We start from the raw sequence: 57,157 nt of genomic DNA, 5'->3' as shown, positions 1-57,157 counted from the left end.
AACGTCGCCCGCGCGCCGTGGCGGGCCAGTACGGCCAGGATCTGCCGGGTCAGCACCGGGTCCGGCCCGTCGTCGAAGGTGAGCGCGACCTGCCGCCGGTCCCGGCGGCCGTGCTCGACGCAGCGTCCGGCGGCGGTGAGCGCCGCCCGCAGCTCCGCGCCGTCGGCCACGCCCGTCTCGAACTCGGCCTCCCGGCCGGCCAGGCTGCCGCTCTCGGGGGTGAGCCGGGCCGGCGACGCGGGCGCACGGCGTGCGCAGTCGGCCAGCGCAGCCGCGGAGACCGAGCCGAAGGCAGGGCGCTGCGGCAACGTCCACGGATCGGCCCGGCGCACGTCCAGGCCGGCGGCGGTCAGCGGGCCGTCGAGCAGCCCGTTGGTGCTGTCCAGGACGACGGCGAGTTCCCGGCCACGGCCGGCCCCGATCCGGTGCAGCCACGCCGCGAGCTCGGCGACCCGCGCCGCGCCCCACCGGGTCGGCACGGCGACCGGCCGACCGGCCCGGTCGACGACGACGGCCTCGTAGCCGTCCGCGGTCCAGGCGATCCCGGCCCAGCACTCGGGCTCGCCCATGGCCCGCTCACTCATGTCCCCCTCACTCATGTCCCAGCGCTCTCGCCTCGGCGACGACCGACTCCTCGATGCCGAACAGGAACGACTCCATGCCGGCCCGGGGCAGCAGCGCCGCGTCGGCGGTCATGGCCAGCTCCAGCGCGTCGGGGGTCAGCACCACGTCCATGGCGAAGGTGAACGCGGGCCCGCGCTGGGGGAACTCGACCGGCCAGGAGAGCCGGGTCCGCTGCCGCAGCCGGTCGAGCGTCACCGCACCGGACCCCGGATCGTCCGTGGCGGGCAGCGCGTCGGCGCGGGTGATCCGCGCGTCGTTGAAGGTGCAGGAGATGTCGGCGACCCGGCCCTGCTCAGCCCCCAGGCGGGCGATGTCCCGGTCCAGCAGCCGTTTGTCGTAGGCGGCGTGGCGGTAGGCGGTCAGCGCGGCGGTCCGGGCCCGGCCCAGGACCTCGCTGAACGGGCCGTCGGCGTGCGACAGCTGGAACAGCCCCTCCTGCGCCATCGTGCTGACCGCCTGCGCGGCGGCGGGCCGGAAGCGGTTGTTGACGACCACCTGGAGCAGCGCCTGCGGGCTGCCCGACAGCCGCGCCTGCTGTGCCGCGGCCGCCGCCAGCAGCACGGACGAACTGCTGACCCCTCGACCGGCGGCGACCAGCGCGACCGCGCCGGCCAGGGCGGGCGAGTGCAGCCGGGCGTTGGGCAGCAGCCGGTCAGGGGCGGCAGCGGCGGCGTCCGGCTCGAAGAGGCGCCGCGGCCCGCTCGCGAGCCGCTCGCACCAGTACCGCCGCGCCGCCTCGTCCCGCCGCCGCCCGCGCGGGGAGTGCTGCAGGACGGCCTCGTCCGCCGGCCGGAGCGCGGGGCGCAGCGCACGGATCCGGTCGACGGTGAGGCCGGCCGCGAGGTCGATCAGGTCCTGGTGCAGCCGCCGCACGCCCCACCCGTCGGTGGCGGTGTGGGAGAGCACGATGACCAGGTGGCGGACGAGCCCGTCCTCCTCCACCAGGCCGATGCGCAGCGGCCAGCGCCGCGCCGTGTCGAAGGGCTGCCCGAGCAGCTCCGCGAACAACGCGTCCGCGTCCGCCCTGTCACCGTGCCGCAGCACGACCGGGAGCTCTCCCTCGCCGTCCAGGTGCTGGCACAGCCGGCCGCTGTCGTCGGGCAGCAGCCTGGTCCGCAGCGAGTCGTGCAGGAGCAGCAGGCCGGTCAGGTCGTCCAGCAGCGCGGGCAGCGGCCGTCCCGGCTCGACCGGGAGCGGCAGCGCGACGTTGTAGCGCGGCGCGTCCGCGCCGAGGACGGCGACGGCGTCCCAGATCGCCTGCTGCCCCCAGGTGGCGGGCGCGGTTCCGCTGCGGGCTGCGGCGACGCGGAGCCTCAGCAGCTGATCCGTGGTCATGGGCTTCCCTTCGAGACGTGACGGAGCAGGGGCGCCCGTCCGCCGGTGACGGCGAGCGCGGCGACGTAGCCGGGTGGGGCGTCGAGATCGAGGACCCCCCGCGGGGTCAGCCGCAGCACGTCCAGCAGGCGGCGACCGTCGGCCTTGGCCCACGCCTCCCTGCGGCACAGGGCCCGGTGGTACGCCTCCCGGGGATCGGCCGCACGGGCGATCCGCTCGGACTCGGCCGCGGGGAGGAAGCGCCGCGCGGCGGCGAGCGGATCGGGTCGCTCGCGCACCCGCTGGATGTCGACGCCGACAGGCCCGTCCGGAGAGAGGGCGAGCAGCGTGTGCTCGCCGCTGTGGCTGAGGTTCCAGTGCAGGCCGCCCGGCTCGACCGGCCCCGGCTTGCCGTGCGGGCCGAGGTCCCAGGCCAGTGCGGACGGGTCGGCGCCGACGCGGCGGGCGAGGACCGGCCGCACGTCGGCACCGGGCCCGAGATGCCACAGCTCGACGCGGGCGGCGGTCATCGCGCGCCCCCCGCGCGTCCCGTCCGACCCACGCGATCGGTGCGGTCCATGCGGTCCACGCGGCGCAGCGTCAGCGTCGTCACCCACGCGACGCCGAGCAGGTTGGCCACCGCCCAGACCACGTACAGCGCGTGCGGCGCGTCGAGCGCGCGCGCCGCCACACCGCCCACGGCGAGCGTCACCGAGAAGGAGCAGAGGTTCACCGTGGCCGCGAGGCGCCCGGCGCCGATCTGCTCCAGGAAGGTGAGCTGGAACAACAGCGGGCCCAGCCCCACGTACGACGGGCCGATGATGTGCAGGAACGCGGCCACTTCCGCGCCCGCCGCCGGGTCCGACGCCATCGCCCGTGCCAGCGGACCGGCGGCGAGCAGGCCGAGGACGGCGACGGCGACGTACACCCCGATCGCGATCCGCAGACCCACGCGGTGCGCGGCGCGCAGCGCCGAGGGGTCGCCTGCGGACCAACGCCGGTTGGCCGTCACGGCGGTGGCCGTGCCGAGCGCCAACGCCGGAACGACCGCCACGGACTGGACGGTGACGGCCGCGCCGTAGCCGGCGACCGTCCGCGCCCCGAAGGGGGTCAGGATCCACTCGACGACGAGGTTGTTCGCGCTCAGCATCACGAAGGTGGCGGCGATCGGCAGGCCGATGCCGAGCACCAGGGCCCGCACGTCGACCGGCGGACCGGTCTGCGCGCCCGGCGCCGCCGTCCGTCGCTCCGCACCCAGCAGCCGGGACCGCCACAGCAACCCGCCACCGAGTGCGACGCCGAGCAGCATCGACGCTCCCGTGGCCCAAGGCAGGCTGAAGGCCCCCAGGCCGCCCCGCAGCCCGAACAGCCACACGCCGGCGATCTGCACGCACACCACCGAGAAGGTCAGCGCCGCCGCGCCCCTCGGCCGTCCTCCCCCGCGCAGCAGCGCGGTGGTGACGTTGACCGGCACGCCGAGCACCGTCACCAGCGCGTTCCAGCGCAGCACCGCGACGAAGTCGCCCGCCGCGCCGGACGGGACGTGCAGCAGCGAGGCCACGGCGGGTGCGGCGAGCGAGACGGCCACGGCGACCACGCCGCAGCAGGCCAGCCCGACGGCGTTGAGCCGGGCGAAGAGGCCGCGCAGCGCCGCCGGGTCGTCCCGGCCGAGGCAGCGGGCGGCGCCGACCTGGGTGACGACCTCCAGCGCCTCCTGGAGTGCGATGAAGAGGAGACCGGCGGGGATCAGCAGCCCGCGCACGTAGAGCGCGTCGCCGCCGAGGTGGCCGAGCAGCGCGGCGACGACCGACTGGCCACCCACCCAGACCACCGCCCCGAACGCGACCGGTAGGGCGACGCCGGCGATCTCCCGCCGGATCGGGGCGACCGACGCGGACCCCTGGCCACCTGCGGCGGTCTCCTCGTCCGGCGCGGTCCGTGCGAGTGTCACCCCGGTTCCCCCGGCCCGCCCGGGTCCGCCGGTGCGGCGCTGACGAGGTCGAGGCGGCAGCGGTAGGAGAGCGCGGCGTCACGGGCGACGACCGTCACCGACTCCCCGCCGAGCCGCGGCCACTGCTCCGCCAGCACCGCCCAGGCTCCGGTGACTCCCTCCTCGCCCGGCTCCTCGCCGAGGGCCGAGGTCACCAGGCGGTGGGTCGGCGCGCCGTCGAGCGCGCCGCGCCGGACGACCACCCGGTCGACCCGGTGGCGGCCGGCCGGTCCGAGGAGCAGCAGCACCGCGCGGTCCTGGGCCGGACGCACCGACCCCCATTCGTCGGGCAGCCGGCACTGCTCCAGCACCAGCACCGCCGCCCGCCGGGCGTCGCCGCAGGCGATCCGGTCGGCGGCGACGCGGATCGCGGTGAACGGCCCGGCCGCACCCTGGTCGGCGAGGCCCAGCACGGACGGCCGTCCCGGCAGCAGGTGGCCGAGCAGGCTGCCGGGGTAGCCCATCTCCCCGCAGTCCGCGGTGGCGGTCACGGTGACGGCGAGATCCACCGGCTCGGCCGGGTCGACGGCCTTGGCGGCCAGCTCGACCATCTCGTCGAAGGTCCGCCCGTGCCCCCGGCTCAGCCAGGGGCCCTGCTCCGCGCCCGGGTGGAAGAACGCGGTGCGCAGGGCGTAGTCCCGGATCATCGGTGTCCCGGGCCCGTGCCCCGGCAGGGTGTCCACCGGCAGCAGCAGCACCCGCTCCAGGTGTGCCCTCACGGCAGGTAGGCGAGCAGGTAGTCCGTCAGGGCCCCGACGCTCTCCAGGTGGTGCTGGTCCAGCTCGTCGGTGTCGACCTCGATGTCGAGGCCGTCCTCCAGTCCCATCAGCAGGCCCAGCACGCTGGTGGAGTCGATGTCCAGGTCGTCGAAGAGGCGGGTGGCCTCGGTGACGTCGGGCAGTTGGCGGCCGAGCACCTCGACGAGAGCGGCGACGACCGCGTGGACGACATCCGGTCTTCTGGCGTCGGTGCCGGGCGGGGTGGGGAGGGTCGCGGTCATCAGGAACTCCGTTCGGCGGTCGGGTCGTCGTGGAAGCCGTCGTGGAAGTCGTGCAGGATCTGCGGACCGAGCAGGTCCTCGACCCGGTCGCGACGGCGGATCAGGCGGGCCCGGCCGCGGTGGACCAGCACCTCCGCCGGATAGCCGTGGCTGAGGAAGAACACCGGTGAGGCGGTGGGCCCGTAAGCACCGGAGCGCTCCACGCCGAGCAGGTCCCCGGCGCGCAGGTCGGCCGGCAACAGGGCGCCCTTGGCGAGGGTGTCGCTGGGCGTGCAGAGCGGGCCGGTGAGGTTCCAGCGCGCGGTCTGCTGGGCGCCGTCGCGGTTCAGCAGCCGCACCGGGAAGTTGCGCCGGATCGCGGAGCCGATGCCGACGGCGGTGAGGTGGTGGTTGGTCCCGCCGTCGGCGACGGCGAACCGCTCACCCAGGGACTCCTTCACCGAGCGGACGGTGGTCACGTAGAGACCGCTGTGGGCCACCAGGTAGCGGCCGAGCTCCATGGCCAGCCGAGTGCCGGGACGGCGGGTGCGGAAGGCGTCCACGACGGGGTTGATCCCGGCCGTGAGCCGTTCGACGTCGAGGTCCAGCTCGCCGGCGAAGTAGGCGACGCCCAGGCCGCCGCCGACGTCCACCAGCTCCGGCTCGAAGCCCAGCCGGGTGGCGACGCGTTCGGCCAGGTCCAGAATCCGCCGGATGTTGTCGACCAGGGTCTCCTCGGAGAGGAACCGGGTCCCCGGATAGGCCTGCACGCCGGTGAGCCGCACCGAGCGGTGCGCGCCCGCCAGGCCCGGAGCGGCGAGCAGCTGCTCCTCGTCGATGCCGAACTGGCGGGGCTTTCCGCCCATGGTGAGGCCAGAACTCTTGACCTGGAAGGCGGGGTTGACCCGTAGCACCACGCGCGCGACCACACCCAGGCGCTCGGCGGTCCGGTCGATCAGGGCCAGCTCGTCGAAGGACTCGCAGATCACGGCGAGGATGCCCGCCTTCAGGCAGGCCTCGATCTCGGTCTCGCTCTTGCCGGGCCCGAGGAAGAGGATCTGTTCGGCCGGCACGCCGACGGCGAGCACGGTCTCCAGCTCCACCAGCGAGGAGACCTCGGCCCGAGCGCCCAGGCCGTGCAGCAGGGCGCAGATGCTGACGTTCGGGTTGGCCTTGAGCGAGTAGAACAGCTCGACGGCCGGATGCAGCCGCTCGCGCAGCCCGAGGTACTGGCGCTCGATCACCGCGCCGTCGTAGAGGTAGAGCGGCGTGCCGAACTCCTCGGCCAGGTCGCGAACGGCCAGCCCCTGCACTGTGTGTCCTTGCGCGGTGTGTCCCTGCACGATGTGTCCCTGCCCGACGGTCATGCCGTTCCTCCTCGTGCTCCGAAGGCGCCCAGCCGCGCGACGACGGCGGCGTCCCACTCCTCGACCTCGGCCTGCGAGCCGCCGATCACCAGCGCGTGCAGCCGCCCGGTGAAGGGCTCGCCGGGCGCGTGGGCACCGTGGGCCGCGTTGACGGTGGCGAAGCCGTCGACCAGCAGGCCGGAGCCGCGGTCGCGGCCCGGTGCGAGCAGCAGCCCGTCGAGGCGCTCCCGCAGCTCGTCGAAGGCGAGGGGTCGGCACAGCCGAAGCCGGTACTGCCGGGCCAGCGCGACGGCGCCCTCGGGGACGAACCGCTCCTGCAGCCGCGTCTGGTAGGTCGCCATGTTGTTGCGGGCGTTGATCTCCACCACCGGCAGCAGGCCGCCGTGCTGCTCGATCATCGCGTCCACGCCGACCACACCGTGGTAGCCGTCGGCGGCGAGCCGTTTGCCGAGGGCGTGCGCGCACTCCTCGACGGTGTCCAGGTGGGCCGGCGTGAGCCGCGCGGGCATCCGGTGGCCCACGCTCACGCCCTGCGCGATCAGCGCCTCCTTGACGAAGTCGAAGCGCACCGAGCCGTCCCGGGCGAGCGTGAAGTGGCAGGTCAGGTCCGTCTCCTTGGCGGCCCACTCCTCCACGACCAGGGCGACGCGCTCGTCCCCGGACCGCTCGGCCCGCCGGGTGACCATGGTGACCAGGCGGTCGAGCCTGGCCGGGTCGTCGACCACCGCGATCCCCTTGCCGGAGACCCCGTAGGCGTCCTTGACGCCGATCCGGCCTCCGGCGGCGAGCACGGCGGCGGCCTCCCCGGCGGCCGCGGCGAACTGCGCGACCGTCTCGCACTCCCAGCCGCGCACCTGCCGGATGCCCAGCTCGTCGGCGAGGCGACGGCTGTAGATCTTGCCGTTGACCGCCTTGGCCACCGCAGCGCCCGGCAGCGCCGACGCCAGGCCGGTCCGTGCGCAGATCCGCTCCTCGAGGGCGGACATCCCGTGCGGCCACAACCGCGCACCTGCCGCGCCGAGTTCGCGCAGCGTGGCGAGCAGGGCGGGCGAGGTCAGCACGTCCTCGCTGACGCTGCGACCGGGCTCGGTGACCTCGGGGACCAGCACCTGCGGCAGGTCCAGTCCGAGACCACGCAGCTGGTCCAGGAAGCCCGGGTCGGGCGCGGACTTCAGCACCACGTGGTCGCCAGGGCCGCCGAGCAGCAGCGCGAACTCGTCCATGCGGTGCGCGACGGCGGCGGCAGCCCGGCTGCCGAGGGCCGGCAGGCCCACCTCGCCCCGGGCCCACTCGTCCTCGACCGCGAAGTTGCCCAACAGGACCATCGGCGTGTCCGGGGCCCCGGTGCAGGCCTCCTTCACACCCTCCAGAAACACGTCGGTTCACTCCTCTTGGGCAGGGCCGTACGCCGCGCGCACGCGGGCAGGCGTGGGCGCGCCGGTACGCGCCGCAGCGGCAGGACGGCGGGACGGCGGGACGGCGGGACGGCGGGATGTGGTGACGGGTCGGCTCGCAGGCCGTGGGCTAGTGCCGGAAGACCATGGCGGCGAAGGTCGCGCCGAGGCCGACTCCGGCCATCAGGTAGTGGTCGCCCGGGGCGAGGCGCCCCAGGCGCACCGCGTCGGCGTGGTTGACGAAGGAGTCCGCGCAGAAGGCGTGGCCGAGCTCGGGGACGTTGTCGAGGAAGACCCGGTCGATCGGCAGACCGATGGTGCGGCAGACCCGGGTCCAGGAGTAGCGGTTGACGTTGTGCGGCAGCACCAGGTCCAGGTCCGCGAAGTCGAGGCCGGCCCGTTCGACCGCGTCCGTCATCGCGGCGACCAGCATCGGGACGTAGCTCTCGCCGAACCGCTCGGCGCGCTCCTCGGACGGCACCACCTGGTGGTACTCGCCGTAGGTGTGCGCGGCGTAGCCGAGCAGTTCGTCCCGGCCGCCGCCGGCCCGGACCAGGCACGCCGCGGCGGCCTCGCCCATCACCGTGGTGCCCGCGATCATGCGGCTGCCCGGAATGTTCGCCTTCTCGCCCGTCAGCACGAGCGCAAACGCGTCCGGATCGCCGTCGGCCGCGAGCAGCCGTCCGGCCAGGTCGACGGCGAGCAGGCCGGAGGCGCAGGCCTGCTGGTGGACGGTCATGGCGACGGCCCCGGTCAGCCCGAGCTCCGCGCAGGCCTCGTGCAGCGCGTTGTCCACCGCCGGGCCCGCCATGGCGAGCGTCCGTCCGGCCAGCACGTACCGCACGCGGTGTTCGTTGCCGCGAAGCCCGGAAAGGGAGCGGGCAGCCGCCACCATGAGGCCGCGCAGGTCCTTGTCGGGCGCCAGGCGGACCCGGTGCAGGTCGAGGTAGCGCCGGAAGATCCGCACGTCCTGCGGCGGGATTCCCAGCTCAGGAGCCAGCTCGGCGATCTCCACCGGGAGTTCCGGGATCCAGCGGGCCACCTCGGTCAGGGCGGTCACTGCCAGCCCATGTCGTGCAGTCGAAGTATCCCGTTCACGACGAGACTTCCCCCTCTGATGCAGCGTCGGCGCCCGACCCCCCGTGGCGCCGTTGCCATCCTTCAACGCCGCGACGGCCGCTCGGAAGGGCATTGGGGTGGACACCTGGGGCCATGGCCCCAGGTGTCCACGCCGACCTGCGCCGGAAGCCCGGAATTGGCCGACAATTGGTCCAGACCACGTTCTAGACTCCAGCCCGCCAGCCCCTTGGGACTGCCCACGCCGAGAGCGGAGCCGATCCATGCCCGACAGCATCGCCGTGCTCAACCCGCATGCAGCGCCGCCCCGTTGCGGAACGGTGCGCGAGCTCCCCGCCACCACCGTGCTCGGGCTCTTCGAGTCCCGCGCCGCCGCCGAACCGTCCGCGCCAGCGCTGTACTGCGCCGGCGCCCGCCTGACCTACGGCGAGCTCGACGCCGCCGCCGAGGCGCTGGCGGAACGCCTGCGCGGCCGAGGGGTCGGCGCGGGCAGCCGCGTCGCCGTCTGCCTGGACCGCTCACCGGACCTGCTGACCGGACTGCTCGCGGTCTGGAAGGCCGGGGGCGTCCACCTGCCGGTGGACCTCGGTTACCCGGCCGAGCGGATCACCCACCTGCTCACCGACTCCGGCGCGGTGCTCGCCCTCTCCCGCTCCGACCTGCAGGACCGCCTCCCGGCCGCGAGCACGGTGCCGACCCTGCTCACCGACCGGTCGGACCCGCGCGCGAGCGCCGTCGCCCGGCCCGGCCTCACCCACGCCGACCCCGCCCACCTGATCTACACCTCCGGCTCCACCGGACTCCCCAAGGGCGTGCTGAACAGCCATGGAGCGCTGCTCAACGTCGTCCTGGAGCTCGGCAGGGAGATGCCCTGCGAGCCCGGCGACCGTTGGCTGGCGATGGCCGCCGCGGGCTTCGACATCGCCATGGCCGAGTTCTGCGTGCCGCTGGCCACCGGCGCCGAGCTGGTCCTGCCCACCGAGGACGAGCTGCGCGACCCGCGTCGCCTGGTGGCGCTGATCGACGAGCTGGCCGTGACCCGGATGCAGGCCGTCCCCTCGCAGTGGCGGCTGCTGCTCGACGCCGGCTTCGACGCCCCCGAGCTGGTCGCCATGGTCGGCGGTGAAAGCCTCGGCGTGAACCTGGCGCAGGAGCTGCGCGGCCGTGTCGCGGCCCTGTTCAACGGTTACGGCCCGACGGAGACCACCGTGCTCTCCACGCTCTGGCGGGTGCCCGCGCAGGTCGGGTCGGTCTCGCTGGGCCTGCCGATCGCCAACACCCGGCTGCACCTGCTCGGCCCCGACCTCGCCCCCGTCCCGGACGGCGCGACGGGTGAACTGTGCATCGCCGGAGCCGGGGTGGCCGACGGCTACCCGAACAGACCGGAGCTGACCGCGGAGCGCTTCGTCCCGGAGCCCGCCCGCACCGACGGCGCCCTGATGTACCGGACCGGCGACCTCTGCCGGTGGCGCGCCGACGGCACCCTGGAGTTCCTCGGCCGGTCCGACGGGCAGGTCAAGGTCAACGGCCGTCGGATCGAGCTCGGCGAGGTGGAGTCGGCGCTGAGCGCGATGCCCGGCGTCACCGGCGTCTGTGTCGCCGTCCACGACCAGGGCGACGCGGGTGCCGCGCTGGTCGCCTACCTGGTCCCGGCCGCGGGCGCGCAGGCCCCCGACCCCGCCGGCGTCCGCGCGTTCGGCCGGGACCGGCTGCCGGCGGCGCTGGTCCCGGGCCTGGTCGTGGTCCTGGACGCGTTCCCGCTCACCCCGCACGGCAAGGTGGACCGCGCCGCGCTGCCGGCACCACTGCCGGCGGCCTCGGACGCGGGCCCGGTGGACGGCGTCACCGGCGAGGTGTGCGCGCTGCTCGGCCGGATCCTCTCCGTGCCCACGGTCCGTCCCGAGGACGACCCGGCCGACCTCGGGGCGACCTCGCTCAGCCTGATGCAGCTCTCCGGTCGGCTGCACGAGCGCTGGGGCGTCGACGTCTCCCCGGACGACCTGCTCGAGGCGACGTCGGTCGACGCCATCGCGGCCCTGGTCCGCGCGTCGCGCGGCTGAGGGACCACCCGCCGACGGATCACACGCCCAGGGAGCGGCCGATCAGCTCCTTCATCACCTCGTTGGTCCCGCCGTAGATCGGCATCATCCGGGTGTCGACGAAGGCCCGGGCCACCGCCTGCTCGCGCATGTAGCCGTAGCCGCCGTGCAGTTGCAGGCAGCGGTCGACCACGCGCCGCTGCAGGTCCGTGGTCCACCACTTGGCCCGGGCCGCCGTCACCGGATCGCGGCGGCCCGCGTTGTGGTCGAGCAGGCAGCGGTCCACGTAGGTGCGGGCGATGTCGATCTCGGTCGACATCTCGGCCAGCTCGAACCGGTTGTGCTGGAAGCTGCCGATCGGCTGCCCGAAGGCCGTCCGGGTCCGGCAGTACTCCAGCGTCTGCGCGAACACGGTCTCCGCTCCGGCCACCGCCGCCGCCGCGATGCTGAGTCGTTCCCGCACCAGGTGCTCGCGCAGGTGCCGCAGGCCGTGCCCGCGCCGACCGAGCAGATTCGCCGCCGGCACGCGCACGTCGTCGAAGAAGAGCTCGGCGGTGTCCTGCGCGGGCCGACCGAGCTTCTCCAACGGCCGCCCCCGCTCGAAGCCCGGCATCCCCCGCTCGACCACCAGCAGGCTGAGCCCGCCGCGCAGCCGGTCGCCCGGCTCGGTCCGGGCCGCCACGATCACCAGATCGGCGTGCACACCGTTGGTGACGAAGGTCTTGGCGCCGTTCAGCACGTAGCTGTCGCCCTGCAGCTCCGCGCGGGTGGTCAGCGCCTGCAGGTCGCTCCCGGCTCCGGGTTCGGTGATCGCGATCGCGGTCACCAGCTCGCCGGAGCAGAAGCCCGGCAGCCAGCGGCGGCGCTGCTCCTCGGTGCCCAGCGCGTTGAGATACGGTCCGACCACGTCGTTGTGCAGGGCGAATCCGAGCCCGGTGGCGCCGGCCCGGACCAACTCCTCGGCGAGCAGCACCGGATACCGGATGTCCTCGGTCCCGCCCCCGCCGAGCTCGACCGCCACGTCGAACCCGAGCAGCCCCGCCCCGCCCGCCGCGCGCCAGACCTGACGGTCGACCAACCCCCGGCGCTCCCACTCCTCGTGGAACGGCGCCACCTCCCGCTCGACGAACGCCCGCACCATCGCGGCGAAGTCCCGGTGCTCCTGGTCGAGGACGTGCTCCTGCATCCCGCGTACCCTTTCCCGCGTCAAGGTCGCCAAAGGTCTAGACAACAGGCGGTGCGAGGGCAGCGTAGCGGTCGCGCGCGTCGACCGGATCAGGATTCCGGGGACCAGGCCGCCTCCACGACCCGGGCCGCGCGGGCGGCCTCCGTCTCGTCGACCAGGCGCAGTGCCGTTCTGGTGGCCTCGGTCAACGAGGGGTCGTCCGCCGCGAGTTGCTCGCGGAGGGCCCGTTCCAGCAGCGAGCGGGCCTCCTTGGTCCGGCCCTGGTCGAGACGCTGCTTGCCCAGGTGCTGGAAGCAGAAGTAGAGCATCCCGGGCGCGACGGCCTCGGCGAGCTTGAGCGCCTGCTGGTAGTGCGGCTCCGCGGCCTCGAACTCGCCGCCGTAGCGCCACGCGTCCCCGAGATTGATGTGGACCGCGACGGACAGCTTCTCGTCCGCCAGCGCCAACGCCTGTGTCAGCACCCGCAGGGCCTCCTCCCGCCGCCCGAGCACCAGCAGTCCGACGCCTGCCTTGCGCAAACCCCTCGGCTCGTCCGCCGGTCCGTCGAGCAGTGCCGCGACCTCCCGTTCCAGCGCCTCCCGGTCGGTGGTCACCATCCGCCCGGCCTCGTCCAGAGCGATGAGCTCCTCCACGCCGTCCCCTCGTTCTCGCGTCGTCCGGTCCGTGTGACAGCAGGCTAGGGCCCGACGACGGACCGGCCCGCACCCGCCGTGCGGGTGCGGGCCGGTCGGGCGCATCGGGCTCAGCTGTGCTGACCGCCACGACGGCGGCGGGTGACGACCAGCGCGCCCGCGCCGAGCGCGATGAGCGCGGCCGCGGCACCGGCTATCGGGCCGGTGTTGGAGCCGCCACCGGTCTCGGCCAGCTTCGAGCTCGGGCTCGCCGAGGGAACGGCGGCCGGGGCCGAGGTGGAGGCCGCGGCCGACGGCGTCGCGGAGGCGCTCGGCGTGCCCTTGCCCGCCGCGACCACCTTGAACATCGCCGCGGAGATCGAGATACCGCTGTGGCAGCCGCTGAACTGGGTCGGCACGCCCTGGGTGGCGCGACCGGCCACGGACGGACCGACGTTGGCGCCGGCGCTCGTGGCGACCAGGACGTACGTCCCGGCGGGGGTGCCCTTGGGGACGCTGACCAGCAGCGGCGCCGCGTCGACGTTACCGGCGGCGAGGTGGTTGTCGCCCGGCGAGGCGATGTGGAAGCCGATCAGGCCCGCGCCGAGCGAGTACGGCATCGTGATCCACTTGCCGCCGTGCTCGGCCTGGATCTTCAGGGTGGTGCTCGGGCCACCGCGCTCGGAGCCCGCGGTGAGCAGCTCGGCGAAGGTGCTGAGCGCCTTGCCGGAGACGTTGGTGAAGGCGACGTGGCCGGAGAGCGGAGCGCCACCCGCGACGAGCGTCCGGCCGGCCAGGCCGGTGAGCTGCGCGGTGATCTGGCAGGAGCTGGCCTCGACGGTGCGGGGCGCGGCGGAGGCGAGGGGCGCGGCGCCGACCAGAGCGGCGCTCGCAAGGGCCGCGACGGCTGCGCCGGCGCGGAGGGAACGGATCTGCATGGGGGTGAGAACCCTCTCGGAAGCGGGCCCGGCGCCAACGCGCACGGCCCACGGGTCAGGTGTGACGCTTGGAGGTTAGCGACCGAACCGACCCCCGGCCAGAGCCGGGGCCACCTCTCGCCCCAGCTCTGACCAGGCATTTCACGCAGATTCAGACACACGACGACAACCGGACGCACCGGGTCCACCTGGACCTTACGGCCGTTCCGGCCGTTCCGGCCGTTCCGGTCACACGCTCAGACCCGCAGCAGGAGCTTGCCGATGTGGGTGCTGGACTCCATCAGCCGGTGCGCCTCCGCCGCCTCCGCGAGCGGGAAGGTGCGGTCGATGACGGGCTTGACCACACCGGACTCGATCAGCGGCCACACGTGCTCCCGCACGGAGGACACCACCGCCGCCTTCTCCTCCAACGGCCGGGCCCGCAGTGAGGTCGCCGCGACCGCGCCGCGCTTCGCCATCAGCTTGGCGATGTTCAGCTCCGCCTGGATACCGCCCTGCATACCGATGATGACAAGGCGTCCGTTGAGCGCCAGCGCGTCGATGTTCCGGTCCAGGTACTTCGCGCCCATCACGTCCAGGATCACGTCCGCGCCGCCCAGCGCGGCCAGCTCCGCGACGAAATCCTGCTCGCGGTAGTTGACCAGCACGTCCGCGCCCAGCTCGGCGCAGGCGGCGAGCTTCGTCGCCGAGCCCGCCGTCACCGCGACCTTGGCCCCGATCGCCTTGCCCAGCTGGATCGCCATGGTGCCGATGCCGCTCGACCCGCCGTGCACGAGCAGGGTCTCGCCCGGCCGCAGGTGGCAGACCTGGAAGACGTTGGACCACACCGTGCAGACGACCTCGGGCAGGCCCGCCGCCGTCACCAGGTCGACGCCCTTGGGAGCCGGGAGGAGTTGGCCGACCGGGACGGCGACCTTCTCGGCGTAGCCGCCGCCGGCCAGCAGCGCGCAGACCTCGTCGCCGACGGACCAGCCGACCACGCCCTCACCGAGGGCGGCGACGCGGCCGGAGCACTCCAGGCCGGGGTAGCGGGACGCGCCCGGCGGAGGGTCGTAGAAGCCCTGACGCTGCAGCACGTCGGCACGGTTGACGGCGGTGGCCGCCACCTCGACCAGCACCTCGCCGGGGCCGGGGACCGGGTCGGGGACCTCACGCAGCACCAGCGCGTCCGGTCCGCCCGGCGTCTCGATCGTGATCGCTCGCATGGGTCCGACGCTACCGCCCTCCGGGCGCGCGAACACGGCAGGTGCCGTCCGGCAGCGCGGCGCTGTCAGGAAAGGCCGCGCTCCTGGACAAGGAGCGCGGCCTTCGTTGTGAGGTGCGGGCGGCGTAGCCGCGGGGATCAGTGGGCGAGGTCGACGACCGCGTAGACGGCGCCGATGTTGGTGCCCTCGCCCGTGGACGGGTAGTCGATCGTCAGCCTGCTGGTGCCGTTGGCGAGCATGCCGTCCAGCAGGAAGCGGTGGTTGTCGTACCCGAGCGTGTTCGCGTAGTCGGGGTTGCGGTGCCACCTGTAGTTGCTGTCGTTCGGGTCGTTGTTGGCCAGCACCGAGTTCTGCACGTCGTCCGTCGGGCTGAGCGCGTCACCGAGGGCGAACGGCGAGCCCTTGTCCGGGATCACGTTCACGCGGTCGCCCCAGCCGCGGTCGCCGTCGTAGGTGATCTGGCCGAGCCGGAGACCGACGGTGCCGCTGTCCGGGGTGTGCAGGCCGGAGAGGGCGACGGAGACGGTCTTGCCGGAGCGGATGGCCTGGTGCTGGTAGCCGTCCCAGACCTGGAGGTGGCGCAGCGGCTTGTCGCAGTTCTCGTAGCCGACCACCAGCGACCAGCCGCCCCAGGAGTCCACCGCCAGCGCGGTGTCGACGTCGGCGACCTCGTAGGTGCCGTCGCCGCCGGCCTTGACCAGGTCCGTCACGTCGGCGGAGGTGCCGTAGCTGTGGTCGGGGTCGGTCGCGTCGAAGCCGATGGCGGTGTCCCGCTTGACGTTCACGTAGCCGTGCGTCTTCGGGGTCCTGAAGTAGACCTCGTCCACCTGGTCGATGGTCTTCTGCACGTTCACGTGCAGGTGCGGGATGACGATGCCGTAGGTGCCGCCCCAGTACAGCCGGGCGAACTTGACCTCGGAGTTGTGCGGCAGCTTGAACTCGGCCGAACTCGACGAGTAGACGGGGTCGCCGAGCGGGCCCTTGTGGCCGGGGCCGTCGATGTTGATGTACTGCATCCAGTAGTCGTTGTTGCGCCCCGCCCGGGTGCCGACGGTCGGCGGCACCTGCTGGCGGGCCGTCAGGCAGTCGGGGGCGTCGGCCTCGCGCTTGGGCTTCGTCGGGTCACAGGTGACGATCGAGTTGCCCACGCTCGTGATCGTGCCGTGGATGTCGGCGGACCAGCGGGTGCTGAACGGCACGTTGTGCTCGGTCGGGACGGCACGGTTGCCACCAGGGTTGCCGCGCGCGACCACCTCCGCGTCGGCGGAGGACGACACTGCGGCCAGGGGGGCGAGCAACGCCGACGCGGCGACCACGGCGAGCAGTCCACGGCGCCGCAGCGCCACGGGGAACCTGCGTGTCCTGCGGTACATGAAGGCCTCTCAGACGTCCCGGACTTCTCAGTCGGATCCGACGGTTCGAGCTTCATCCGATCATGACCGTACGTGTACGGCTCGTCACGGTGAGCCATCCGGGCCGGGCGCAGGGAACAGGCGTACGCTTGCAGGATTGCGCAATCATGAAAGCTGATCGGCAGCTCCGATCACGAGTCCGATCACGAGTCCGATCACGACGGGGGACCGAGGACATGCACGATGAGACGGGCGGCTCCGACGAGTCCCTGGGGCGCAGACCGCGCTCGAGGGCGCGCCGTGTGCTGAAGATCCTCGCCCTGACGCTCTCCGTCCTCGTGCTGGTCGTCGCCGGACTGGGCACCTGGCTCTACAACCGCTTCAGCGGCAACCTGCACACCGTCCACCTGGGCGGCGACACCAACAAGAGCCTCGGCCGGGAGAAGCCCGACGCCTTCGGCCGGACCCCCATCGACATCCTGGTCATCGGCACCGACGCGCGGAACACGCAGGAGGACTGCAACCTCGGCGGTGACTGCAACCTCGGCGGTGGCTACGGCAACGCCGACGTCGAGATGCTCGTGCACGTCTCCGCCGACCGCTCCAACGCGACGGTGATGAGCATCCCGCGCGACACCATGACCAACGTCCCCGCCTGCACCGACCCGAACAACAGCAAGAACACCACCACCGGCTACTACGGCATGATCAACAGTGCCCTCGCCTACGGCGTGCAGTGCCAGATGGAGACCATCCACCAGCTGACCGGCATCCCGCTGACGCACTTCATGGAGGTCACCTTCTCCGGCGTGGTCAGCATGTCGGACGCGATCGGCGGCGTGAACGTCTGCGTCGACAACAACGTCTACGACACGTACTCGCACCTCAAGCTGGCCAAGGGCACCCACAACCTCAAGGGCGTCGCCGCGTTGCAGTTCGTCCGCTCCCGGCACGGCTTCGGCGACGGCGGCGACCTCGGCCGGCTGACCGCGCAGCACCTCTACCTGAGTTCGATGATGCGCTCCATGCGCAGCGCCGGAACGCTGACGGACCCGACCCGGCTCTTCGACCTGGCCGACTCCGCGACCAAGGCGCTGACGGTCGACAGCGGTCTGGGCAGCATCACCTCCCTGCTCGGGCTCGCCAACGACGTGGCGAAGGTGCCGACCGACCGGATCACCTTCACGACCATGCAGACCCAGACCGACCCGAACAACCCGGACCGCCTCGTCGTGGGCCCGGACGCGCAGGCACTCTTCGCGGCGATCGCCAACGACCAGTCGCTGACCAACCCCGGCGGCGGCTCGGTCTCCCCGTCCGCGTCCGCCTCCGCTTCGGCTTCCGCGTCGGCCTCAGCCTCCGCCACGTCCTCCGCCTCGGCCTCCCCGACGACCGTCGCCGCCGCCGCGACGAGCGCCGCCGCCGACTCCGCGAGCCCCGGGACGATCGACGTCCGGGTCGAGAACGCCAGCGGCACCCGCGGGCGCGCCAGCCAGCTCGCGGACGCCCTCACCGGCCAGGGGTTCGGCTCCGGCACGACCGCCGCCACGTCGCCGACGACAACCCCCACCACGCAACTGCGCTACTCGCCCGGCGACGTCGCGGCCGCCCGGACCGTCGCCGCCGCACTGGGCCTGCCGGACAGCGCGCTGAGCCCCTCGTCCGCCTCCCCCGGGGTCACCCTCGTCATCGGCGCGGACTGGCCCTCCGGGACCTCCTTCCCCGGCAGCACGGGCAAGCCCACGCCGGCCGACACCCAGCAGGCCCTCACCGGTGCCGACGCCCGCACCGCCGACACCTCCGGCTGCGCCCCGGTCAGCACGCAGGCGACCGTCGAGCTGAACGGCGTCCCGATGGACCCGATCCAGGCCTACGCCCAGGCCACCGACGTCCCCGACTCCGCGCCGTGAGCCCCGGACCCGGGCCCGGCACCAGTGGTCGGACAGGCCCTAGGCTGGTGGGGCGTGGCCCCGGCTGCGGGGAGAGCGAAGGAGAGCGCGGATGACGAGTGGCGCTGAGGTCCGGGCGGCCATCGGGGCCGTGATCGGAGCTGCCGCCGCGACCGCGCCGGACGGCATGCCCGCACCGGAGGTCATGGACCAGGCCGCCGCCGCGTTCGGGCTGCTGGCCTCGCCCACCCGGCTCCAGATCGTCTGGATCCTCGCCGGGGGCGAGTGCGACGTCACCGGCCTCGCCGAGCAGGTCGGCGGCTCGCTCCCGGCCGTCAGCCAACACCTGGCCAAACTGCGGCTGGCCGGACTGGTCCGCTCCCGCCGCGAGGGCCGGCGTCAGGTCTACCTCGTCGACGACCCCTACCTCGCCGCCGTCGTGCGGCTCATGGTCAGCCAGCTCTCCGCGCAGCGCGCGGACGGCGCCCACGGGACCACCGGCTCCGGCCTCGCCGCGGTCGGCGGCCCGCGCACCGCGGACGACGGGGCCGCTGAGCGGCTGGCCGCCGAAGGACTGGGCACTGAGGGACTGGGCGCCGAGGGACTGAGCACTGAGGGCTTGGCCGCTGAAAGACTCGCGCGTGGCCGCATCGTCTGACGCCCGCCACCCACGCACGAGCACGCCCCGCCTCCGGCCCTCCGACGACTCCTCGGCGCGGGAGCCCCACGCGGCCCGAGCCGCGGAGGCCCGCACGCACGCCGACGACGAGACGCGGCGGCGCGGGCCGCAGGCCGAGGCCGCCGGCCGGGCCGCCGAGTCGACCGCGGAGCGGCGCCCGCGGCGCCTGCGTGCGGCGGCCCTGGTGAGCCGGGCGCTGCCCGCGCTCGGGCTGTACGCCGCGGTGCGCGGGCTCGGCCTCGTCGTGCTGGCCGTCTGGGCGGGGGCGGAGGGCCGCAGCCCGCACCAGCTGCTGTCGGCCCGCTGGGACTCGCTCTGGTACACCGACATCGCCGCCCACGGCTACCACTGGGCCGGCTACCAGGCCACCACCCACACACGCGGCGCGGGCGCCCACTCCCACCTGGCCTTCTTCCCGCTGCTGCCGTGGCTGGAGCGGGGCCTGCACACCCTCACCGGCCTCTCCTACGCCGACGCGGGGCTCTTGGTCAGCGCGCTCGCCTCGCTCGCCGCCGCTCTCGGCGTCTTCGCCGTCGGCGAGCGGCTCGCGGGCCGCCGCGCGGCCACCGTGCTGGTGCTGCTGTGGGCGGCACTGCCGATCGGCGTGCTGCAGTCGATGGCGTACACCGAGTCCCTGTTCACCGCGCTCGCGGCCTGGTGCCTCTACGCCGTCCTGCGCGGGAACTGGCTCACGGCGGGGCTGCTCGCCGCGCTCGCGGGCATCACCCGGCCGAGCGCGGCCGCGGTGATCGCCGCCGTCTGGGTCGGCGCGGCGCTCGCGCTGTGGCGCCGCACCCCCGGCCGCGGCCGCGCCGTCCTCGGCGCACTGCTCGCGCCGGTGGGCCTGCTCGCCTACGCGGGCTGGGTCGGCGGCCTCTCCAGCTATCTCGACGTCCAGGCCCGCTGGGGCAACGGCTTCGACTTCGGCGCGGCCTACGCCCGCTTCGTCGGCCATCAGCTGGCGCACAGTCCCGGCGCCGGCATCGGGCTGCTGGTGTTCGTCGGCGTGGTCCTCTGGGCGCTGGTGGCCTGCGTCCGGCAGCGCCAACCCCTGCCGGTCCTGGCCTACACCGCCGTGATCGTGGCGCTGGCGCTGGGAGCACAGGCGTACTTCAACTCCAAGCCGCGCCTGCTGATGCCGGGCTTCCCGCTGCTGCTCCCGCCGGCCGCCTGGCTCGCGACACTGCGCATCCGGCGGGTGGCCGTGGCGATGACCGTGCTGGTGCTGGCCTCGGCCGCCTACGGCGCCGTCTGGCTCCTCGGACCTGGCCCGCCCTGAGGCACCGGAACAGTCCCTCTCCGGTGGCCTGTCCGGTGTGGCCTATCCGGTGTGGCCGGTCCGGTGGATCGCGATGATGCGGTCCTGCGCCTGCAGCGCCGCGGCCTCCGGATCGCCGAAGGCGAGACGGCGGCGGCCGCGGATCACGGCGACCACGAGGTCGCCGCAGTCGCGGGGCGAACGCCCCACCTCCGCGCGGGTGACCGGACGGTCGATCACGTCGAGGCCGTGACCGGCGGTGAGCAGGTCGTCCAGGACCGCCCCCGTGTTGGGGCTGAGCGTGGAGACGCCCAGCAGGCGCCCCACCGAGCTGGCGCTGGTGACGACGACGGTGGCACCGCTCTGCCGCAGCAGCGGGGCGTTCTCGTCCTCGCGCACCGCGGCCACCACCACGGCGGCCGGGTTCAGCTGCCGCACGGTCAGGGTGACCAGCACCGCCGTGTCGTCCCGCTGCGGCGCGACGACGACCTGCGCAGCCCGTTCCACCCCGGCGCGCCGCAGCACGTCCGTGCGGGTCGCGTCGCCGACGACACCGGCCAGGCCCTCGTCGGCGGCAGCGGCCTCGACGACGCGGCGCTGCGGGTCGACGACCACGATCGACGTCTTCGGCGTGCCCTTCTGCAGCAGGGTCTCCACGGCGTTGCGGCCCTTGGTGCCGTAGCCGACCACGACAACGTGCTGGTCCAACTCGCGCCTCCAGCGGTTGATGCGCCACAGCCTGCGGCCACGGGTGGTGAGCACCTCCAGCGTGGTGCCGACCAGGATGATCAGGAACAGCACCCGGAGCGGGGTGATGACCAGGATGTTCATCAGCCGGGCGCCATCGCTGACGGGCGTGATGTCGCCGTAGCCGGTGGTGGAGAGGGTCACCGTCGCGTAGTAGAGCGCGCCCAGCAGGTCGAGGTGGTCGTGGGCGCTGTCGTGGTAGCCGTCGCGGCCCAGCCAGACCAGCAGGGTGGTGACGGTGAGGACGAGCAGGGCCAGCACCAGCCGACGCCCGACCTGCCGCAGCGGCGAGCCACCGCTCTCCTGCTCGGGCAGGTGGATCTGCCGCAGCTCGGCGGCCGAGGCCGCGCGGGCGTCGCCGGAGTCGCCGGAGTCGCGGTGCGACCTCAGCCGCACGGCACGTCCAGCACCTCGACCGGCGCGCCCGCCGCCACGCCCCCGGGCGGCACCACGGCCAGCCCCTCGGCGAGCGCGAGCCCGCGCAGCATCGCCGGGCCGTCGTACCGCAGCGGCACGGCACCGCGCTCGGGCAGCGCGACCGGCACCAGCCGGGTGTGCCCGGGCTGTCCGGGGAACGCCACCCCGGCCGGCACCCGGTAGGGCTCCGCGGCCGGGGATCCGCCCAGCCCCCGCAGCAACGGCTCGGCGAGTGTGGCCGCGCCGACGGCGGCGGCGAACGGGTTGCCGGGCAACCCGACGAGGTGACGCGCGGCAGCGTTCGGTGCGGCCTCGTTCGCAGCGGCGCCGTTCGCCACGGCGCCCGCCTCGGCCGAGGGGAGCACTGCGAGGAGCATCGGGTGGCCCGGGCGGACGCGGACGCCGTCGACGAGGAGGGTCGCGCCGAGGTCGGCCAGGGCCGGATGCAGGAAGTCGGCCGGACCCGACGCGGTCGCGCCGGTGGTGACCACGACGTCCGCGCGGGAGGCGCGGAGCGCGGCGACGAGCGCGGCGCGGTCGTCGCCGACACGGCGCACGCCGGTGACGGTGGCGCCGTAGGCCGCGAGCCAGCCGGGCAGCATCGGGCCGAGCGCGTCCCGGATCCGCCCGTCCCGGGGCGGGCCCTCGGTCAGCAGCTCGTCGCCGAGGACCAGCAGCTCGACGGTGGGGCGGCGGTGCACGGTCAGCCGGTCGACCCCGGCGGCCGCGGCGAGGCCCAGCACTGCGGGGGTGACCAGCGTCCCGGCGGGGAGCAGCGCGTCTCCGCTGCGGCACTCCTGCCCGCGCGGGCGGATGTCGCGTCCGGGCGGCGGAACCGCGATCCCGGGTCGGCAGGCGAGCTCGGTCCCGTCGGCGCACACGACGCCGTCCTCGCGCCGCAGCACCGCCGTGGCACCGGACGGCAGGGGCGCGCCGGTGGCGATCCGCACGGCCTCACCGTCGCGCAGGGCGTCGGCGGCCGGTCGCCCGGCCAGCCCCTCGCCCTCGGCGGGCGTCCGCAACCGCCACGGCCCCGGTCCGGCGACGGACCAGCCGTCCATCGCGGAGGTGTCGAACGCGGGCAGGTGGGTGGCAGCGGCGAGCGGTGCGGCGAGGACTGCGCCGAGCGCCTCGGCCGCGTCCCGCTCCTGCGTCCCCAGCGGACGCGCCCCGGCGCGCGCCGCGACAGCCCGCGCCTGCGGCCAGCCGAGCTCCTGTGCGGGATGGGCCGGTGGCGGCACGGCCGGTTCACCGTCCCGACCGAGGCCCTCATCAAGATCACGAATTGCGCCACGTGACACATTTCGTGATCTTGAAGCCGAGGAGGCACCGCCGACCAGCCCGAACGCGTCGTCCAGCACCTGGTCGAACGACGGGTCGGGCCGCGGCCCGGGCGCGGACGCGGGCTCCTCCGACGCCGCCGCCTCGTAGTCGAAGGGCCGCTCCGGCTCGGGCACCGGTTCCGCGGTCGCCGCCCGCGGCAACAGGTACGGGTAGGCCGCCAGCAGATCGGTCTCGGCCTCCGGGCCCGTCATTCCGAGTGCTCCTCGGCGCGGTCCGCGGCCCAGCGCAACGCGAGCTGCGCGGCCTTGCGGTTCGCCTCCGCCACCGCCTCCGGACCACCCCCGGCCGCGGCATACCCCACCAGGAACGCCGTCAACGGCGCAGCCGGGCGGGCGACGCCGTGGGCGACGTCCCGGGTCATGTCGAGCAGCCCGTGGACATCGACCTCCAGGTCGATCCCGAGCTCGGTCTTGGCAGCGGCGATCCAGTCATCCAGCACGTCTCCATCGTCGCCGATGGGCGTGCCCCCGGCGCGCAGCAGGGTGGTATCGGGTGCGTGTCCGTTCCTTCACCCGGTCGGGGGCGCGGTGTGCGCGGCGCGCTCGCGGGCGCGTTCGACGTCCTCCCAGGTGTCGCAGTCCACGGCGGCACCCACCTCGTCGCGCAGCCGCACGGTGCGCAGCCCGCCCGTGACGGCACGCAGCCGGGCTCCGTGCGGCTGCGGCACCGCGGCGAGCGCGGCGCGGAGCGGAGCCGTCCGATAGGCGGCGGTGAGCAGCTGGTCGCGGCCGCCGGCGTCGACCAGGACCGCGGCGTCGAGCTCGGGATCGGCGGCGAGCGCCTCCAGCAGCCGGCGCACCGTCGCGCTGTCGAGAAACGGCAGGTCGGCGGCGAGCAGCAGGGTCACCTCGGCGGCGACCTCCCCCATCCCGGCGGCCAGCCCCGCGACCGGCCCGCCACCGGGAGGTTCCTCCCGCACCCACCGCACCGCGCGCCGCGTGGCCCGCTCGGGCCCCACGACGACGGTCACCTCCGCGTCGTCGCAGGCCGCGAGCACACGATCCAGCAGGCTCGTCCCGGCGACGAGCAGCGCGGGCTTGTCCTCCCCACCCAGCCGCGAGGCGGCTCCGCCGGCGAGGACGACGGCGTCGAATTCACGAGAGCTCATGCATGCACTATCCCGGGGGCGCGAGGAACCGCGCGACAAGCCACCGACGAGCGGATGGCCGTCAACGCCCCCGGACAGGGCGGCTCAAGGCAGCTGATGCTCGGCCAGCAGATCGCCCAGTGCCTGCTCGAACGCCGCTGCGGGCCCGAGCGTCAGCTCGAGGTGCTTGGCCCAGGCGTGGTAGCGGTGGAGCGGGTAGTCGAGGTCGGCGCCGATGCCGCCGTGCAGGTGCTGGGCCGTGGAGGCCACCGCGCGCACCCCCTCCGCGGACCAGATCTTCGCCGTGGCCAGGTCTGCTTCCAGCGGCATCCGGTCGGCCAGCTCCACCCCGTGCGCCACCCGCCAGGCGGCCTGCCACAGTGTCACCTCCATCGAGCGCAGGTCGATGTAGCGGTCGGCGGACTGCATGGCCACCGCCTGGAACGTCGCGATCGCGTGCCCGAACTGCTCGCGCTTCGAGGCGTAGTCCGAGGTCAGCCGCAGCACCGCCTCACCGAGGCCCAGGCACAGCGCCGCCACCCCCACGATCATCCGTGCCCGCACCGCCCGCCAGTTGGCGCCGTCCGGCGCCTGTGGCCCCAGCTGCCAGGAGGCGTCCACCACCGCGCCGTCGAAGAGCAGCCGTCCGGCGAGCTCACCGTGGGTGGAGACCTGGCGCTCCAGGGTCACGCCCTCACCGCGCGGGTCGACGAGCAGCAGCAGCGTCCCCTCGGGGCCGCGGGCCGGCACCAGCACCAGGTCCATCACCGGCGCCCAGGCGACACCCGTCTGCTCGCCGGTCAGCGTCCAGCCGCCGTCGACCGGGAGCGCCGTCACCGCCTCGTCGGCCGGCTCGTGGCCGGTGCGGCCGTGCGCGGCCACCCCGAGCAGCAGGCGACCGGCCACGACCTCCGGCAGCAGCCTGCGTCGCAGCTCCTCGGTGCCGAAGGCCTGGACCGCCAGCGCCGCGGCGCCGGTGTCCAGCAGCGGGACCCGGGCGAGGACCCGCGCGGACTCGCGCAGGACCAGACACCAGGCGATCTCGTCCAGCCCGGCGCCGCCGTACCCCTCGTCGAGCGCGATGCCGACCAGGTCGGACTTGCTCAGCCGCTGCCACAGCTCCCGGTCGATGTCCGGGGCCACCGGATCGATGCCGACGGCCGGGCTGGGCACGCCGCCGTCCGGTGCCACGTCCGCGAAGACGGCGCGGGCCGCCTCGGCAGCGGCCTGCTGCGCGTCGGTGAAGGTGAAGTCCACGGGGCGCCCCTTCCGGTGCTTCCATTGCGACATCTGCTGACGCGACGTCAGATTAGAACAAGTTCTAGATACACGGAAGGGTCGCGCACAGGCGGCGGACATCAGTACCGTGCTCAGGAATCGACAGAGCGGCGAGGCGGGCAGACGTGGCAGACGAGCCGGACGAGGCAACCTCACCCGAACCGATACCCCCGCTCGCCGAGACCCCGGACCTCCCGGACGAGGAGCGGCGCTGGTCACTGCCGTCGTTGCTGGTCCTCTACCTCACCGCGGTCGCCGTGGCCGTCGCCGTCGTCTACCACCTGGGCACCGTCTTCCTCTCCATCGCACCCGCCAACCCGGTCTCGCAGCGCCACGCCACCGCGATCAACGCGCACGTGCTGCCCGAGTTCGAGCAGAACTGGCAGCTCTTCGCCCCCAACCCGCTGCAGCAGAACATCGCCGTCCAGGCGCGCGTGCAGACCGTCGACTCCACCGGCCACCGGCTCGACTCCCCCTGGATCGACCTGACCGCGAGGGACGTCGCCGCGATCCGCGGCAACCCGCTCCCCAGCCACGTCAACCAGAACCAGCTGCGCCGCGCCTGGGACTACTACACGGCCTGGCACGACCAGCAGACCGAGAAGTCCACGGGCTTCGGCGGGCCGCTGTCCGAGGAGTACCTCAAGCGCATCGGCCTCCAGCGGATCGGCCGGGACTGGGAGGGGATGGCGGTCATCCAGATCCAGTTCCGCTCCGCCACGACCGACGTGACCGGCCCGTCCTGGACCGGCGCACCGGCGACCACCAGCCCGTCCTACCGACAGCTGCCCTGGTGGCCCGCCAACGACGACGACTACCGCGGCCTGGGGGTCTCCTGATGAGCCAGGCCACGCTGAACCGCCTCGCCGACGCGGGCTTCTCCGGCTGGACCACCGTCACCGGCCGCACCCTCGCCGCCTACCAGGCCGCCGTCGTCCGCATCGGCGTCGCGCTCACCTTCGGCGGCTTCCTGCTGCGCGAGTGGCCGCACCGGCGGGTCCTGTACGGGGACCTGTCGCCGTGGAGCGGTGACCTGGCCCGGCAGATGCTCGCGTCCAACCACGCCTTCACCGTCCTGGCCTGGTCGGACGGGCGCTGGTGGTTCGAGGGCGTGTACGCGGCGGCGATCGCCGTCAGCGTGCTGATGCTGCTGGGGTGGCGCACCCGCGCCACCTCCCTGCTCTTCATGGTCCTCGTCCTCTCCCTGCAGAACCGCGCCGTCCTGGTCGGCGACGGCGGGGACAACGTCATCCACCTGATGGCCATCTACCTGGCCTTCACCCGCTGCGGCCAGGTCTGGTCCCTGGACGCGCGCGCGGCCCGGCGGGGGACGCGGCGAACGGGGGATCCGGTCGGGGTCGTGGTGTGGGCGGCGCTGGGCCTGGCGCTGGCGTACTGCCAGCTCTCCGGCTTCGCCTCGCTCGGCATGCTGGACTTCGGGCTCTACAGCTGGGGCACGTTCTTCTGGCTCTGCTGGCTGCTGGCCGGTCTGCGCGGCCTCCTCGCCCGGCGGGCGCCCGAGGGCGAGGGCCTCGCCCTGCTCGACGCGCTGGCGACGCTCGTGCACAACGCCGCGATGCTGGTCATCGCGGCGGAGGTCTGCTTCATCTACGCCACGGCCGGCTGGTACAAGATCCAGGGCTCCCTGTGGCAGGGCGGCACCGCCCTCTGGTACCCGCTCCACCTGCACTACTTCGAGCCGTGGCCGGGCCTGGCGGACGGACTGAGCGGCAGCAGCACGCTGGTCACCGCGATCACCTACGGCACGGTGATCGCGCAGGTGGGCTTCCCGTTCCTGGTCTTCAACCGGCGGATCAAGAACGTGATGCTGACCCTGATGATCGCCGAGCACCTCGGGATCGCCATCGTCCTCGGCCTGCCCTTCTTCTCCCTCGCGATGATCACCGCTGACGCGGTCTTCCTCCCCACCGGCTTCCTCGCCCGACTCGGCCAAGGGGTGGCTCGGGGGGTGGCGCGCATCGCCGCCACGCCAGTCGTGCGCCAGACGATCATGCGCGCCCCTCGCACCCCCGAGCGCGATCCGGAGGCCGTGTCGGTCATCCGATAACCCGCGTTGTGCAGGACGCTTTGTCACCCACCCGAAAGGGCGCGTCATGCACACGCGAATGTTGCACACGCAGTTCCCCGCGACGGGCCAGCGCATCCGGGTCGTCCTGATCGACGACGAGCCGTGGTTCGTGGTCGCGGACGTCTGCCGCATCCTCGGCCGGACCCACCCGTCCGAGGCCACCAAGCTCCTCAGGCCGGACGAGGTGCGGGTCGTCAATACCCGCACTGCGTCTGCGGGTACCCCCGAAAGCGCTGGTCAGGCCGGTTCCCCTCGCGGAGGGAATCCCAACCTCAACGTCGCCAGCGAGAGCGGCCTCTACCGGCTGATCCTCCGCTCCGACAAGCCCACCGCCCGCCCCTTCCAGGACTGGGTCACCCGCGAGCTCCTCCCCTCCCTCCGCCGCGGCGACACGAACCTCGGCGCCGCGCGCGAGCGCATGGCGGAGACCTTCGCCGAGGCGTTGAACCTCGGCGAGGTCCCACCGATCCCCGAGCCCGAGCCCGTCGCCACGTTCGAGGTGCTCGGCCAGACGTTCCAGCTCTACCCCGACGGCTCTGTGCACTGTCCGCACGGCGCGATGGACTCCGTCTTCCCTGCCCTGGACGAGGACGACGGCCCGCCCTACGGCCCCCGCTTCCGCTGTGCCCGCGTCGAGCGGGTCGGGATCTTCGGCAGCAAGGCCTTCCGTCCCTGCCCGCCGGTCCGCCTCACGGATCTCGCCCGCGCGAGCTTCCAGCCGCCGGTGCCCGAGCCCGCACCGGTCCCGCCGCAGCGCTCGCTGGTGGTGGTCATCGCCGGCGAGGCGCGCGACGTCCTCACGGTTCTGAACGGGGTTCGCTAGACCATGCACACCCACCTGATGCACACCGAGTTCCCGACCACGGGCCAGCCCATCCGCGTCGTGCTCATCGACGGCGAGCCCTGGTTCGTCGTCCGCGACGTCTGCCGAATTCTCGGGATCCGCAACACGCGAACGGCCGCATCCGTGCTGGCCACCGACCAGAAGATCACCGTCGATGTCCGGGAGAGTTCTGTCGGTTCAACCGACGGAACTCACGAAACCCCTGGTGAGAAGGGGTACGCAACCGGGAATCCCCGGATGACGGCAACGAACGAGAGCGGCCTCTACACGCTCATCATGCGCTCCCGGAAGCCCACCGCCCGGCCTTTCCAGGACTGGTTCACCCGCGAACTCCTCCCCTCCATCCGCCGCGCCGACACCGACCTCGGCGCCGTGCGCGAGCGCATGGCGGAGACCTTCGCCGAGGCGCTCGATCTCGAGCCGCCGGCGGTCGGCGACCGGCGCATCGATGTCGACGACCAGCCCTTCGAGGTTCGCAACGACGGCCATGTGTACTGCCCTCACGGGCGCATGAGGCTCATCTCCCCCGTCCGGGAGGACGAGTTGGAGCCGCCCTTCGGGCCCTACTTCCTCTGCACGGAGGTGGAGCGCGTGGGCATCAGGCGACACATCGCGCACCACCCACCGTGCCGGCGGTTGCTGCACACCTCGATGGTCAGGCACCTGCTGCGCCAGACCGCTCCGCTCCCCGAGGCCGACATCACCGTCAACCTCGGCGCAGCCCAACTGCACGGCAAGCCCGCGCACATCGCCGAGGTTCTCCACAGGCTGGGGACGGCCGGTCCCGCCTACTGACGGAAGGATGACCGTCCTTGCCAGTGGAACAACGCCATGCCCACGCTCGTGGCGAGGTTGAAGCTGGAGACCTGAGGACGCATGGGGATAGCCACAGTGCAGGTGGCTATCCCCTTCGCATCATCCGTCACCCCGTGCCGCTCGGAGCCGAAAACCAGCACCGCGTCATCCGGAAAGGTGACGTCGTGGATCGAGACCCCCTCCGGGTCCAGCGCGAAAACCGGGCCCGGCGGCAGCGCGTCCAGCGACGTGCGCGCCACGGAGGTGGCGAAGTGGAGGCCGGCCGCGCCCCGCACCACGGTCGGGTGCCAGGGGTCCACATCGCCCGTCGTCAGGACGCCCGACGCGCCGAAGCCCGCAGCGAGGCGCACCACCGCGCCGATGTTGCCGAGGTTGCGCGGGTTCTCCAGGACGACGGTCGGAGCAGAGCGCGGAACGTTGTCCACAGGCTGTGGACGGAGGGCCAGCGCTGCGACGCCCGTCGGATGCGGGCGGGGAACCAGACGTCGCAGGACCTCGGCGGAGACCGGCACCGCGTCCACGACGCCGAGGTCAGGGGCCAGGTCGGCGGCCAACCGAGCGAGCCCCGCCGGGTCGGACGTCACCACCAACGGCACTGCCGCGCCGAAGCGCAGCGCGTGCTTCAGGGCGTGGAAGCCCTCCAGCAGCACCACATCGTCGAGAGAGACAAGCTCGGCCCAGCGTTCTTCGATCACGCGGAAAAGCCTAGAGCGCCCTGCCCGGCGGGGGTTCCGGGCAGGGCGCTCAGCGGTTCTCGGCGGGTTACTTCTTCCGCGAGGTCCGCATCTGGTTGAGGATCTGCGAGACCGCGATCACGGTCATCGTGCCGAGCAGCATCAGCGAGCCGATGACGTCGATCTGCGCCGGGTAGGCGCGCTGCACCGAGCCGAAGATGTACATCGGGAAGGTCTCCGAGTTGCCTGCGGTGAAGACCGTGATGATGTAGTCGTCGATCGAGATCGCGAAGGCGAGCAGCGCGGCCGCGCCGATGCCGGGGGCGACCAGCGGCAGGGTGACCTTCATGAACGTCTGGGTCGGCGTGGCGTAGAGGTCCTCCGCCGCCCGCTCCAGCGTCGGGTCCATGCCCGCCAGGCGGGACTTGACCGTCACCACGACGTACGAGATGCAGAACATCACGTGGGCGATGGTGATCGTCCAGAAGCCCATCGCGCCGGGGCCGATGGTGTTGAAGAACAGCGCCGCCAGCGTCGCTCCCATGACCACCTCGGGGGCGGCCATCGGCAGGAAGAGCAGCGCGTTGATGCCGCTGCGCGCCTTGAAGCGGTGGCGGACCATCGCGAAGGAGATCATCGTGCCGAGGATGGTGGCGATGATCGTCGCGACGACGCCGATCTCGAGCGACAGCCCGATGCTGTGACACATCGTGCTGTTGGAGCAGGGGTTCTTCCACGCGTCGAGGGAGAACTTGTTCCAGGTGTAGTTGAACTTGCCGTCGGGCTGGTTGAACGACATCCACAGGATGACGGCGTTCGGCAGCAGCATGAAGACGAACACCACGAAGGTGACGGCCAGCAGGACGTGCTGCTTCGCCCAGGCGAGCGGGCTCTTGCGGCGCACCTTGAGGGGGGCCGAGCCGTCCGCGGGAGCGGGGGCGGAGATGGTCTGGGTAGCCACTAGAGCAGGTCCTCCGTCCCGGCCCGCCAGATGTAGGTCATGACGATGACGAGGGTGCCGACCATCATCACGACCGACATCGCGGAGCCGACCGGGTAGCCGTCAGACTGGCGCAGGAACAGGTCCTCGATGCGCTGACCGACCACCGTCGTGTTCGGGTTGCCCAGGAGCTGGGCGTTGATGTAGTCGCCGACCGCCGGAATGAAGGTCAGCAGGGTGCCGCCGATGACGCCGGGCATCGACAGCGGCAGGGTGACCCGGCGCCAGGTCTGGAACGGGCCGCAGTACAGGTCGGCACCGGCCTCGTGCAGGCGCGGGTCGATCTTCTCCAGCGAGGTGTAGAGCGGCAGGATCGTGAACGGCAGGAAGTTGTAGACCATGCCGCAGACCACCGCGGCGGGGCTCGCCAGCACGTGGTTGCCGACGGTCCAGCCGAGCGCCGTCGTGATCTTCAGCAGGTGCAGGTCGTTCAGGGCGTGCACCACGGAGCCGTTGTCCGCGAGGATCGTCTTCCAGGCGATCGTGCGGATCAGGAAGCTGGTGAAGGACGGCACGATGACCAGGGCCATCAGCAGCGTCTTCCACCTGCCGCCCTTGAAGGCGATGAAGTAGGCGACGGGGTAGGCCAGCGCCAGACAGAACACCGTCGTCAGCAGCGAGTACACCAGCGAGTGGTAGTACTGCGGGCCGAACTTGGTCAGCGCGTCCTTGTAGTTGGCGAAGTGCCAGGTCAGCTTGAAGCCGTCGTCGTAGTTGCCCGTCTGCACCGAGGCCGAGACCGAGGTGAGGATCGGGACCAGGAAGAAGACGGTCAGCCAGAGCAGGCCGGGGAGCAGCAGGGCCCACGGGGTGAAGTTGCGGCGGGGCTTGCGTTCCGGCGCGCGCTCCTCGACCGGGGCGGGCGCCTCGGTGAGAGTCGTCATGCCGCGGCCTCCTCGTCCGCGTCGGCGCCGGCCTCGATGTCCTGGGTGCCCTCGAGGCCGAAGCCCTGGCTCGGGTCCCAGTAGACGACGACCTCGGTGCCGGGGCGCTGGATGGTGCGGCCGGTGTTCTGCTCGAAGACCGAGAGCTCCTCGCCGGACGGCATCTGCACCAGGTACTGGGTGGAGACGCCGATGAAGCTGGTGTCGACGACCTTGCCGCCGGTCAGCGCGTTGAAGCCGGCCGGGACGTCGGCGCGGTCGGTGGCGATCTGGACCTTCTCCGGACGGACACCCAGGATGATCTTGCCGCTGGTGGAGCGGCAGCGCTTGGCGTCGAGCTTCAGCTGCTGGCCGTGCGCGGAGACGGTGACCACGCCGTCCGTCTCGCCCTCGACCGCGGCCTGGATCAGGTTGGACTGGCCGAGGAAGTTGGCGACGAAGGTGGTCGCCGGGTTCTCGTACAGCTCGGCGGGGGAGCCGAGCTGCTCGATCCGGCCGTGGTTCATGACCGCGATGGTGTCGGCCATGGTCATGGCCTCCTCCTGGTCGTGCGTCACGTGCACGAAGGTGAGGCCGACCTCGGTCTGGATGCGCTTGAGCTCGATCTGCATCTGGCGGCGGAGCTTGAGGTCCAGCGCGCCCAGCGGCTCGTCCAGCAGCAGCACCTGCGGCTGGTTGATCAGGGCGCGGGCCAGCGCGATGCGCTGCTGCTGACCGCCGGACAGCTGGGTGGGCTTGCGCTTGGCCAGGTGGCCCAGCTCGACCAGGTTCAGCATGTCGACGACAGCGGTCTTGACGTCCTTGACGCCACGGCGACGCAGGCCGAAGGCCACGTTCTCGTAGATGTCCAGGTGCGGGAAGAGCGCGTAGTTCTGGAACACCGTGTTGACCGGGCGGCGGTACGGCTTGAGGTCGGTGACCTCCTGATCGCCCAGGTGGATCTGACCGATCGTCGGGTCCTCCAGACCCGAGATCATGCGCAGCGTCGTGGTCTTGCCACAGCCGGACGCCCCCAGCAGGGCGAAGAACGATCCCTGGGGGATCGTCAGACTCAGGTCGTCCACCGCGGTGAAGGAGCCGTAGCGCTTGGTGAGGCCGACCAGGCGGAGGTCTCCGCCCTCGGTGCGGCCGAGTACGTCGTGGGAACTCATCGGAACTCTTCTCTCCGTGGGCGGGGGACTACTGGCCGGTGATCTGCTGGAAGCGGCTGGTGTAGTCGTTCAACTGGGCGACGCTGAGCGCCATGAAGCCGCGCGCCTTCGCCTCCATCTCCTTGGTCGGCACGATCAGCGGGACCGCGGCAGCCGCCGAGTCGAGCTGCTGCAGGGCGGCGACGGCGCCGTCGACCGAGGGGATGTAGTCGATGTAGTCGGTCAGCTGGGCGGCGACGTCGGGCTGCAGGTAGTAGTTGAGCAGCCGCTCGGCGTTCTTCTTGTGCCGCGCGAAGTTGGGGATGACGCAGTTGTCGGACCAGGCGAGCAGGCCCTCCTTGGGCAGGTCCACCGTCACCAGGTAGTCCTTGCCCAGCTGGGCGACGTCGCCGGAGTAGGCCATCGTCACGGCGGTGTTGCCCTGCTGGAAGTCGCTCAGGTAGTCGTTCCCGGTGAAGGCGCGGATCTGGCCGGCGTCCTTGGCCCGGCGGATGTACTCCAGCGCCTGGTTGAACTGCGCGTCCGTGAAGTGCTCCGGGTCCAGCCCCTGCGCGAGCAGGGACATCGCGACGGTGTCCTCCATCTCCGAGAAGAGGGAGACCTTGCCCTTGAGGTCGGGCCGGGTGAACAGCTCGGCGATCGAGTTGATCGGCTGCTTCACCAGCTTGTTGTTGTACGCGATGGTCGTGTAGCCGTAGGCCCACGGGATGGAGTGCAGACGGCCCGGGTCGGTCGGGTCGTGCAGGACGCTCGGCAGCAGCTTGGAGTGGTTCGGGATGTTGGCGAGGTCCAGGGTCTGGATGTAGTCGTAGTTCCGGTACTTGGCCACCATGTAGTCGGAGACGACCATGATGTCGTAGCCGGTGTCTATGCCCTTGACCAGCGACGGGTCGACCTTGGTGTACCAGTCGTTGTTGTCGTTGATGATCTCCAGGTACTGGACCTGGATCCCGGTCTGCTTGGTGAAGGCGTCCAGCGTGGGCCGCTTGCTCTGGTTCTTCGGGTCGACGTCGATGTAGGCCGGCCAGTTGGCGAAGACGACCTGCTTCTCGACGTCCGAGTAGTCGTGCCCGGCCTGGCCGGTGTCCTTGGACCCGGGCGGCACAACATGGCCTTGGACACCGCACGCGGAGAGCGCACTCGCGCCCGCCACGGCGATCCCGCCGGCCATCGCGCCGCGCAGCAGCGAACGACGGCTCATGCGGCGAGCCGTCGATGTCAGCCTGGTGCGATTCGTGTAGCGCGAGAGCTCAAAAAAGCTGGCGTCCGTCATGTTCGGGGGCGTCATGTTCGGGGGAGTGCCTTTCTCAAAGACGCGAGGGCGGTCCGAGGTCCTTTCCGACGATCACGATGGGGACCGACAGTAAGGGTCCTGAGCTGCGGATTCCATGCCCCGAAGCCGACTTGAGGGCAGAATTGTTATCAAAACCTTGCGGTCGCAACGTGATCCGCACCACCGCTTACCCTGAGTGATTCGGCACCACTTCGGCCACCTACAGCCTGTAAAAGGCGCAACAGAACACCTACACCCGTGCCACTGGAACGCAGCGGGGCCGCCCAGGAAAATCCTGGACGGCCCCGTACGAATCTCGTGGGGATTTAGGCGGCTCAGCCGTTGTGGCGGCGGACCTCCATCACGCGGAAACGGCTCGCGACGAAGGCGGCGTCGGTGTAGGCCGCGTTCGCGGCCGGGTTCGCGCCCGTGCCGTGCAGATCGGAGAAGGCCGCGGTCTGGTTCACGAAGACCTGGCCGGTCAGGTTGAGCGAGAGCGAGACGCCGGCGTCCACGGCCGCGTCGACGACGGCGCCCTCGACCTCGGGCGAGGTCGTGTACGCGGCGGCCGACATCGCACCACGGGTGCGGACGGTCTCGGCCAGCAGCTCCACGCCGTGGGCGGCGGAGTCCACGGCGATGGCGAACGCCACCGGGCCGAAGCACTCACCCGGCAGCTCGTCCTTGGCCGCATCCAGGGTCACCAGCGCGGGCGTGCGGATGACGGCCTCCGGGAACTCCGGACTCACCACCGCGCGCGGGGCCAGCGCCAGCTCACCGAGCTCGCCCTTCTCCGCGCGCTCGATCCGCTGCAGCACGCCCGGGTTCACCACGGCGCCCAGCAGCTGGGACGCCTTCGCGTCGTCCGAGAGCAGCCGGCCGACGGCCGTCGACAGGTCCGCGACGACCTCGGCGAAGGACTTGCTGCCCTGGTCGGTGGCGATACCCGCGCGCGGGATCAGCAGGTTCTGCGGCGTGGTGCACATCTGGCCGCTGTAGAGGGAGAGGCTGAACGCCAGGTTGCCCAGCGCGGCGGCGTAGTTGTCGGTCGACTCGACCAGGACGGTGTTGACGCCGGCCTTCTCGGTGTAGACGAGCGCCTGGCGGGCGTTCTCCTCCAGCCAGTCACCGAAGGCGGTCGAGCCGGTGTAGTCGATGATCGCGACCTCGGGCCGCGTCGCCAGCGTCTTGGCGAGGCCCTCACCGGGCTGCTCCGGCGCGAGCTGGACGACGTCCGCGTCGAACCCGGCCTCGGTGAGGACGTCACGGGCGATCTCGACGGTGAGCGCGAGCGGCAGGATCGCGCGGGGGTGCGGCTTCACGACAACGGTGTTGCCGGTCGCCAGGGAGGCGAAGAAGCCCGGGAAGCCGTTCCAGGTCGGGAAGGTGTTGCACCCGATGACCAGGCCGACGCCGCGCGGACGGACCAGGAACTCCTTCTCCATCTGCAACGGGTCCCGCTTGCCCTGGGGCTTGGTCCAGTTGGCCTTGGCGGGGATCTTCGTCTGCTCGACGAAGGCGGCGGCCACGGCCTCCAGGCCGCGGTCCTGCGCGTGCGGGCCACCGGCCTGGAAGGCCATACCGAAGGCCTGGCCGGTGGTGTGCTGGACGGCGAAGCCGAACTCGACGGAGCGGGCGTTGATCCGCGCCAGGATCTCCAGACAGACGGCGGCACGCAGCAGCGGGCTCGCCTTCGCCCACGCCGGCTGCGCGGCGACGGCCGCGGCCATCAGCGCGTCCGCGGAGCGGTAGCCGTACGCGATGTCGAGGTCACCGCCGAAGGGCGACACCTCGCCACCGGCGTCCACCGCCGGGCCGACGAGCTCGTCCGCGGCAAGGCGGGTGGTGCCCTTCAGTGCCTCGAACGCGGCCGCGCCGACCGCCATCGCGTCTTCCCCGTAGGCCTTGGGGAACTCGGGATAGGGGGACCAGTAGTCCCGTTCCCCGAGCGCGGTGACCGCGCGGTCGAGGGTCTGCTGGTGACGGTCGATGAGCGGGTGGACCGTGGCTGCGGTCATGACAACGCACTCCTCAGGAGCTCCGGGGCGACTCTGCCACGACCTACGGTAACCGAATGATCGGTCGGGAGGTACCGACAGGGGCGCGGGGAACTGCGCGAGAAAGCACTGACGAGCGGATGGCCCTGCTCGTTCGGTGCTCTACCTGCATGGGTGGCTTGTCGCGCCCACGCGGCGGAGCCGCACATCAGCAGAGCCTCGCGGCCCTAAGGGTGTTGCAACTTCCCCAGGATGCGATCGAGCGCTTCGAGGTCTTCCGGCGGAAGGGCGACCAGCTCGGTGGGCGGGGCCGTGATGATCCGGGTCGCCGTGTCCGCGGCCTCGCGGCCCGCCGGGGTGATCTTGACGATCTTGCAGCGGCGGTCGTCCGGGTCCTGCTCGCGGACCACGAGGCCACGGGCCTCGAGGTCGTCGACCACCAGCGTGGTGTACGGCTTGTCCGTCACCAGCCGGGTGGCCAGCTCCGTCATCCGGATCGGCTCCACCGCCAGCGCGCGGAGCGCGCGGCTGCGGATGTAGCTCATGCCGAGCGCGTCCACCACGTGCTGCTTGCGGTCGTCCGCCTCCAGGACCAGGCGGCGCATCACCGCGTAGATCCGACCTGCCGCGTCCTGCTCGCTCATCCCGCGCTCACACTCTGTCGCTTCTCCCCGGGGACGGTCGCGAAGACCCGCTCGGCCGTCCGCCTCGCCCACGTGCCCGTGGTCACGATGCCGAGCAGCACCACCATCGACGCACAGCCCACCATGATCCACCAACCGATGTGGCTCGCCTCGGCCAGCCCGCTGTGCAGGCCGCCGACCACCGCCGAGGTGACCACGGAGCCGATCACCGCCACGCCGAGGGCCTGGCCCGTCTGCCGGCTGGTGGAGGCGACGGCCGCCGCGACGCCCGCCTGGGCGCGGGGCATGCCGGAGACCGCGGTGTTGGTGACGGGGGCGTTCAGCATGCCGAAGCCGAAGCCGAAGAGCAGGTAGGACAGCAGCAGCTGCCACAGCGGGGTGTCCGGCCGCAGGCCGACCATGAGCAGGGAGCCCGCCGTCATCCCCGTCCCGGCCAGGACCAGGGAGAGCCGGGGGCCGCGCGCGCCGACCAGGCGTCCGCTCAGCGGTGAGCAGACGACGGTGGCCAGCGCCATCGGCAGAGTGGCCAGGCCGGCCTGGAGCGCGCTGAAGTCCCGGACGTCCTGGAGGTAGAGGGTGTTCAGGAACAGGAACCCGCCGAGCCCGGCGAACCCGCTGATCGCTATCAGCGTCGCGCCGCTGAACGGCGCGCTGCGGAAGAAGCGCAGCTCGATCAGGGGCTCGTCACGTCGGGACTCGACCACGAGCAGGGCGACGAGCGCGGCCGCTGCGAGGCCGAAACAGAGCAGCGACTGGGCGGATCCCCAGCCGGCCTTCGGGGCCTCGATGATGCCGTAGGTCAGCGAGCCGAGCAGGGTGATCACGGCCAGCTGGCCGAGCGGGTCGATCCGGCGCGGACGCGGCGCCCGGGACTCGGGCACGAAGCGGCCGGCCAGGACCATGGCGGCCAGGCCGACGGGGATGTTGATCCAGAAGATCGACGACCAGCCCACCGCACCGACCAGCACGCCGCCGACCACCGGCCCGAGCGCCATGCTGAACCCGACGGTGCCGCCCCAGACGCCGATCGCGCGGGCGCGCTCCTTGGGGTCGGTGAAGGTGTTGGTGATGATCCCCATCGCGACGGGGTTGAGCATCGAGCCGCCGACGGCCTGCAGCATGCGTGCGCCGATCAGCCAGCCGAGGCCGGGGGCGAGGCTGCAGGCCAGGGAGCCGAGAGTGAACAGCGCCAGGCCGGTCTGGAAGACCCGGCGGCGCCCGAAGCGGTCGCCCATCGAGCCGCCGAGGATCAGCAGCGAGGCGAGCACCACGACGTAGGCGTCGACGACCCACTGGAGGCTGGAGACGTCCCCGCCGAGATCGCGGGCGATGGAGGGCAGCGCCACGTTCACGATCGTGTTGTCGAGCCCGACGATGAACAGGCTCATACAGCAGATGGCCAGGACGAGCATGCGTCGTCGTGAGGAGAGCTCGGGCATGCCTGCCTCCTTCCACAATCTCATTGTATCCCTATAACAGTTATAGCACTACAACTATCTCCTCTCGTGAGCGGGCCGGTACGGCGTGATGTGATACTCGTCCACATGGTCGAGACCTCCCGCACCCCGCGCCGCGACAGCTACACCGTTGACACGCTGCTCGCCGTGACCGTGCAGGTCTTCAACGAGCGCGGCTACGACGGCACCTCGATGGAGGACCTGTCCCGCGCCGCCGGGATCTCCAAGTCCTCGATCTACCACCACGTCAAGGGCAAGGAAGAGCTGCTGCGCCTGGCCGTCGGCCGGGCGCTGGACGGCCTGTTCGGCATCCTCGACGAACCCGGCGCGACGACCGGCACCGCACTCGCCCGGCTGCAGCACGTCGTGCACCGCACGACGGAGGTCCTGCTCGCCGAACTGCCCTACGTGACGCTGCTGCTGCGGGTGCGCGGCAACACCGCCGCCGAGCAGTGGGCGCTGCAGTGTCGGCGCGAGTTCGACCACCGGGTCGCCGCGCTGGTGGCCGAGGCCGTCACCGAGGGCTCGCTGCGCGCGGACGTCGAGCCGCGGCTGGCGACGCGCCTGCTCTTCGGCATGATCAACTCGCTGGTGGAGTGGTACCGCCCCGACGGCGACGGCTCGGACGGGGACAGGTCCGCGGCCCGCGTCGTCGACGCGGTCAGCGAGCTCGCCTTCCACGGCCTGCGCGCCGCGGGCTGACCTCCGGGGTTCCGTCGGGCAGGCTGCCTCGGACCGGCAGGCCGATCGATCCGCCCCCGCGTCAGTCGGGCAGGACGGGAATCCGGTCCGTCTCCTCGAAGACCAGCAGCGTCTGCGTGCCCAGCACGCCCGGGATCGACTGGATCTTGTTCAGCACCAGGTCGCGCAGCGCCCGGTTGTCGACCGTGTGCACCAGCATCAGCACGTCGTACTCCCCGCCGACCAGGGCGATGTGCTCCACCCCCGGCAGCTCCAGCAGCGCCGTGCGCACCTGCCGCCAGGAGTTCTGCACCACCTTCAAGGTCACGTACGCCGAGGCGCCGTGCCCGGCGCGCTCGTGGTCGACGCGCGCGGTGAAGCCGCGGATCACCCCGTCGTCCACCATCCGCGCGATCCGCGCGTAGGCGTTGGCGCGCGAGACGTGCACCCGCTCCGCGACCGAGCGGATCGAGGCGCGCCCGTCCTGCTGGAGCAGACGCAGGATCGCCCGGTCCACCCGGTCCAGCACGCGCTGTTCCGCCCCGGCCATCTGTTCAGCGGTCATGGCTTCCTCCGCCCTCCCCATGGACGACCTGCTTCCAGCGAAGCGCTGTCTGGGCCGTCTGTCCACCACTGCGCCGCAAGAGTAGTCAGTTCGATCAATCGACCGAACAATCGGTAGGGAGAGCCACCGCTCCCACCGCACCACCATGCCCTTGCATCTCCCCACCCTCACCCCACCCTCCGGAGGTGCCGAGATGACCCTTCTCGACCAACCCGCGGGCCCCTCGGCCTCCGTCTGGCCGCCGGACGCGCACGGCCCGCGACGTGATCCCGCGCCGCTGCTGCCGGACCCCGAGCCGTTCCGGCTGCTGGGCACGCCGGCCGCGGACAAGCTGGACCCGGAGCTGCTGCTCGACCTGTACCGCCGTCTGGTGGTCGGTCGCCGCTACAACCAGCAGGCGACCACGCTGACCAAGCAGGGCCGCCTCGCCGTCTACCCGGCCTCCACCGGGCAGGAGGCCTGCCAGGTCGCCGCCGCCGCGGTGCTGCGCGAGGACGACTGGCTCTTCCCCAGCTACCGCGACACCCTCGCCGTCGTCGCCCGTGGCGTCCGCCCGGTCGAGGCGCTGACCCTGCTGCGCGGCAACGCCCACCACGGCTGGGACCCCAAGGCCCACCGCACCGCCCCGCTGTCCACCCCGCTCGCCACCCAGGCCCCCCACGCGGTCGGCCTCGCCCACGCGGCCCGGCTGCGCGGCGACGACGTGGTCGCGCTGACCACGGTCGGCGACGGCGGCACCAGCGAGGGCGACTTCCACGAGGCGCTGAACTTCGCCGGGGTGCTGAACGCCCCCGTGGTCTTCCTGGTGCAGAACAACGGCTACGCGATCTCGGTGCCGCTCTCCAAGCAGTCCGCCGCCCCGACGCTGGCGCACAAGGCCGTCGGCTACGGCATCAGCGGCCGCCTGGTCGACGGCAACGACGCCGCCGCGGTGTACACCGTGCTGGCCGAGGCGGTCGAGCACGCCCGCTCCGGACGCGGCCCGGTGCTCGTCGAGGCGGTCACCTACCGCCTGGAGGCCCACACCAACGCCGACGACGCGACCCGCTACCGCACCCCCGACGAGGTCGAGGCCTGGCAGGAGCGCGACCCGCTCGCCGTCCTGGAGCGCCACCTGCGCGCCCACGACCTGATCGACGACGCCGGCGTGGCCGCGGCCGCCGAGGCCGCCGAGGAGCTCGCCGCCGAGATGCGCGCCGAGTTCCACGCCGAGCCCGAGCTCGACCCGATGTCGCTCTTCACGCACGTCTACGCCGAGCCCACACCCCAACTGCGGGAGCAGGCCGCCCTGCTGGCCGCCGAACTCGCGGCGGAGGCCGACGCACGATGAGCACCGCCACAGCCACCCCCGCGGGGTCGACAACCATGGCGCAGGCGCTGAACGGCGCCCTGCGCGACGCGATGCGCGAGGACCCGAACGTCCTGGTCATGGGCGAGGACGTGGGCACCCTCGGCGGCGTCTTCCGGATCACCGACGGCCTGGCCGCCGAGTTCGGCGCCGACCGCTGCCTGGACACCCCCCTCGCCGAGGCCGGCATCCTCGGCAGCGCCGTCGGCATGGCCATGTACGGCCTGCGTCCGGTCGTGGAGCTGCAGTTCGACGCGTTCGCCTACCCGGCGTTCGAGCAGCTGCTCTCCCACGTCGCCAAGATGCGCAACCGCACCGCCGGCCGCCTGCCGCTGCCGATCACCATCCGCATCCCCTACGGCGGCGGCATCGGCGGCGTCGAGCACCACAGCGACTCCAGCGAGGCCTACTACGCCCACACGCCGGGCCTGCACGTGGTCACCCCGGCCACCGTCGCCGACGGCTACGGCCTGCTGCGGGCGGCGATCGCCTCCGACGACCCGGTCGTCTTCCTGGAGCCCAAGCGCCTGTACTGGTCCAAGGACGACGTCACCCCCGGCCCCGTCGAGCCGATCGGCCGCGCCGTGGTGCGCCGCCAGGGCACCTCCGCGACGCTGCTGACCTACGGTCCGTCGCTGCCCGTCTGCCTGGAGGCGGCCGAGGCCGCCAGGGCCGAGGGCTGGGACCTCGCGGTCGTCGACCTGCGCTCGCTGACCCCCTTCGACGACGAGACCGTCTGCGCGGCCGTCCGCGCCACCGGGCGTGCCGTGGTCGTCCACGAGGCCACCGGCTTCGGCGGCGTCGGCGCGGAGATCGCGGCGCGCGTGATGGAGCGCTGCTTCCACCACCTCGCGGCACCCGTGCTGCGGGTGACCGGCTTCGACATCCCCTACCCGCCGCCGATGCTGGAACGTCACCACCTGCCCGGTGTCGACCGCATCCTCGACGCGGTGGCCCGACTCCAGTGGGAACAGTGACCGCCATGGCCTCCGTGCGCGCCTTCGCCCTCCCCGACCTCGGTGAGGGCCTCACCTCCGCCGAGATCGTCCGCTGGCTCGTCGCCGTCGGCGACGTGATCGCGATCGACCAGCCCGTCGCCGAGGTCGAGACCGCCAAGGCGGTCGTCGAAGTCCCCTGCCCCTACGCGGGCGTGGTCACCACGCTGGCCGGCCCCGAGGGCACCGTGGTGCCGGTCGGCGCGGCCCTGGTCACCGTCGCGGTGAGCGAGGCGTCCGGCGGGACGCCCTCGAAGGACGAGGGCTCCGGCAACGTCCTGGTCGGCTACGGCACCAGCCACAGCACCGGCCCGCGTCGTCGCCGGGTCGCCCACCCCGGCTCCCCCGCGCCGACGACGGCTCCGGCGCCCTCGGCTCCGGTCGTCGTGACGGAACCGGTCGCGATCGCCGCCGTCATCTCCCCGCTGGTGCGACGGTTCGCCCGGGACAGCGGGGTGGACCTGGCCACCGTCGTCGGCACCGGCCGGGACGGCCTGATCATGCGCGCGGACGTGGAACGCGCCGCCCAGGCGCACACCGTGCCCGCGGCCCCCTCCGCGGAGGGCGAGTTCGTCCCGCTGCGGGGCGGCGCGCGGATCGCCGCGGAGCGGTTCGCCCGCAGCCGCAGCGAGATCCCCGACGCGACGTGCTGGGTCGACGCGGACGCCACCGCGCTGCTGGAGGCGAAGGCCGCCGTCGGCGTCGGCGTGCTGCCGCTGTTCGCCCGCATCTCCGTCGCCGCGCTCCGACGGTTCCCCGCGCTCAACTCCAGCGTGGAGCTGGGCCCGGACGGCGTGCCGACCGGCGTGCGCCGACACCGCGCGATCCATCTCGGCTTCGCCGCGCAGAGCGAGCGCGGCCTGGTCGTCCCGGTGGTCCGCGACGCCGACCAGCTGTCGACGGAGGGCCTGGCGGCGGAGATCGGCCGACTCACGGAGTCGGCGCGGGCGGGGACGTTGACCCCGGCCGAACTGACTGGCAGCACGTTCACGTTGAACAACTACGGCGTCTTCGGCGTGGACGGCTCCACGCCGATCATCAACCACCCCGAGGCCGCGATGCTCGGCGTGGGCCGGATCGCGCGCAAGCCGTGGGTGGTGGGGGACGACCTGGCGGTCCGCAGCGTCGTCCAGCTCTCCTTCACCTTCGACCACCGCGTCTGCGACGGCGCGACGGCGGGCGGCTTCCTCCGGTTCGTGGCCGACGCCGTGGAGTCACCGGTCGCACTGCTTCGCCACATGTGACCTCAGGGGCGCGAGGAACTGCGCGAGAAACCACCCTGTGCGGACGGCCCTGCGCGTCGAGGACCATCCGCTCGTCGGTGGCTTGGCGCGCAGTTCCTCGCGCCCTTGGCGGCTGCGCCGCCTGGACGGTGCAACGTCACCGCCGTATGAAACGGAACAGGCCCTCGGTCTCGCCGTCGCGGGCGAACCCGGCGCGGCTCAGGACCGCCTGGGAGGCGACGTTCTCCGGCTCCGTGTGCGCCACGACGTACTCCACCCCGGGGTGCGTCAGCGCGTACGCGGTGACCAGCCGGGCGGCCTCCGTGGCGAGGCCGCGGCCCCGCGCGCCGGGGACGAGGTCGTAGCCGATCTCGCAGCTGCCGCCGCGCGGCGCACCGTGGAAGCCGACGCCGCCGACGGCGACGCCCTCCGCCGTCACGACGATCGCGAACGCGCCCCACGCCTCCTCGTACAGGCCCGCCTCGTGGGCCTTCAGCAGGCCGCCGCAGGCGTCGAGGGTGCCTTCGAACGGGCCGCCGTCGAGCCAGGTGAGGCCGCCGTCGCCGCCCGCGCGCAGCGCCGCCGCGACCGTCGGGGTGATCGGACGCAGCTCGATCCGCTCGGTGTGCAGCAGTTCCGCGGTTCCGTCAGTCATGAACGCCATCTTTGCCGACACTCACGGCCGCGGCATCCGGTTTCGAACGATCAGCTCGGACCGCCCGTGCTCGGCGAAGAGCGCCGCGAGCTTCTCCCGGTCCGCCCCGGTGAACGGCCGGTACTCCAACTCGGCTCCCGCGGCCCGCCCGTACGGCCGCCAGAGCAGGAGGTCGTCGCCGACGGCATCCCAACGTTCCTCCCGCAGGCCCGTCTTCGCGGTCTTGTGGGTGGCCGTGACCGGCATCCGGGCCACCACCCGCAGGAAGCGCGGCGGCATCTTGGTCCCCAGATCCCGTTGCTCGCCGAGGAAGCCCGCGAACTCGGCGGCAAGAGCCAACGGGTCACCGGTGGATCGCAGTTCGACCGCGGCCATGACCTGGTCGCCCGCGACCGGATCGGGCACCGCGTAGACGGCGACGGCAGCGGCGGAGTCCCAGCGCGCGAGGATGTTCTCGATGTCGGCCACGGCCAGGTTCTCGCTGTCCACGCGGAGCCAGTCCGCACTGCGGCCGGCGAAGCGGAACCAGCCGTCGGCGTCACGGTGGAAGAGGTCCCCGGTCCAGTACCAACCGTCGCGCAGACGGGCCGCGCCCGCCCGCTCGTTGCGCCAGTAGCCCTCGAACCCGGCCCGCGCGGTCCGGTTGACCAACTCCCCGATCGCCTCCTCGCCGTTGACGAGCCGCCCGGCCGCGTCGAACCGGGAACGTGGCCGCTCCTCACCGGTCTCCGGGTCGACGACGGCCAGATCGTCGTACGGGCCCGAGCCCTCGCGTCCGACGGCGCCGGGCGGTGCGGCCGGGTCCTGGCGGAGGTTGCAGCCGCCCTCGGAGGAGCCGTAGCCCTCGACGAGGCGGCAGCCGAAGCGCTGCTCGAAGCGGGCCGCGTCGACGGCCCCCGCCTCCGTGCCGAAGCCGAGCCGCAGCGGGTTCTCCGCGTCGTCCGGGCGGGGCGGGGTGGCCAGCACGTAGGAGACGGCGCGTCCGACGTAGGTGAAGTAGCCCGCCCGGTAAGCGCGTACGTCAGCGAGGAAGCCCGTGGCGGAGAAGCGCCGCCGCAGCGCGATGGTGCCGCCGGCCAGCAGCAGCGGGGCCCACAGGCCCATCAGCGCGTTGCCGTGGAAGAGGGGCATGCAGGCGTAGCCGGTGTCGGCGTCGGTGAGCCCGTACTGCTCCCGCAGCTTGTCGCCGGCGCGCGCGAGCCGCCCCTGACTGCAGACGACCGCCTTCGGCGCCCCGGTCGAGCCGGAGGTGAAGGTCAGCAACAGGCGCGTCCGCGGTGCGGGCACGGTCGTCGGCGGGCCGGCGTCCGCGTAGGGCGTGAGCGCCTCGGCGGCCTCGGGGGAGTCGACGACGAGCACGGGGATCGCCAGGGGCAGGTCCGCGAGGAGCGGCAGCAGCCGGGCCTCGGTCACCAGCAGGGCGCAGTCGGTGTGGGTCAGGTCCCGCAGCAGGTCCGCGCCGCGGCGGGTGGGGTTGACCCCGACGACGGTGGCCCCGGCGAGCGCGGCGGCCTCCAGCCACCACACGTACGCGGGCGTGTTCTCCAGCAGCAGCCCGACATGCGGGTACGCGGCGCCGGCCAACCGGTCACCGAGGTACGCCGCACGGGCGCAGACGGCCCGCAGGGTCTCCCGGCCGGAGTGGGCGAAGCCCTCCCCGACCAGCGCGGGCCGTTCCCTCCCGTGCTGCGCGAGCACGGCCTCCACGAGCGCGTTCACGGCGGCACCCCCATAAGTTCTGACGGATCGTCAGCTCACGAGTTCATACCGCCGGAGGGAGGTTGCACAAGCCCAGGGGCGCAAGGAACTGCGCCCCTGATGGCGCTACGCGACGAACGCCTCGCCGTTGTCGCTGACCAGCGCCCGGCCGCTGGCCTCCCAGGCGAGCATGCCGCCGTCGACGTTGACCGCGGAGCGTCCCTGGGCCACGAGGTACTGGACGACCTGCGCGGAGCGGCCGCCGACCCGGCACACGACGTAGAGCGGCTCGGCGTCCGGCAGCTCGCCGATGCGGGCGACGAACTGGCTCATCGGGACGTGCACCGCGCTCTCCGCGTGGCCCGCGTCCCACTCGTCCTGCTCGCGGACGTCCAGCAGGACGGCGTCCGCCGGGAGCGCGGAGATGTCGACGGTGGGAACGGACGGCTGGAACACGAGGCTCTCCTCACGGCAAAGGCAGGCTACGACAACAGTGTCTCAAGCTCGGCCTGCCGCTCGGCCACGCTGGCGAGCAGCTGCTCGGCCAGCACCTCCAGCAGGGCGTCGGGGTCGTCGGGGTGCAGCATCAGCAGCTGCCCCATGGGACTGTCGGCCAGCTCGGCGCGGGCCGACTCCAGGCGCCGCATCCGGCTCTCCAGCCAGTCCAGGCGCTGGCGCAGCCAGGCGACGCGCTCGGGGGTGCCCGCCTGCGGGTGCGCGGAGGCACCGTCGCCGTCGGCCCACTCCTGGGCCAGCTGCTCCAGGGCGAGCACGTCGCCGCGGGCGTAGGCCTCGTTGACGCGCGCGATGAACTCGCTGCGGCGGCCGACCTCCTCCGGGTCCTGGGCCAGGTCGGGGTGGGCGCGCCGGGCGAGGTCGCGGTAGAGGCGCTGGGCCTCCCGGTCGGGGCGGATCCGCTCGGGCGCCTCGATGGAGATCGTCGGCACCTCACCGGAGGCCTCCGCCTCGCCGAAGAAGGAGGCGAGGTCGGGCATCGGGTCCAGGACGCTGCGCGCCTCGTAGGCGCGGCGCAGGTCCTCGGCGCTGCCGGTGCGGGCCGCCCGCGCCTCGGCGATCAGGGCGTCGAGCTCGTCGAGGCGCACGTACATCGGACCCAGCCGCTGGTGGTGCACGAGAGCGAAGTTGTCCAGCTCGACCCGGAGCGTCTCGACGCCGACCTCGGCGTCGACCCACTCGGCCTCGGCCTCCACGAGCCTGGCCTCCAGCTCGGCCTCCTCCGGGTCCGTCCACCGGGCCGGCGGCAGGGGCTCTCCGACACGGTCGGTAGTCATCTGGAACCTCACTACTCGTTCTTCGGCGCGCGTGTCCGTCCCGTCACCCTACTGTCCCCGGTCCGGGCACAAAGGGCGCACACTAGGGCGTGCGCAGGTGTACGCGCTACGGGACACGGCAAATGTTCTTCAATATCGGGTTAGGCCCGCAGGATCCGTGCTTGCCTGGGGTACCCGAATATATGGAGCCGAGGAGTCGCTGAGAGAGGGTGAGATGACGGAAGAGACCTTCGCAGCGTCCGAGGCCGCCGCACATCGCACCGCACCGAGTGCGACACAGACCGCCGTCGCGCTGCCCGGGGTGGTCGCCCTGGCGAGGCTCGCCGCGCTGGTGGTCGACTCCGACGGGCGGCTCACCCACTGGAACCTCGGCGCCGAGGAGCTCTTCGGCCACCGCCGCAACGACGTGCTGGACCGCACCACCACCGGGCTGCTGCCACTGGTCGGCAAGCCCACGGGTGACGCGCTGGACCACCTCGACGACCTGGTCGACTTCGCCCCCGGCTGGGCGGGCGAGCTGACCGTGACCGACCGGGACGGACGCCGGGTCGAGATCTGCTGCTGGGCCTGGCGCACCGTCGAGCCGAGCGGTCGCGGCATGCTCGTGCTGGCCGCCGACGCCCGCGGGCTGACGGGCTCCGGCCTGCGCATCGCGATCGGCGAGGCGCTGCTGCCGTTCACCGCCGAGGCACCCGTCGGCCCCGCCGCGAACGGGAGCCCGCACGCGGAGCCGGTCCTCGCCCCGTGCGCGACACGCACCGAGCGCGAACGCGCGGCCCGTCGGCTCGCCCAGGTCCTCCCCCGGATCGCCGCGGACCGCCGACGCGCGGTGCTGACGCAGCTCGTCACCGCGGGCGCCCCCGCCGTGCGCCTGAACGGGCTGGTCCTGCCGGTCCTACCGGTGCCCGACAGCGAACCGGCGGCTGCCACCCGGCCGTCCGCGTCCCGCAGCGCGGGCTCCCGCGCCACCACTGCCGTCTCACCGGCCACGACCGGGGCGGCAGCCGACGGCACGACCGGCGCCAGGAGTGCGGCCACGACGCCGGGCACCACACCGGGCACTGAGCCGGGCCGCGCCGCAGGCACCCGCCGCGGCGCCGGCGCGCCCGCCGGGAGCAGCGCACGGGGCGCCGAGCCGGGCCGCGGCGCCGCGACGAACGGGCGGTCCGCCGCACCGGCCGGTGCAGGCGAGACGCCCACAGCGGCCGCAGCTGCCACGGCGGCCGAACCACAGGCCGCGCAGCCCGGGCGCCCCGCGCCCAAGCGGCCCCGGGGCCGCTTGGTGACGGAGCAGCCCGAGCACGGCGGCCGGGCCGCCGTCCCCCCGCAGGCCCGCTCGCGCGCCGCCGAGGAGGAGGCACCGGAGGAGACCCTGGAGGAGTTGGCCGCCGAGTCGTCTTCGCGGCGCGCCGCCCTGGACGACGGCCCGTTCAGCGGCCCGCCCTCACGGGCCAGCGTCAGCCTCGGCGGGCTGGTCGGCCCGGGCGGCGCGGCGGCGGGGGAGGAGCCGGACGGCGAGCCGGTCAACCCGCAGCTGCTGCTGCTCAGTGACGTGGGTGCGCGCATCGGCACCACCCTCGACCTGGACCGCACCGTCCACGAGGTCTGCGACGTCGTCATCCCCGGCATCGCCGACTTCGCCTGCGTCGAGCTGCGCGACCGCCTCATCACCGACTCCGAGTCGCCGCGCGAGCGGCCCGACGACGCGACCCAGCTGCGCCGGGTGGCCTGCTCCTTCGGGCCCACCACGCTGGCGTGGAAGCACCTGGTCACCGAGGGCTCGCTGGTCGCCCTGGCCGGCGAGACTCCGTCCGGGTACGCGCTGCAGAACGGCAAGCCGGTCCTGGTCCCGCGGCTCGACCCGGCCACGGCCGAGGCCTGCGCGTCCGGGCGCGGCGGGCCGGGCCTGACCTCCCTCTTCGAGGGCCGCTCGATGCTGACGCTGCCGCTGGCCGCGCGCGGCACCGTACTCGGCGTGCTGACACTGCTGCGCGACGCGCACCGGCCCGCCTTCGACGAGGCCGACGCCTCCTACCTGCGCGAGCTCGCCGCCCGCGCCGCCCTGTCGATCGACAACGCCCGGCTGCACCGGATGGAGGCGCGCACCGCGCTCACCCTGCAGCGCTCGATGCTGCCGACCCGCCCGCCGCGGATCCCCGGCGTGCAGATCGCCCACCGCTACCTGCCGGGCGACCGACGCGCGGAGGTCGGCGGCGACTGGTTCGACGCGGTGCAGCTGCCCGGCAGCCGGGTCGCGCTGGTCGTCGGCGACGTGATGGGCCACGGCCTGCACTCCGCCGTCGCGATGGGCCGGTTCCGCACCGCGATGCAGACGCTGGCCGCACTCGACCTGCCGCCCGGTCAGATCCTGCGCCACCTGGACAACCTGTCGCAGCGTCTGGGCGACGACCATCTGGCCACCTGCCTGTACGCGGTCTACGACCCGATCGCCCGCACCTGCACCCTCGCCTCCGCCGGCCACGTGCCGCCGGTGCTGGTCCATCCGGACGGGCGCGGCGAGCTGTTGGAGATCCCCTCCGGCGCGCCGATCGGCGTCGGCGGGGTGCCGTTCGCCTCCAAGGAGATCAAGGTCACCGACGGCTCGATGCTGGTGCTGTGCACCGACGGCCTGGTGGAGATGCGCGGCGGCGACATAGGGGACGGCCTGGCCGCCCTGTGCGGGGACATCGTCGACCCGCGGCGCAGTCCCGACGAGGTCTGCGACACCGTGCTGGAGCGCCTGCACACGGAGGACCGCAACGACGACCTGGCGCTGCTGATCGCCCGGTTCGACGGCATCCCGCCGCAGGACGTCATCTCCTGGTCGTTGGCACTGGACGCGAGCGAGGTGCGCCGGGCCCGTAGTCTTGTGCATGACCAATTGACCCGTTGGGGCCTCGCCGAACTGACGGAACTGACGGAGCTGCTGGTCAGCGAGCTGGTGACGAACGCGCTGCGGGTCGCCAAGGGCAGCGTCGAACTGCAGCTGATGCGGGTCGGCAAGCTGTTGGTCGAGGTCAGCGACGACGACCACAACCTGCCCTCGCTGGAGCCCTCCGAGCCGCTGGACGAGGAGGGCCGCGGGCTCGGCCTGGTCAGCCAGCTGGCCTCGCGCTGGGGCACCAGCCGCAAGGCGGTCGGCAAGGTGGTCTGGTTCGAGCTGCCGCTACCGGTGCCGCAGCGGCCCTAGGTCCGGGCTCGCGCCAGGAAAGAGTTGGTTGTATAGTGCAACCATGGCCTCTTCTTCTGCGTCCCCTGCCGTGGGTTCGCGCATGGACAGCATCGACTCCATCCAGCGCGAGCTGACCGCCTTCTCGCGCCGCGCCCGTGCCATCGCCTCCCAGATCCACCCCGGCCTGACCCTGGTCAGCTACGCGATCCTGGACCACCTGCGGGACGTCGGCGGCTGCCGTGGCACGGACCTGGCCAGCCACTTCCTGCTGGACAAGTCCACGGTCAGCCGCCAGGTGGCGACGTTGGAGAAGCTCGGCCTGGTCGAGCGCAGCCCCGACCCCGAGGACCAGCGCGGCCAGATCATCCACCCCTCCGAGGTCGGCGCCGAGCTGCTGCGCAAGGCCGGCGAGCAGCGCCGCCAGGCGTTCCTGAGCCGCCTGGCCCACTGGTCCGACGAGGACGTCGCGGTCTTCGCCGACCTGCTGGAGCGCTACAACGCCGAGCCGCGCTGACCCGACGCCGAGGCCGCCGACGGACCGCACTCCGACCTGGATTCCTTGACAGCCCCCGACCGGCACGCCCATCGTGGACGCAACAGTCGCGATGTATCGCGTTCAGTTGGGGGATGCATTCATTTGAACCAGGCCCGGCGGCTCGCCGCCCTCCCTGCCGGCCGCAGAAGCAAGTGGGTCGTGCTCGTCGTGTGGATCGTGGCCCTGCTGGCCCTCGGACCGCTCGCCGGCAAGCTCACCAACGCGGAGAACAACGACAGCTCCAGCTACCTGCCGTCCAGCGCGGAATCCACCAAGGTCCTGAACCTGCAGGGCGCGTTCACACCGGCCCAGGCCGCCCCGGCGGTCGTGGTCTACACCCGGGACGGCGGCATCACCCCCGCCGACACCGCCAAGGCCGACGCGGACGCACAGGCCTTCGCCAGGATCGACCACGTCATCGGCCGGGTTCAGCCACCGGCCCGGTCCGCCGACGGCAAGGCGTTGCAGACCACCGTCCTGATCGACCTGGCCAAGGACAAGAAGGACAGCTCCCAGGGCGGCTGGAACAACCTCGGCCCCGCCGTCGACTCGATGCGGAAGATCGCGACCAGCGGCGACACCGGCCTGACCGTCCACGTCGGCGGCCCCGGCGGCTTCGGCGCCGACCAGGCCAAGGCCTTCTCCGGCATCGACGGGACGCTGCTCTACTCCACCCTGGCCGTCGTCATCGTGCTGCTGCTGCTCACCTACCGCAGCCCGACCCTCTGGCTGCTTCCGATGATCTCCTCCGGCCTGGCCCTGGCCGCCGCCCAGGCGGTGATCTACCTGCTGGCCGCGCACGCCGGACTGACCGTCAACGGGCAGAGCCAGGGCATCCTGACGGTCCTGGTCATCGGCGCGGGCACGGACTACGCACTGCTGCTCGTCGCCCGCTACCGCGAGGAGCTGCGCCGCCACGAGGACCGGCACGAGGCGATGGCCGAGGCCCTGCACCGGGCCGGCCCGGCGATCCTGGCCTCCGCGGCGACGGTGGCGGTCTCGATGCTCTGCCTGATGTTCGCCGAGATGAACTCCACCAGCGGCCTCGGCCCCGTCTGCGCCATCGGCATCGGCGTGGCCCTGCTCGCGATGATCACCCTGCTGCCCGCGCTGCTGGTCATCTGCGGCCGGTGGGTCTTCTGGCCGGTCCGCCCGGCCTTCGGCACGGCCGAGCCGACCGAGACGGGTGTGTGGGCCAGGGTCGGCGGCTCGATCGCCCGCCGCCCGCGGATCGTCTGGATCGGCACGGCGCTGGCGCTGGGCGCGCTCGCCCTCGGCATGGTCAGTCTGAAGGCGACGGGCCTCTCCTCCGCCGGCACCTTCACCAACACCCCCGACTCGGTCGCCGCCCAGACGGTCATCGACGCCCACTTCCCCGCGGGCACCGGCTCACCGCTGCGGGTCATCGCCGACGCCTCCGCCGGCGACCAGGTCACGGCCGCGCTCAGCCGCCTCGACGGCCACGGCCTGACCGACGTCTCCCCGCCCGTCGACCACCGCGGACTCGCCTACGTCTCGGCGACGCTGACGGACGCTCCGGACAGTCACGCCGCCGAGACCACCGTGACCGCGGCGCGCGCCGCCGTCCACGCGGTCCCCGGTGCGCACGCCTACGTCGGCGGCGACACGGCGATGCGGATGGACATCGCCGACGCCGCGGACCACGACAACAAGCTGATCATCCCGGTCGTCCTCGCGGTCGTCCTGCTGATCCTCGGCCTGCTGCTGCGGGCGGTCGTGGCCCCGATCGTGCTGATCGTGACGGTGGTGCTGTCCTTCGCGGCGGCCCTGGGCGTCTCGTCCTTCGCCTTCGCGCACCTCTTCCACTTCCAGGGCGAGGACAACGCATTCCCGCTGTTCGTCTTCGTCTTCCTGGTGGCCCTCGGGATCGACTACAACATCTTCCTGATGACCCGGGTCCGCGAGGAGTCCGTCAAACACGGCACCCGCACCGGCGCGCTGACGGGTCTGGCGGCCACCGGCGGCGTCATCACCTCCGCCGGGCTGATCCTCGCCAGCACCTTCGGTGTGCTGGGGACGCTGCAGATCGTCGGCTTCGCGGAGATCGGCTTCGCGGTCTGCCTCGGCGTCCTGCTGGACACCTTCATCGTCCGCTCGATCCTGGTCACCGCACTGGCGATGGACCTCGACCACCGCCTCTGGTGGCCGTCCGCGCTCTCACGCGGCCGTGCCCGGCTCGACGCGCGGGAGCCGGAGCCACTGGCGACGCGCTGAACCGACGCCACCTCAGGGGCACCCGCCCCTGAGGTGGTTACTCTCCTGCAATGGCTGACACGTTGCCCAAGGTGCCCAAGAAGGTCTACGAGAACGAACTCTTCCGTCTCCAGTCGGAGCTGGTCACCCTGCAGGAGTGGGTGCGGGCCACCGGCGCGCGCGTGGTCGTGATCTTCGAGGGCCGTGACGCCGCCGGAAAGGGCGGGGCCATCAAGCGCGTCACCGAGTACCTGAACCCGCGCATCGCGCGGATCGCCGCCCTGCCCGCACCCACGGAACGTGAGCGCGGGCAGTGGTACTTCCAGCGCTACATCACCCACCTGCCCGCCCCCGGTGAGATCGTGCTGTTCGACCGCAGCTGGTACAACCGGGCCGGTGTCGAGCGGGTCATGGGCTTCTGCACCCAGGACGAGTACCACCGGTTCCTGCACCAGTGCCCCATCTTCGAGCGGATGCTCGTGGAGGACGGGATCATCCTGCTGAAGTACTGGTTCTCCGTCAGCGACCGTGAGCAGGAACGTCGCTTCCGCGCCCGCCGCGACGACCCGATGCGCCGCTGGAAGCTCTCCCCGATGGACCTGGAGTCCATCACCCGCTGGGAGGACTACTCCCGGGCCAAGGACGAGATGTTCGTCCACACCGACATCCCGGAGGCCCGCTGGAACGTCGTCGAGAGCGAGGACAAGAAGCGCGCGCGGCTCAACATGATCGCCCACCTCCTCACCGCCGTCCCGTACGTGGAGCAGCCCGCCCGCAAGATCTCCTTCCCCAAGCGCCCCGGCCCCGCCGGCTACATCCGCCCGCCCCGCGACGAACAGCACTACGTCCCCGACCACGCGGCGACGCTGACGCGGAACCGGGAATGACCAGCTCGGCCACGGACGACGGAACCCCCGGTCCGCAGAGCGGGCCGGGGGTTCCGTGAGGGGGTGGGACGTCAGGCGCGCTTCGTGCCGGCGGTGTAGCCGAGCACCAGGTGCGCCAGGCCCGCGGTCAGCGGCGCGGGAACGCCGTTGACGTCCAGGTCCACCGAGGTCCAGGACGGATCGGCGGCAATGGCCGAGCGCACCGCGTTGACCGTGGTGTTCGGCCAGCCCGTGCCGAAGATCTGCACCTCGCCGATGGCCGCGCTCTCCTTGGAGAGGTAGGACCGGTCGACCGCGTCGAGTCCCGTGGCGGAGGTCCACAGCAGCGGACCGTAGCCGGCGTTCACGGCCGCGCCCGCCATCCCGGAGCGCCAGTCGGACGTGTTGGCCAGGGTCGCCAGGTACGGCGCGCCGTACCAGAAGGTGGCCAGCTGGGTCGAGAGGGCCTCGGGGTCGGTGCCGCCGAACGCCCAGAAGTGCCACTGCTGACGCAGCGGGGTGTGCTCCATCGCGTAGACGCTCCGGCTGCCGACCACCAGCACGCGGGTGGTGTTCGGGTTGAGACCGTTGAAGTACGAGGTGAGCGTGGACGGCAGCCTCGTCGCGGTGTTGAGCAGGACGACGGAGCTGCCCTTGTAACCGCCGCTGGCCGCCACCGAGGCCGCCGTGGCGGACAGGCGGTAGTCCTGCGCGTCGGCGACGACCACCCAGTTGGGACGGGTGGTCAGCGCCCGTGCGGAGGCGACGGACTGGGCGGTCAGACCGTTGCCGGCGACCCGCACCACCCGGTAGCCGAGCCGCTGCACCTGCGCCGCCACCGAGTTGGACAGCACGTTGGTGCCGCCCTCCAGGTAGACCGTCCAGCCGCGCCGCAGCGAGCGGTGCAGTTCGGTGACGACGGACGGGTCGAGCCGGGTGCCCGAGGTCATCAGCAGCGGTGCCTGCTTCTCGGCCGCCAGCGCGATGCCCAGCGCGGCGTCCGTGCTGTCGTTCCGGTTCACCAGCACCGCGTTGAACGCGGTGACCAGACCGGGCACGGACTTGCCGATGGTGTTGAACTGCCAGCGGGACGCCGCGGCGTCGGTGCTGACGGCACCGGTGCCGTAGACGTGGTCGAGGCGGTTGCCGCGCAGCGGCTGCCACACCGGCTGCGCGCCGGGGGCCAGCACCGTGGTGGTGCCCGCAGCGAGGTTCAGCAGCTTGACCTGACCGAGGTCCGAGGACGGGTCGACGGAGACGTAGGCCAGGGTCTTCCCGTCCGGCGACAGGCTCGGCTGGGACGCCCCGTTCGGGTCGTTCGTCAGCTGCTTGGAGCCACCGGCCAGGGAGGTGGCGACGATCTGCGTCTGCGCGCCGACCTGGCTGCGGTAGAGCAGTGTGCTCCCGTCGGCCGAGAAGGCGGGCTGGTCGGCGCCGGCCGCCACCAGCCGGACGGCACCGCTGCGCGCGTCGAAGGTGTAGACGCCGCCGGTGACCGACCGGCCGCAGGCGGTACGGACGAACGCGTACAGGCCGCGGTAGCTCAGGGCCGGTGCACTGTCGCAGACGCCGGCCGGCTCCTGCTTGGTGTTCATGACGCGGGTGGCCCAGTTCCAGCCGTCGGAGGTCTGGACGAACAGCTCGCCGCTCGCCTCGGAGACCAGCGCGCTGCCGTTCTCGCCGTAGACGCCGTTCAGGGACACGGCGTTGCCACCGGACTTGACGGTGATCAGGCTGCTGCCGTCCGGCTTGACGGAGGTGACGGCGCCGTCGCCGCTCTCCGCCAGTCGGCTGCCGTCGGAGGACCAGCTCAGGGCCTGCCACGACGAGGTGGACAGGGCCTGCATGACGTGGTCCCCGGTGCCGTCGGCGTTGATCACGTGCACCCGCCCGTCGGGCGAACGGAAGGCGAGGGCGCCGTCGGCGGGCCCGGCGGTGGCCGCCTGAGCCGCACCGGCGCCGAAGGTGCCGACCAGACCGGCTGCGACGGCGGCGGCGGAGGTGAGCGCCGCAAGCGTGCGGCGCGAGGAGTGAGACACGGAAATCCCCCAGAGATCCCCCGGTGAAAGCTTCAGGCGGCGGACTCTATGCCCCGGCCGCAAAACCCCGCCAGGGACATATCCGTAATGCACACGAAGCATGTGCGTGATCCGCGCCACAGGGCCCTGGGGTGCCCCGACACGACGACGCCGCCGTGTCGTTCCCCGAGGGGAGGACACGGCGGCGCGACGGGACGAACAGCTCGTCAGCCGGTGTAGTAGCCCACGACCGTGGCCTGGATCTGTTCCGGGGCACTGCCGTTGACCTGCAGGTTGACCACGCCCGAGGGGTCCAGCGGCACCATGACCATGTTCGTCACGGTGTGTCCGGCGACGTTCCAGAACAGCGAACCGGTGGTCGCCCTGGCACCGTTGCCCGGGTAGACGCCGAGCCAGCCGGAGCCGGTGCCGCCGAAGCCGCCGACCTGGAGCAGTACGCCCTTGGCGTCGGCCGGCACCCCGCCGTTGCCCGCGATCGTCAGCGGGACGACTCCGCCCGGCTTGATCGCGGTCGTGGTCGGAATCCCCACCGCGTAGGCGGTGTTCAGCGCCGGGAACAGCTGGATCGGCACGTAGTGCTGGCCGCCGCCCGCGACGGTGTAGCCCTCGACGACGGCGTTGACGACCATCGGCGCGTTCGCCCAGTTCTTGAAGTCGATCTTGCCGTCGCTGCCGACCGCGACCTGGACCAGGTTGGACATCATGTCGCTGTTCGGGCTCCAGTACAGCACCGAGGCGGCCGGCGGGGTGCCCCCGTCGGGCCAGGCGCTGACCGAGCCGCCCACCGAGGAACGCATGGCGCTGATGTTCAGCAGCACCGAGGTGGTGCCCGCCGGCACGACCGTCCCGGCCACCGGGACCTTGACGATGCCACCCGCGGGCATCGGGGCCTTGGTCGGCTGGCCGATGCCCTTGGCGGTGTCGAACGCCACGACCTGCGTGGTGGTCGGCGTCATCAACAGGCCGGTCCCGGCCTTGTAGTAGCCGAGCACGTCGGCGTAGATCCCGGTGTTGCCGGCGCTGGCGTTGTAGAAGTCCACCGCACCGCCCTGACCGAGGCGGACCACCGCGGTCTTCTGGATGATCTGCGGAGCGTTCCAGAACACCGCACCGGAGTTGGGCCGGGCCGCCCCGTGCGGCCAGGCCTGGATCGATCCGGTCGCCGACGCCTGCGAGAGCGCGCCGACCTGCATCACCACTGCGGTCGCGTCGGCGGGAACGCCGAACTTGCCCGCGATCGGGACGCTGACCGAGCCGCCCGCCGGAACGGGCGTCGTACCGGGGCGGCCGACGCCGGCCCAGGTGGCCAGCACCCGGGTCTGCGTGGGGAGCGGGGTGTAGCCCAGCGTCGTCGGCGCGGCGCCGCCGCTCAGCACGAAGGACTGGATCGTGTGCGCGTCGTACATCGAGCCGGTGCCGCCGGAGAAGGCGACGTAGGCGTAGTCGGGCAGGGTGGCCGCGACGTTCAGCTGCTGCACGCCGTCCACCCAGACCAGCACATGACCGCCGGTCACCTGCACGTCGACCTGGTGGGTGCCCTGGCGCAGGGCGGTGGCGAGCCGTGCCGTGCTCAGGTAGTTGAGCGCGGTCGACCCGTAGGTGCTGTTGGCCACGCCCACGAAGTTCGCGTAGCCGGGAACCGGGGTGTAGCTCGCCGCGTCGAGGCCGACCACGACACCGGACTGTCCGGCGATGCCGAGTGCGCCACCGGTCGTGCCGAGCGCGTTGGTGTGCGCCCTGGAGGCGTCCAGCAGCGAGAAGGCGACACCGTCACCGCCGGTGCCGGGGCCCATCTTGACGGTGAAGGTGGCTCGCAGGCCCTCCGTGCGCACCGCCTGCTTGAAGACGGCGCTGCCCTTCTGGTACGCCGCCGCCGGGTTCAGCTGGATGCTGCCGTCGCCGGGCAGGACGGCGGCACCGTTGGCCTGCCAGGTGGCGCTGGTCGCGCCGGTGGAGTCGGCGGACCCGGTGGCGACACCGGTCAGGTTCTCCAGCATGGCGCTCTGCGGGGAGCCGTCGCTGTTGACGCCGTCACCGGTGACCTCGTACGAGGCCGTCCCCGTGCCGGCGGTGGTCGGCGCGTAGGTGACCGCCTGCTTGGCCGTCTGGCCGGGGCCGATGACCAGGCCCTCGGACAGCTGCACGGCGCTGGTGTAGTCGCCGTTGGGCGCCTTGGCCTTGGTCACGGTGACGGGGATGTTGCCGTCGTTGGTGATCGTGAAGGTCTGCGTCCTGGAGCTGCCGACCGGCACGGTCCCGAAGTCGAGCGT

47 protein-coding genes and 2 pseudogenes (2 of these 49 cut by a window edge) are annotated in these 57,157 nt (G+C 72.7%); 16 read left to right on the top strand and 33 right to left on the bottom strand.

Features of this window, described 5'->3' with window-relative positions; all coding sequences use genetic code 11:
* The 9 genes from BMY61_RS07820 to BMY61_RS07780 form a co-directional block, all read right to left on the bottom strand.
* Positions 1-584, bottom strand: the 5' portion of a protein-coding gene (locus tag BMY61_RS07820; protein WP_082015396.1) for a polysaccharide deacetylase family protein. Its footprint begins 553 nt before the window's first position; the window shows 584 of its 1,137 coding nt (coding positions 1-584); the start codon lies at positions 582-584; its stop codon lies off the left edge, out of view.
* Positions 585-591: 7 nt separating this feature from the next.
* Complete coding sequence (locus BMY61_RS07815) at positions 592-1,959, bottom strand: condensation domain-containing protein (RefSeq protein WP_042454627.1); 1,368 nt, start codon at positions 1,957-1,959, stop codon at positions 592-594.
* On the bottom strand, positions 1,956-2,468 hold the full coding sequence (locus BMY61_RS07810; RefSeq protein WP_052439159.1) for a 4'-phosphopantetheinyl transferase family protein: 513 nt from the start codon (positions 2,466-2,468) through the stop codon (positions 1,956-1,958). Before BMY61_RS07810 ends, BMY61_RS07815 begins: the two co-directional genes overlap by 4 nt.
* The gene (locus tag BMY61_RS07805; protein WP_042454625.1) at positions 2,465-3,889 is read right to left on the bottom strand and encodes an MATE family efflux transporter; all 1,425 of its coding nucleotides are present in this window, start codon (positions 3,887-3,889) and stop codon (positions 2,465-2,467) included. Before BMY61_RS07805 ends, BMY61_RS07810 begins: the two co-directional genes overlap by 4 nt.
* Positions 3,886-4,647 carry a hypothetical protein gene (locus BMY61_RS07800; protein WP_143094217.1) on the bottom strand — a complete coding sequence of 254 codons (762 nt, stop codon included), beginning with the start codon at positions 4,645-4,647 and terminating at the stop codon, positions 3,886-3,888. Before BMY61_RS07800 ends, BMY61_RS07805 begins: the two co-directional genes overlap by 4 nt.
* Positions 4,644-4,928: an acyl carrier protein gene (locus tag BMY61_RS07795; protein WP_042454623.1), complete on the bottom strand. Its 285-nt coding sequence runs from the start codon at positions 4,926-4,928 to the stop codon at positions 4,644-4,646. Before BMY61_RS07795 ends, BMY61_RS07800 begins: the two co-directional genes overlap by 4 nt.
* Complete coding sequence (locus BMY61_RS07790) at positions 4,928-6,274, bottom strand: type III PLP-dependent enzyme (RefSeq protein WP_042454621.1); 1,347 nt, start codon at positions 6,272-6,274, stop codon at positions 4,928-4,930. Before BMY61_RS07790 ends, BMY61_RS07795 begins: the two co-directional genes overlap by 1 nt.
* Positions 6,271-7,650 carry a preATP grasp domain-containing protein gene (locus tag BMY61_RS07785; RefSeq protein WP_042454619.1) on the bottom strand — a complete coding sequence of 460 codons (1,380 nt, stop codon included), beginning with the start codon at positions 7,648-7,650 and terminating at the stop codon, positions 6,271-6,273. Before BMY61_RS07785 ends, BMY61_RS07790 begins: the two co-directional genes overlap by 4 nt.
* Positions 7,651-7,798: 148 nt before the next feature.
* A complete protein-coding gene (locus BMY61_RS07780; protein ID WP_042454617.1) occupies positions 7,799-8,728 on the bottom strand; it encodes a 3-oxoacyl-[acyl-carrier-protein] synthase III C-terminal domain-containing protein in 930 nt (309 codons plus the stop codon).
* 280 nt (positions 8,729-9,008) lie between these two features.
* On the opposite strand from BMY61_RS07780, the gene BMY61_RS07775 reads away from it, so the two are divergent.
* Positions 9,009-10,805 carry a non-ribosomal peptide synthetase gene (locus tag BMY61_RS07775; protein ID WP_052439157.1) on the top strand — a complete coding sequence of 599 codons (1,797 nt, stop codon included), beginning with the start codon at positions 9,009-9,011 and terminating at the stop codon, positions 10,803-10,805.
* A gap of 19 nt (positions 10,806-10,824) precedes the next feature.
* Here the strand turns inward: BMY61_RS07775 and BMY61_RS07770 are convergent, their stop codons facing one another.
* From BMY61_RS07770 to BMY61_RS07750, 5 genes are all read right to left on the bottom strand, one after another.
* Positions 10,825-11,970: an acyl-CoA dehydrogenase family protein gene (locus BMY61_RS07770; protein ID WP_042454615.1), complete on the bottom strand. Its 1,146-nt coding sequence runs from the start codon at positions 11,968-11,970 to the stop codon at positions 10,825-10,827.
* Between the two features lie 89 nt (positions 11,971-12,059).
* Positions 12,060-12,602, bottom strand: coding sequence for a tetratricopeptide repeat protein (locus tag BMY61_RS07765; protein ID WP_052439156.1), 543 nt, complete (start codon positions 12,600-12,602; stop codon positions 12,060-12,062).
* A gap of 110 nt (positions 12,603-12,712) precedes the next feature.
* Entirely contained in the window at positions 12,713-13,519 is an 807-nt protein-coding gene (locus tag BMY61_RS46000; protein WP_042454613.1) for an LAETG motif-containing sortase-dependent surface protein, read from the bottom strand.
* Positions 13,520-13,755: 236 nt separating this feature from the next.
* Positions 13,756-14,724, bottom strand: a complete 969-nt coding sequence (locus tag BMY61_RS07755; protein WP_042454611.1) for an NAD(P)H-quinone oxidoreductase — start codon at positions 14,722-14,724, stop codon at positions 13,756-13,758.
* Between the two features lie 137 nt (positions 14,725-14,861).
* Positions 14,862-16,097, bottom strand: coding sequence for a hypothetical protein (locus BMY61_RS07750; RefSeq protein ID WP_143094216.1), 1,236 nt, complete (start codon positions 16,095-16,097; stop codon positions 14,862-14,864).
* Positions 16,098-16,312: 215 nt separating this feature from the next.
* On the opposite strand from BMY61_RS07750, the gene BMY61_RS07745 reads away from it, so the two are divergent.
* The 3 genes and pseudogenes from BMY61_RS07745 (at position 16,313) to BMY61_RS07735 (ending at position 19,923) form a co-directional block, all read left to right on the top strand.
* Positions 16,313-17,986: an LCP family protein gene (locus tag BMY61_RS07745; protein WP_174514551.1), complete on the top strand. Its 1,674-nt coding sequence runs from the start codon at positions 16,313-16,315 to the stop codon at positions 17,984-17,986.
* A 166-nt stretch (positions 17,987-18,152) separates the two neighbouring features.
* Positions 18,153-18,437 (top strand): annotated as a pseudogene (locus tag BMY61_RS47470) (ArsR/SmtB family transcription factor); the annotation flags it as partial.
* A gap of 373 nt (positions 18,438-18,810) precedes the next feature.
* Positions 18,811-19,923, top strand: a complete 1,113-nt coding sequence (locus tag BMY61_RS07735) for a glycosyltransferase family 39 protein (protein WP_042460476.1) — start codon at positions 18,811-18,813, stop codon at positions 19,921-19,923.
* 42 nt (positions 19,924-19,965) lie between these two features.
* On the opposite strand, the gene BMY61_RS07730 is transcribed toward BMY61_RS07735, so the two are convergent.
* The 4 genes and pseudogenes from BMY61_RS07730 to BMY61_RS07715 all read right to left on the bottom strand — a co-directional run bounded on the left by BMY61_RS07730 (position 19,966) and on the right by BMY61_RS07715 (position 24,754).
* On the bottom strand, positions 19,966-21,045 hold the full coding sequence (locus BMY61_RS07730) for a potassium channel family protein (RefSeq protein WP_082015675.1): 1,080 nt from the start codon (positions 21,043-21,045) through the stop codon (positions 19,966-19,968).
* Entirely contained in the window at positions 21,036-22,601 is a 1,566-nt protein-coding gene (locus tag BMY61_RS07725; protein ID WP_082015676.1) for a molybdopterin molybdotransferase MoeA, read from the bottom strand. The genes BMY61_RS07730 and BMY61_RS07725 overlap by 10 nt, the downstream gene beginning before the upstream one ends.
* Positions 22,598-23,518, bottom strand: a pseudogene (locus BMY61_RS07720) (NTP transferase domain-containing protein). The gene BMY61_RS07725 and the pseudogene BMY61_RS07720 overlap by 4 nt, the downstream one beginning before the upstream one ends.
* A gap of 84 nt (positions 23,519-23,602) precedes the next feature.
* Positions 23,603-24,754 (bottom strand): acyl-CoA dehydrogenase family protein, encoded by a 1,152-nt coding sequence (locus BMY61_RS07715; RefSeq protein WP_042460434.1) that lies wholly within the window; start codon positions 24,752-24,754, stop codon positions 23,603-23,605.
* A gap of 146 nt (positions 24,755-24,900) precedes the next feature.
* Between BMY61_RS07715 and BMY61_RS07710 the strand changes: the two genes are divergently transcribed.
* Genes BMY61_RS07710 through BMY61_RS07695 form a run of 4 tightly spaced genes read left to right on the top strand, consistent with a single transcriptional unit; the run spans position 24,901 to position 28,503 of the window.
* The gene (locus BMY61_RS07710; RefSeq protein ID WP_236656670.1) at positions 24,901-25,614 is read left to right on the top strand and encodes a DUF5819 family protein; all 714 of its coding nucleotides are present in this window, start codon (positions 24,901-24,903) and stop codon (positions 25,612-25,614) included.
* Positions 25,614-26,843 (top strand): HTTM domain-containing protein, encoded by a 1,230-nt coding sequence (locus tag BMY61_RS07705; RefSeq protein ID WP_042460437.1) that lies wholly within the window; start codon positions 25,614-25,616, stop codon positions 26,841-26,843. Before BMY61_RS07710 ends, BMY61_RS07705 begins: the two co-directional genes overlap by 1 nt.
* Positions 26,844-26,901: 58 nt before the next feature.
* Positions 26,902-27,687: a BRO-N domain-containing protein gene (locus tag BMY61_RS07700; RefSeq protein ID WP_052439538.1), complete on the top strand. Its 786-nt coding sequence runs from the start codon at positions 26,902-26,904 to the stop codon at positions 27,685-27,687.
* A gap of 3 nt (positions 27,688-27,690) precedes the next feature.
* Positions 27,691-28,503 (top strand): BRO-N domain-containing protein, encoded by an 813-nt coding sequence (locus BMY61_RS07695; RefSeq protein WP_052439539.1) that lies wholly within the window; start codon positions 27,691-27,693, stop codon positions 28,501-28,503.
* Here the strand turns inward: BMY61_RS07695 and BMY61_RS07690 are convergent.
* From BMY61_RS07690 to BMY61_RS07655, 8 genes are all read right to left on the bottom strand, one after another.
* Positions 28,497-29,219 (bottom strand): TrmH family RNA methyltransferase, encoded by a 723-nt coding sequence (locus tag BMY61_RS07690; RefSeq protein ID WP_042460440.1) that lies wholly within the window; start codon positions 29,217-29,219, stop codon positions 28,497-28,499. The two genes, BMY61_RS07695 and BMY61_RS07690, sit on opposite strands and share 7 nt — an antisense overlap.
* 67 nt (positions 29,220-29,286) lie before the next feature.
* Positions 29,287-30,027 carry an ABC transporter permease gene (locus tag BMY61_RS07685; protein ID WP_082015681.1) on the bottom strand — a complete coding sequence of 247 codons (741 nt, stop codon included), beginning with the start codon at positions 30,025-30,027 and terminating at the stop codon, positions 29,287-29,289.
* Positions 30,028-30,158: 131 nt separating this feature from the next.
* Entirely contained in the window at positions 30,159-31,082 is a 924-nt protein-coding gene (locus BMY61_RS07680) for an ABC transporter permease (RefSeq protein ID WP_042460442.1), read from the bottom strand.
* Entirely contained in the window at positions 31,079-32,233 is a 1,155-nt protein-coding gene (locus tag BMY61_RS07675) for an ABC transporter ATP-binding protein (protein WP_042460445.1), read from the bottom strand. The genes BMY61_RS07680 and BMY61_RS07675 overlap by 4 nt, the downstream gene beginning before the upstream one ends.
* A 28-nt stretch (positions 32,234-32,261) precedes the next feature.
* Entirely contained in the window at positions 32,262-33,434 is a 1,173-nt protein-coding gene (locus BMY61_RS07670; protein WP_052439540.1) for an ABC transporter substrate-binding protein, read from the bottom strand.
* Positions 33,435-33,841: 407 nt separating this feature from the next.
* Positions 33,842-35,524 (bottom strand): phenylacetic acid degradation protein PaaN, encoded by a 1,683-nt coding sequence (gene paaN, locus BMY61_RS07665; protein WP_042460448.1) that lies wholly within the window; start codon positions 35,522-35,524, stop codon positions 33,842-33,844.
* A 206-nt stretch (positions 35,525-35,730) separates the two neighbouring features.
* Positions 35,731-36,147 carry a MarR family winged helix-turn-helix transcriptional regulator gene (locus BMY61_RS07660; RefSeq protein ID WP_042460451.1) on the bottom strand — a complete coding sequence of 139 codons (417 nt, stop codon included), beginning with the start codon at positions 36,145-36,147 and terminating at the stop codon, positions 35,731-35,733.
* Complete coding sequence (locus BMY61_RS07655) at positions 36,144-37,586, bottom strand: MFS transporter (protein WP_075003801.1); 1,443 nt, start codon at positions 37,584-37,586, stop codon at positions 36,144-36,146. The genes BMY61_RS07660 and BMY61_RS07655 overlap by 4 nt, the downstream gene beginning before the upstream one ends.
* Positions 37,587-37,691: 105 nt before the next feature.
* Here BMY61_RS07655 and BMY61_RS07650 point away from each other — a divergent pair, with 105 nt between their 5' ends.
* A complete protein-coding gene (locus tag BMY61_RS07650) occupies positions 37,692-38,306 on the top strand; it encodes a TetR/AcrR family transcriptional regulator (RefSeq protein ID WP_042460457.1) in 615 nt (204 codons plus the stop codon).
* A 61-nt stretch (positions 38,307-38,367) separates the two neighbouring features.
* Here the strand turns inward: BMY61_RS07650 and BMY61_RS07645 are convergent, their stop codons facing one another.
* The gene (locus BMY61_RS07645; RefSeq protein WP_082015679.1) at positions 38,368-38,850 is read right to left on the bottom strand and encodes an Lrp/AsnC family transcriptional regulator; all 483 of its coding nucleotides are present in this window, start codon (positions 38,848-38,850) and stop codon (positions 38,368-38,370) included.
* Positions 38,851-39,043: 193 nt separating this feature from the next.
* Here BMY61_RS07645 and pdhA point away from each other — a divergent pair, with 193 nt between their 5' ends.
* From pdhA to BMY61_RS07630, 3 genes are read left to right on the top strand one after another with little or no spacing between them, the layout of a single operon-like run.
* A complete protein-coding gene (pdhA, locus tag BMY61_RS07640) occupies positions 39,044-40,180 on the top strand; it encodes a pyruvate dehydrogenase (acetyl-transferring) E1 component subunit alpha (RefSeq protein ID WP_042460463.1) in 1,137 nt (378 codons plus the stop codon).
* Entirely contained in the window at positions 40,177-41,175 is a 999-nt protein-coding gene (locus BMY61_RS07635) for an alpha-ketoacid dehydrogenase subunit beta (protein WP_042460466.1), read from the top strand. Before pdhA ends, BMY61_RS07635 begins: the two co-directional genes overlap by 4 nt.
* A gap of 5 nt (positions 41,176-41,180) precedes the next feature.
* Positions 41,181-42,437, top strand: a complete 1,257-nt coding sequence (locus tag BMY61_RS07630; RefSeq protein WP_042460499.1) for a dihydrolipoamide acetyltransferase family protein — start codon at positions 41,181-41,183, stop codon at positions 42,435-42,437.
* Positions 42,438-42,573: 136 nt separating this feature from the next.
* Here the strand turns inward: BMY61_RS07630 and BMY61_RS07625 are convergent, their stop codons facing one another.
* The 4 genes from BMY61_RS07625 to BMY61_RS07610 form a co-directional block, all read right to left on the bottom strand.
* Complete coding sequence (locus tag BMY61_RS07625; RefSeq protein WP_236656671.1) at positions 42,574-43,071, bottom strand: GNAT family N-acetyltransferase; 498 nt, start codon at positions 43,069-43,071, stop codon at positions 42,574-42,576.
* A 21-nt stretch (positions 43,072-43,092) separates the two neighbouring features.
* Positions 43,093-44,790, bottom strand: coding sequence for an AMP-binding protein (locus BMY61_RS07620; RefSeq protein ID WP_052439542.1), 1,698 nt, complete (start codon positions 44,788-44,790; stop codon positions 43,093-43,095).
* 105 nt (positions 44,791-44,895) lie between these two features.
* The gene (locus tag BMY61_RS07615) at positions 44,896-45,225 is read right to left on the bottom strand and encodes a rhodanese-like domain-containing protein (protein ID WP_042460468.1); all 330 of its coding nucleotides are present in this window, start codon (positions 45,223-45,225) and stop codon (positions 44,896-44,898) included.
* Positions 45,226-45,251: 26 nt separating this feature from the next.
* Entirely contained in the window at positions 45,252-46,061 is an 810-nt protein-coding gene (locus BMY61_RS07610) for a J domain-containing protein (protein ID WP_042460471.1), read from the bottom strand.
* Between the two features lie 214 nt (positions 46,062-46,275).
* Here BMY61_RS07610 and BMY61_RS07605 point away from each other — a divergent pair, with 214 nt between their 5' ends.
* The 4 genes from BMY61_RS07605 (at position 46,276) to ppk2 (ending at position 52,869) form a co-directional block, all read left to right on the top strand.
* The gene (locus BMY61_RS07605; RefSeq protein ID WP_075003800.1) at positions 46,276-49,251 is read left to right on the top strand and encodes a SpoIIE family protein phosphatase; all 2,976 of its coding nucleotides are present in this window, start codon (positions 46,276-46,278) and stop codon (positions 49,249-49,251) included.
* Between the two features lie 43 nt (positions 49,252-49,294).
* Positions 49,295-49,747, top strand: coding sequence for a MarR family winged helix-turn-helix transcriptional regulator (locus tag BMY61_RS07600; RefSeq protein ID WP_042460697.1), 453 nt, complete (start codon positions 49,295-49,297; stop codon positions 49,745-49,747).
* Between the two features lie 123 nt (positions 49,748-49,870).
* Positions 49,871-52,003, top strand: coding sequence for an MMPL family transporter (locus tag BMY61_RS07595; protein WP_042460694.1), 2,133 nt, complete (start codon positions 49,871-49,873; stop codon positions 52,001-52,003).
* Positions 52,004-52,053: 50 nt separating this feature from the next.
* Positions 52,054-52,869, top strand: a complete 816-nt coding sequence (gene ppk2, locus BMY61_RS07590) for a polyphosphate kinase 2 (RefSeq protein WP_042460692.1) — start codon at positions 52,054-52,056, stop codon at positions 52,867-52,869.
* Positions 52,870-52,940: 71 nt separating this feature from the next.
* Here ppk2 and BMY61_RS07585 read toward each other — a convergent pair whose 3' ends face one another.
* Together BMY61_RS07585 and BMY61_RS07580 are read right to left on the bottom strand one after the other, a co-directional pair.
* The gene (locus BMY61_RS07585; RefSeq protein ID WP_042460689.1) at positions 52,941-54,887 is read right to left on the bottom strand and encodes a cell wall-binding repeat-containing protein; all 1,947 of its coding nucleotides are present in this window, start codon (positions 54,885-54,887) and stop codon (positions 52,941-52,943) included.
* 206 nt (positions 54,888-55,093) lie between these two features.
* Positions 55,094-57,157, bottom strand: partial view of a choice-of-anchor D domain-containing protein gene (locus BMY61_RS07580; RefSeq protein ID WP_052439551.1) — the end only. 2,262 nt of this gene lie beyond the right edge of the window; only the last 2,064 of its 4,326 coding nucleotides appear in the window; the start codon falls outside the window, past its right edge; the stop codon is at positions 55,094-55,096.

Source organism: Streptacidiphilus jiangxiensis (genome assembly GCF_900109465.1).
In the GTDB taxonomy this organism is placed as follows: Bacteria; Actinomycetota; Actinomycetes; order Streptomycetales; family Streptomycetaceae; genus Streptacidiphilus; species Streptacidiphilus jiangxiensis.
This window is presented reverse-complemented; position numbering and strand designations above follow the sequence as displayed.

What these genes read in the sequence shown, in the direction of transcription:
- BMY61_RS07700 (WP_052439538.1), top strand. Translation starts at nt 26,902, where the DNA reads ATGTTGCACACGCAGTTCCCCGCGACGGGCCAGCGCATCCGGGTCGTC.
- BMY61_RS07635 (WP_042460466.1), top strand. Translation starts at nt 40,177, where the DNA reads ATGAGCACCGCCACAGCCACCCCCGCGGGGTCGACAACCATGGCGCAG.
- BMY61_RS07795 (WP_042454623.1), bottom strand. Translation starts at nt 4,928, where the DNA reads ATGACCGCGACCCTCCCCACCCCGCCCGGCACCGACGCCAGAAGACCG.
- BMY61_RS07695 (WP_052439539.1), top strand. Translation starts at nt 27,691, where the DNA reads ATGCACACCCACCTGATGCACACCGAGTTCCCGACCACGGGCCAGCCC.
- BMY61_RS07725 (WP_082015676.1), bottom strand. Translation starts at nt 22,601, where the DNA reads ATGACGGGCCCGGAGGCCGAGACCGATCTGCTGGCGGCCTACCCGTAC.
- BMY61_RS07650 (WP_042460457.1), top strand. Translation starts at nt 37,692, where the DNA reads ATGGTCGAGACCTCCCGCACCCCGCGCCGCGACAGCTACACCGTTGAC.
- BMY61_RS07815 (WP_042454627.1), bottom strand. Translation starts at nt 1,959, where the DNA reads ATGACCACGGATCAGCTGCTGAGGCTCCGCGTCGCCGCAGCCCGCAGC.
- BMY61_RS07750 (WP_143094216.1), bottom strand. Translation starts at nt 16,097, where the DNA reads ATGTACCGCAGGACACGCAGGTTCCCCGTGGCGCTGCGGCGCCGTGGA.
- BMY61_RS07685 (WP_082015681.1), bottom strand. Translation starts at nt 30,027, where the DNA reads ATGCTGCTGCCGAACGCCGTCATCCTGTGGATGTCGTTCAACCAGCCC.
- BMY61_RS07630 (WP_042460499.1), top strand. Translation starts at nt 41,181, where the DNA reads ATGGCCTCCGTGCGCGCCTTCGCCCTCCCCGACCTCGGTGAGGGCCTC.
- pdhA (WP_042460463.1), top strand. Translation starts at nt 39,044, where the DNA reads ATGACCCTTCTCGACCAACCCGCGGGCCCCTCGGCCTCCGTCTGGCCG.
- BMY61_RS07755 (WP_042454611.1), bottom strand. Translation starts at nt 14,724, where the DNA reads ATGCGAGCGATCACGATCGAGACGCCGGGCGGACCGGACGCGCTGGTG.
- BMY61_RS07655 (WP_075003801.1), bottom strand. Translation starts at nt 37,586, where the DNA reads ATGCCCGAGCTCTCCTCACGACGACGCATGCTCGTCCTGGCCATCTGC.
- BMY61_RS07770 (WP_042454615.1), bottom strand. Translation starts at nt 11,970, where the DNA reads ATGCAGGAGCACGTCCTCGACCAGGAGCACCGGGACTTCGCCGCGATG.
- BMY61_RS07610 (WP_042460471.1), bottom strand. Translation starts at nt 46,061, where the DNA reads ATGACTACCGACCGTGTCGGAGAGCCCCTGCCGCCGGCCCGGTGGACG.
- BMY61_RS07745 (WP_174514551.1), top strand. Translation starts at nt 16,313, where the DNA reads ATGCACGATGAGACGGGCGGCTCCGACGAGTCCCTGGGGCGCAGACCG.
- paaN (WP_042460448.1), bottom strand. Translation starts at nt 35,524, where the DNA reads ATGACCGCAGCCACGGTCCACCCGCTCATCGACCGTCACCAGCAGACC.
- BMY61_RS07775 (WP_052439157.1), top strand. Translation starts at nt 9,009, where the DNA reads ATGCCCGACAGCATCGCCGTGCTCAACCCGCATGCAGCGCCGCCCCGT.
- BMY61_RS07790 (WP_042454621.1), bottom strand. Translation starts at nt 6,274, where the DNA reads ATGACCGTCGGGCAGGGACACATCGTGCAGGGACACACCGCGCAAGGA.
- ppk2 (WP_042460692.1), top strand. Translation starts at nt 52,054, where the DNA reads ATGGCTGACACGTTGCCCAAGGTGCCCAAGAAGGTCTACGAGAACGAA.
- BMY61_RS46000 (WP_042454613.1), bottom strand. Translation starts at nt 13,519, where the DNA reads ATGCAGATCCGTTCCCTCCGCGCCGGCGCAGCCGTCGCGGCCCTTGCG.
- BMY61_RS07670 (WP_052439540.1), bottom strand. Translation starts at nt 33,434, where the DNA reads ATGAGCCGTCGTTCGCTGCTGCGCGGCGCGATGGCCGGCGGGATCGCC.
- BMY61_RS07675 (WP_042460445.1), bottom strand. Translation starts at nt 32,233, where the DNA reads ATGAGTTCCCACGACGTACTCGGCCGCACCGAGGGCGGAGACCTCCGC.
- BMY61_RS07600 (WP_042460697.1), top strand. Translation starts at nt 49,295, where the DNA reads ATGGCCTCTTCTTCTGCGTCCCCTGCCGTGGGTTCGCGCATGGACAGC.
- BMY61_RS07625 (WP_236656671.1), bottom strand. Translation starts at nt 43,071, where the DNA reads ATGACTGACGGAACCGCGGAACTGCTGCACACCGAGCGGATCGAGCTG.
- BMY61_RS07645 (WP_082015679.1), bottom strand. Translation starts at nt 38,850, where the DNA reads ATGACCGCTGAACAGATGGCCGGGGCGGAACAGCGCGTGCTGGACCGG.
- BMY61_RS07810 (WP_052439159.1), bottom strand. Translation starts at nt 2,468, where the DNA reads ATGACCGCCGCCCGCGTCGAGCTGTGGCATCTCGGGCCCGGTGCCGAC.
- BMY61_RS07660 (WP_042460451.1), bottom strand. Translation starts at nt 36,147, where the DNA reads ATGAGCGAGCAGGACGCGGCAGGTCGGATCTACGCGGTGATGCGCCGC.
- BMY61_RS07605 (WP_075003800.1), top strand. Translation starts at nt 46,276, where the DNA reads ATGACGGAAGAGACCTTCGCAGCGTCCGAGGCCGCCGCACATCGCACC.
- BMY61_RS07680 (WP_042460442.1), bottom strand. Translation starts at nt 31,082, where the DNA reads ATGACGACTCTCACCGAGGCGCCCGCCCCGGTCGAGGAGCGCGCGCCG.
- BMY61_RS07705 (WP_042460437.1), top strand. Translation starts at nt 25,614, where the DNA reads ATGAGCCAGGCCACGCTGAACCGCCTCGCCGACGCGGGCTTCTCCGGC.